The organism is Caulobacter sp. 05T431 (assembly GCF_056665975.1).
Window position 1 is genome coordinate 56572 of record NZ_JBFTKU010000021.1, and the last position, 57671, is coordinate 114242.

Genomic DNA, 57671 nt, shown 5'->3' on the forward strand with positions numbered 1-57671 from the left:
GGCGTGCGCGGCGAGATGATGGACAGGATCATCACGGGCCTGGACCGCTACTACGCCGCCCGACTGACGGCCKAACAGCTGACCGGCGCCCTGTCGTTCTACGAGTCCCCCCTGGGCCAGAAGATGATGCGCACGCCCGAGGCCCTGACCGAGGCCGAAAAGCATGAGGCGGGCATGAACATGATGCGCAATCCGGCGATCCTCGACTCGCTAGGGGCCACCATCGGCAGCGCCGAGCTCAGCCAGTCGCTGAGCGCCCGCGAGGTGTCCGGCATGGCCGATCGGTTCAAGGTCCGGCTGTGCGCCGCGCTCAAGCCCCGGGGGATCACCTCCACGGCCTGTCCCAAGGCCTGAGGCCGCAACGCAGCGAGCCCGCCTGCCGGGGGACAGACGGGCTCGCCTTACGCTTACTGTATTGGGGCCTGACGCTAAGCGGCCCGTCCCGGAAGGGCGTTACGCCCGGTAGACGTAGGCGCTGGAGACGTAGCCGACGCCCACGCCGTCCTGGCCGACCAGGATCCACTTGCCGTCGCCGGTGCGGCCCAGGGCCTGGAAGGTCTCACCGGCCCGGACCGAGCCGACGGCCTGGCCGCGGGTCGAGGCGGCGGCGCGCAGGTTCAGGGTCGAGCGGGCGACGTACTTGCCCTTGATCTTGGTCATCGGGGCGGCGTCGACGCTGTTGGACACGCGGATGCCGTCGCTGACATAGACCCCGCCGGCGTTCTCGGCCGCGCGGTTCTTCTGCATCTGGCAACCGGCGTACGAGCCCGCGCCCGCGCCGACCACGGCGCCGATGGCGGTGCCGGTCTTCTTGTTGTCCTTGGACAGCTTGTTGCCGGCGACCGCGCCCAGCAGGCCGCCGATCACGGCGCCGGCCTCCTGCTTGCCGCCCGAGGCGTTGCAGCCGACGACGCCGCCCAGCTTCTGCGACATGGCGCTGGCGCTGACGGGGGCCGCGACCAGGGTCAGGGCGGTGGCGGTCATGGCCAGGCCGGTGATGGCGGTCTTGAAGGTGATGGTCTTGGTCATGGTCTTAAGTCCTTCGTCCCTTGGAAATGGTCCGGAGCCGTCGGCCCCGTGAGACGCACCATGCCAAGGCGAAGCTGAACCGCGCCGACAGCTTGGCCGACAGAATTCGTTCATGTGCCGATTTTTCGCCGGAAGGCCCTCGGGCCGCCCCGGCGGCGGCGCCCGTCGGGCTCTATTGACGGTCGAGCCTGGCGGTGAATACTACCAATGAGGGCGGCGGCGACGGATGAGCGCAAAAGTCGTCCAGACGGGAGGAACGGCTATGCGCAAGATCGGTCTGATCGCGGCGTCCGGACTGCTGGCCCTGACGGCGGCCTGCAACCAGGCGTCCAACACGGCGGGCGAAGGCGCGACCCCGCCCAAGGCAGCGGGCGCGGTGACACCGGTGCCGCTGCCGGTCGGTCCGAACTTCCCTGTGCCCACCGCCACCATCAACGCCTGGATCGACGCCGGCGACACCGCATCGATCCGGGGCCACGCCTGGAGCCTGTGGCAGGCCATGGCCGCGCCGTCGGGCCAGAAGTTCAACGACCAGGAGCTGCCGATCTGGGAAACCTGGGCCGGGCCCAACGACGTGTTCCCCTCCAATGTGGCCGCCGTCCAGGCGGGCACGAACGGCGTCACCCTGGAGGCCCGCCTGGCCAAGCCCCGGGTGATCCGCAACTTCGCCGCCCCGCTGCAGTTCCATCATACCAAGGGCGTCAAGCTGGGGGCGCTGGGCACGTTCGGCAATTCCGACGTCACCGCCGACAACAAGTTCAACCCGCAGGCCGCCGCCTTCATCGACGCGCCGCAATCGGGACCGGGCGGTCAGACCTACGCCTACAACACCCAGTCGGGCCTGACGAAGCTCAACGCCTCGTGGCCGACAGGGACCACGCCGCAGAACCGGGGGATCAACGAGTTCCCGGTCCAGGCCATCGAGCTGAAGCCGGTGTTCGGCGCCGTCGCCGCCAAGGGCCTGACGGTGCAGCCGCTATGGCAGGGCCCCGGCGGCGCGACCAACCCGACCAATCCGACGATCCGCACCTGGACGACCTGCGTGCTGGTCTCGCCGGACGGGACCGGCCCGGTGCGGCCCGCCACCCCGGCCGAGATCGCGAGCGTCAGCACCGCCGGCACGGCCTGCAAGACGTTCCTGTGGGCCCCGCTCAGCACGATGTACGCGGTGCGGCTGACGGCCTCGGAAGCCAAGAACTTCGCCTCCGCCACCGGCAAGACCGTGGCCGAGGGCGACTACGCCGTGCTGCTGGCCATGCACGTCAACACCAAGGAGATCCCGTTCTGGACCTGGCAGACCTTCTGGTGGCAGCCGGGCGGCGACACGCCCAACGGCTTCCCCGGCAGCAAGCAGGGCCAGCCGACCTCGCTGGGCGGCCCCTGGACCAACTACGCCGCCTGCACGGCCTACAACCAGACCACCACGCCCAGCAGCCAGACCATGCAGGTCTGCTTCAACCCGTATCTGGAGACCGATCCCAGCATCCCCGCCGGGATCACCTCCAACTGCATGAGCTGTCACGGCGTGGCGGTGGTGGGCAACGGCCAGCCCTATCCGGCCAACTACAACAAGCCGATCGCCTTCTTCACCGACCCGACCTACTTCAGCACCACGGTGACCCACACCGACTTCTCGTGGGCCGTGGCGACGTCGCCGTAGGGCCTGAAACCCTCTCCCATGGGGAGAGGGAGGGACCCGCGCCGAAGGCGTGGGAGGGTGAGGGGGTAAGGCGTCCGACGGCGTGCMGGCACGGCGCTGGTGTGAAATCGGTGAGGACGTAACCCCTCACCCTCCCACCTCTGCGCGGCGGGCCCCGCCCTCTCCCCATGGGAGAGGGGTTATTCCCCCAGCTTGTACGGCCCGCTCTTCTCCAGCGCCGTCTTCCACGCCGGCCGCGCGTGCATGCGCCCGATCCAGGCCTCCAGGTTCGGATAGTCGGCCAGCTTGCCGTGGGCCTTGGCGACCTCGGCGACGAAGCTCATCTGGATGTCGGCGCCGGTCAGGCCGTCGCCGACGAAGAAGTCGCGGCCCTCCAGCGCGCCGTCCACATAGGACAGGTGGTTGGCCATCTCGCTCTCGATGCGCGGGTGCAGTGGCGCGCCGGCCGCGCCCAGCCGGCCGACATACATCCGCAGCAGCATCGGCAGCATGGCCGAGCCCTCGGCGTAGTGCAGCCATTGCTGGTAGGCGTCGTAGTCCGCGCCGGCCGGGTCGGGCGCCAGCCGGCCGCCGGCGTGGCGGCGGATGACATAGTCGGTGATCGCCCCGCTCTCGATGATCGTCGCCGCCCCGTCGGTCAGCACCGGCGACTTGCCCAGCGGATGCACGGCCAGCAGGGCCGGCGGCGCCAGGCGGGTCTGGGGATCGCGCTCGTAGAAGCGGATCTCGTAGGGCAGGGCCAGTTCCTCCAGCAGCCACAGGATGCGCTGCGAGCGCGACTCGTTGAGGTGGTGGACGATCAGCATGCTCTTCTCCCCTGGGCCTGGTTGAACGCCTCGGGGAACTTTCGGTCCCGTCAGGTCGATTTATGTTGCAGTGCGGCATTGCTCGCAGCTGCGAAAGGCTCCACAGTGAAAGAAAACAACTGTTTGCCGCACGGGAGCAAGCCATGACGACGTCTGTGGCCCAGGAAACCGATCGATCTCTCATCCTGCCGGGCCTGACCGTGCTTCTGCGTGAAGCCGCCGGCGCGGCCCAGCTGTTCGTGGCCGAGGCCAAGCCCGAGGTGAAGGCCGCCATCGCCGGCGAGAACGGCAAGATCGACCGCGCCCTGGCCGACGAGCACCAGCACCGGGTGCACGGCTACGGCTGGTACGCCGCCTATGCCGAGCTGATGAACCAGGTCGCCGGCTGGGCCGAGCGGCTGGAGGCCGAGGGCCGGTTTGGCGAGATCGAGGCCCTGCTGGCCCAGCTGCTGTTTTCCGAATACGCCGCCCAGCTGATCGGCGGCATCCCGATGAACCAGGGCGAGATCGTCCGCCCCGCCCACCTGGTCAACGACCGCGCGGTGATGAACCGCCTGTTCTCGAACGGCATCATGAAGCTGATGGTCGAGGGCGGCACGCAAGCGGTGAAGACCCGCGTCGCCCRCCGCCTGGCCGAGGCGCGCGGCCGCCCCACGCTCGAGCACACGGGGCTCGACGAGACCTTCGAGATGATCCGCGACCAGTTCCACGCCTTCGCCGAGGAGAAGGTCACCCCCTTCGCCCACGACTGGCACCTGAAGGACCAGCTGATCCCGATCGAGCTGGTCGAGGAGCTGGGGGCGCTGGGCGTGTTCGGCCTGACCATCCCCGAGGAATACGGCGGCAGCGGCATGGGCAAGACCGCCATGTGCGTGGTGTCGGAAGAGCTGTCGCGGGCCTGGATCGGCGTCGGGTCCCTCGCCACCCGCTCGGAGATCGCCGGCGAGCTGATCCTGACCGGCGGCACCGAGGACCAGAAGCAGTACTGGCTGCCGAAGATCGCCGAGGCCTCGATCCTGCCGACGGCCGTCTTCACCGAACCCAACACCGGCTCGGACCTGGGCAGCTTGCGCACCCGCGCCGAGCTGAAGGGCGACCAGTATGTCGTCACCGGCAACAAGACCTGGATCACCCACGCCGCCCGCGCCGACGTCATGACCCTGCTGGTCCGCACCGACCCGGCCACCACCGACTATCGGGGCCTGTCGATGCTGCTGGCCCCCAAGCCGCGCGGCGTCGAGGGGAACGACTTCCCGGCCGACGGCATGAGCGGCGGCGAGATCGGGGTGATCGGCTATCGCGGCATGAAGGAGTTCGAGTTGGGCTTCGACGGCTTCGAAGTGCCGGCCGAGAACCTGCTGGGCGGCGTGCCCGGCCAGGGCTTCAAGCAGCTGATGGCCACCTTCGAGAGCGCCCGCATCCAGACCGCCGCCCGCGCCGTGGGCGTGGCCCAGGCGGCCCTGGAGACCGGCCTCGGCTACGCCCTGGACCGCAAGCAGTTCGGCCAGGCGATCTTCGAGTTCCCCCGCGTCCACAACAAGCTGGCCATGATGGCGGCCGAGATCATGGGCGTGCGTCAGCTGACCTATTTCGCCGCACGCCAGAAGGACGAGGGCAAGCGCTGCGACCTGGAGGCCGGCATGGCCAAGCTGGTCGCCGCCCGCGTCGCCTGGGCCGCCGCCGACAACGCCCTGCAGATCCACGGCGGCAACGGCTTCGCCATGGAATACGCCGCCAGCCGCCTGCTGGCCGACGCCCGCATCCTCAACATCTTCGAGGGCGCCGGCGAGATCCAGGCCCAGGTCATCGCCCGGCGCCTGCTGGAGGAGGGGAACTAGGGGTCTCGCCCAGGCCGGTTGTCCGGAGGTTGCGGCGCCGCGGCGGCCGCGCCCCCCCCAAAAAAAGATACGACCAGACCCAGTAGTTCGCCCGATTGGTCCAAGGCCGCTCCGCGATCAGTTTTCCGCCCGCAGCCATCCAGCGCGGAGCGTGAAAATGCCTAATGGTAAGCCCAACATCCTGGTCATCTGGGGTGACGATATCGGCATGTGGAACGTGGGGGCCTACACCCACGGCATGATGGGGCGAACCCCCAACATCGACAGCATCGCCAAGGACGGCTGCCTGTTCACCGACCACTACGGCCAGCCCAGCTGCACCGCCGGGCGCGCGGCCTTCATCACCGGCCAGATGCCGGTGCGCACGGGCATGACCACCATCGGCATTCCGGGTTCGACCCGAGGGATCCAGAAAGAGGATCCGACCCTGGCCGAGGTGCTCAAGTCGCAGGGCTACGCCACCGCCCAGTTCGGCAAGAACCACCTGGGCGACCGCAACGAGTTCCTGCCGACGGTCCACGGCTTCGACGAGTGGTTCGGCAACCTCTACCACCTCAACGCCGAGGAGGAGCCCGAGGAGCTGGACTATCCGGGCCAGAAGAACCCCGACTACACCAAGAAATTCGGCCCGCGCGGCGTGCTGCACGCCTGGGCCACCGACGTGGACGATCCCACCGACGACGGCATCTTCGGCCTGCGCGGCAAGCAGAAGATCGAAAACACCGGCATGCTGACCCGCAAGCGGATGGAAACGTTCGACGGCGAGGTGCTGGAGCACGCCCTGACCTGGCTGGACAAGGCGGGCAAGGGCGACCAGCCGTTCTTCTGCTGGTTCAACACCACGGCCATCCACATCTTCTCGCACCCCCAGAAGCAATACCTGCAACAGGCGGTCGACGAGGGTCGGGCCGAGGAAGACGTGGTCCGCGCCAAGATGCTCGAGCACGACGAGCACGTCGGCAAGCTGCTGGCCAAGCTCAAGGAGCTGGGCGTCGACGACGACACCATCGTCATCTACTCCACCGACAACGGCAACGAACTGATGCTGTGGCCCGACGGCGGCTACGCGCCGTTCCGCGGCGAAAAGGGCACCACCTGGGAAGGCGGCGTCCGCGTGCCCTGCCTGATCAAGTGGCCGGGCAAGATTCCCGCCGGGACCTCATCCAACGGCCTGCAGAACCACGAGGACCTCTACCTGACGCTGGCCGAGGCCGGCGGCGCGACGGGCGTGAAGGAAAAGCTGCTGGACGGCTATCAAATGAACGGCGTCACCTACAAGTGCCACCTGGACGGCTTCAACCAGATCGACATGTGGACGGGCAAGACCGACCAGTCGGCCCGCAAGGCGCACTACTATTACGACGAGACCGACCTGATGGCGGTGCGCGTCAACAATTGGAAGATGCACATCGGGGTCAAGAAGAACGGCAGCTGGTTCACCGAGAAGAGCTATCCCAGCATCCCCTACATCTTCAATCTGCGCATGGATCCGATGGAGAAGATGGATCCCGAGAGCGAGGAGTGGGGCTATATCGGCCGCAAGTTCTTCGCCTCGAAGCTGTGGGCCCCCAACGCCGGCGCGCCGTTCATCGGCGAGCACCTGGAAAGCCTGAAGAAGTACCCGCCACGGCAGGCCGCCGACACCCTGTCAATGCACAAGGCGCTGGAAACGGCCATGGCCAAGCTGGCCAATCCCAACGCCGGCTAGAGCGCGGCCGGGCGGACCGGGGTCATCCCTGGTCCGCCAGGCCCCAGTTCCGGAGCGTCCGGGCGCTGTTGTCCCAGAAGGGGCGGGCGCAGTCGGCGTGCCACAGCTCGCCCGACAGGCCCAGCTTGCCGTACGGGTCCTGGGCGAAGTGCATCTTGGTGGCCGGCGAGCCTTGCAGGATTGTGCGCTGGCAGCCCGGGCAAAAGGCGTCTTGGGGCTCCCGCCCCGGTTCGGCGTCATAGGCCATGATCGAAACCCCGAAGGCGACTCCCCGACGGAGCCGTCCGTGGACCGACGATGACACGGCTTGACGGCGGGCTGTAGCGCCGGGCGCCCAAGGTGACGTTCTGTCGCGGAGCGTCGATCGATGCCGCGCCGCACAAACGAAAAGGCCCGCGAACCGGAGGGTTCGCGGGCCTTTCAGGTCAGCCGGCGGAACCGGCTGTCGGGGGGGGGCTCAGGCGGCGGCGCGTTGCGCGCGGATGGCCGAGACGGTCAGGACGATCAGGCTGAACATTTTTCTTCTTCCGGAACAGACGGGACATCAAATCGTCCCCATGCGCCCAATATAAATGACAACGTTGTCATTGTCAAGGATTTTTGCTGCGGTGCAGCGTCGCAGTCGGCGGGTTGGACGAGGACTTGGCGTTCGCCGCCGGTTCCCCATCTTGGAGGCATGATGGCCGCMCTCCGCCTTTCCACCTTCGCCCTGATCGCCGCCGTCGCCTGCGCGGGCGTCGCTCAGGCCGAGGCCCCGCCGCCGAAGCTGTCCCTGGCCCCGGCCAAGCCCCTGGACCTCAAGGCGCCCGGCCTGCCGGTGCTGTATTCCCGCGCCCCGACACCGCTGCCGCCGGGCGTGGCGCGGACCTCGGTCGAGGGCAAGGCCGGCGACGCCCTGCTGGGCGCGGGCCTGCTGTGCGGCCTCCAGCCCAACGCCGACGAGAGCGGCGCCGGCCGGGCGCGCGGCTACGACCCCGACGGCAAGTTCGTCGGGGCGAAGCTGGGGTTCAGGTTCTAGGAGCGGAATCCCTCTCTCAWAGAGAGAGGGAGGGGCCCGCCGCGAAGCGGTGGGAGGGTGAGTGGTTACAATCTCTCAGGACCAGACTCCGAAGGAGACGGCGCGCCTTTGCGCCGCGTCGATGCTCGAGATCCGAACCGCCTTTCCAAGAGCGCTCATCGGCCCTGGATTTGCTGGCAAAGGGTGAAACCACTCACCCTCCCACCGCTTCGCGGCGGGCCCCTCCCTCTCTCAAAGAGAGAGGGATTCACGCTACAGCCTCACACCGCCCAGCCAGGTCTGCCACACCACCACGAAGCCGCCGTGCAGGATGACCGCCGGCCATAGCGACCCCGTGCGCCAGCGCATCCACGCGCAGCCCAGGCCCAGGATCGCGGTGCAGGCCAGGAAGTCCAGGCGCAGGAACATGGCCGCCTGGGGCAGGAAGGTCAGGGCCTCCAGCGGGTGCCAGGCGACGTACAGGACGGTTGAGAGCGTGATCGCCATCCAGGGGCGGCCGCCCTCGTCGCGCCCCGGAACCAGCAGGCCGCGGAACGGGATCTCCTCGCCCAGGGCCGGGACGAACAGCACGGCCAGCAGCCGCAGCGGCAGGCCGGGGACGGTCGGGGTCGGGGCGTAGAGCCCGGTCGAGAAACCGATCGCCGCCATCAGCCCGCCGACGATCGCCGCGACCAGGCCGCACAGCGCCCAGCCCCGCGCGTCGGGCAGGGTGGTCAGGGACCGGCGCAGGCGTTGCGGCGAAATCGCGGGCATGCCGCCACCCTAGCCCATGCGCCGCCGTCCCCAAGCTTGAGTTTGGTCGCCGAGGCGCCCTAACCTGGGGGCGAGTGGCTTTCGGGGGCAGGGGATGATCGACAAGCGGGACGCGGCGGCCGGGGACGGCCGGACCGATCGCCGTGACGTGCTGGCGGGGCTGCTGGCCCTTTCCGGCATGGGGACCGCCCTGGCGGGCGTATCGGGCGGCGCCGCGCGCGCCGACACCCCCGAGACGGGGTCCTGGCGACGRGCGGAGACGCCGCGGTTCGTGGTCCACGGCATCGTGGGTGAGGACGTGCTGCGCGACTACGCCGCCAAGCTCGAGGACTTCGACATGGTCCTGCGGTTCATGCACCGTCTGCCGGTCGACGCCGTGCCGCCGCGCAAGCTGGACGTCTATCTGGTGCGCGGCACGCCGGCCCTGCGGCGGGCCATGCCCGGCGCCGACGAGACCCTGCGCGGCTACTACACCGCCGGCGCCGGCGGCATCGCCTGCGTCGCCATCGTGGGCCGGGTCAAGGAGGTCGAGAACGACGACGTGATGCTGCACGAATACGTGCACCACTTCATGAAGCAGTACTTCAACTACGCCTACGCGCCGTGGCTGGTGGAGGGCTACGCCGAATACTTCATGACCACGGCGTTCGACGGCGACAGCATCGTGGTCGGCAAGTTCAACACCAACCGGGCCAGCTGGCTGATGCAGGGCCACTGGATGCCGCTGGACAAGCTGATCACCCAGCGCCCCCGGATCGGCGATCCGCAGTACGCCAACTACTATCCGCAGGCCTGGCTGCTGACCCACTACCTTATGAGCGATCCGGCCCGCTACGCCCAGCTCCAGGCCTATATGAAGGCGGTGGGCGAGGGGACGCCGTCGGTGCAGGCGATGGAGACCGCCACCGGCAAGAGCCTGGCCGACCTGACGAAGGACCTGCGCGACTATACGMGCACCAACCTGCCGGTCCGCGCCTTCACCCGCAAACGCGCCCGTCCGATCGAGGTGACGGTGACGTCGATGCCGGCCTCCGCCGACGACCTGCTGCTGGAGACGGTGCGGATGATCTCGCCGCGCGGCGACCTGGAGACGCGCAAGGCCTTCGCCGAGGACGTCGCCAAGCGCGCCGCCCGCTATCCCGACGACGGCCTGGCCCAGCGGGCCCTGGCGCGGGCCCGGCTGCAGGCCGACGACTTCGCCGCCGCCGACAGCGTGATCGACCGGCGGCTGGCCGCCGCGCCCGAGGACGTCGAGGCGCTTGAGCTGAAGGCCCGGATCCTGATGGAGACCGGCGACGCCGATCCGGCCCGCAAGGAGGCGCTGTACAAGCAGGCCCAGGGCGTGCTGGGCCGGGCGTTCAAGCTGGACGGCGCCCGCTACCAGATCCTGCTGGCCTACGCCCAGAGCCGCTCGCTGTCGCCGGGCTATCCCAGCGACAACGTGATGGAGGGCCTGCTGCTGGCCAACGAACTGGCGCCGCAGGTGTCCGAGGTCACCATCAGCGCGGTCCAGGCCCTGGCGATGCGGGGCGACTACCGGCGCGCGGTGGCGCTGCTCAAGCCCCTGGCCAACGACCCGCACAACGGCAGCGACTCGGCGCGGCAGCTGCTGGCGCGGCTGGAGGCCGAGGCCGCCAGGGCCGGGCCGCAGAAGGCGGCCGGGTAGGGCGCGGTCCCGGCCGGCGGTCAGGCGGACGCCGTCTCGTGGCGCATGGCCTCGGCGGCCAGCGCCACATGCTCCGGGATGCGCCCGCTGGCCTTGCGCCCGCTGGCCTTGCGCTCGCTGTAGCGGTCGACCAGGTAGTCGGCGCGGTCGCGGGTCAGCAGGGTGAACTTCACCAGCTCCTCCATCACGTCCACGACGCGCTCGTAGTAGCTGGAGGGCTTCATCCGGTCGTCCTCGTCGAACTCCTTGTAGGCCATGGCCACCGACGACTGGTTGGGGATGGTGATCATCCGCATCCAGCGGCCCAGCAGGCGCAGGGTGTTGACCGCGTTGAACGACTGCGAGCCGCCGCTGACCTGCATCACCGCCAGGGTCTTGCCCTGGGTCGGGCGGATGCTGCCGATCTCCAGCGGGATCCAGTCGATCTGGGCCTTCATGATCCCGCTGATGGCGCCGTGCCGCTCGGGGCTGCACCAGACCTGGCCCTCCGACCACTGCGACAGCGCCCGAAGCTCCTGGACCTTGGGGTGGTCCGGCGTCGTGGCGTCGGGCAGCGGCAGGTCGCGCGGGTCGAAGACGCGGGTCTCGCAGCCCAGCGCCTGGAGGATGCGGGCGGCCTCCTCGACCAGCAGGCGGCTGAACGACCGCGCCCGCAGCGACCCGTAGAGCAGCAGGATGCGCGGCGGATGGGTGGACGGCGCGGCGGTCTCGAGCCGGTCCTGATCCACCCGGGCCAGGAACTTCGGGTCGAGGGCGGGGAAAGGGCTCACGGGCGTCTCCATATGCGTCCTTGAACTGTCAGATATTTCCAGCATATTGGAAATATGGAATCGAAGCCCGCTGTCAACATGCTGTCCGCCCTCGGCCACGAGGGGCGCCTGGCGATCTTCCGCCTGCTGGTGAAGGCCGGTCCCGACGGGATCGCGGCGGGCGACATCGCCCGGACGCTGGACGTCCTGCCCAACAGCCTGTCGGCCAATCTCAACGTCCTGTCGCACGCGGGCCTGATCATCTCGCGGCGCGAGGGGCGGTCGATCATCTATTCGGCGGACTACGGCGCCATGAGCGGCCTGCTGGGCTTCCTGATGGAGGACTGCTGCAACGGCGCGCCGGAGATCTGCGCGCCGCTGGGCTCGATCCTCGCCCGGGTGAAGGATTGCGGCCCGGCCTGCGCGCCCGGGGCCAGTTGCTAGCCATGCGGTTCAGCGTCTCGCGTCGCCTGGTCGCCGAAGGCCTCGGCTCGGCCCTGCTGCTGGCGGTGGTGATCGGCTCGGGGATCATGGGCCAGCGCCTGGCCGGCGGGAACGTCGCCATCGCCCTGCTGGGCAACACCCTGGCCACCGGCGCGGCGCTGGTGGTGCTGATCTGGGTGTTCGGACCGATCTCCGGCGCCCACTTCAACCCGGCGGTGACCCTGGTGGCGGCCCTGCGGCGGGACCTGCCGTGGCGCCTGGCCCTGGCCTATACGCCGGCCCAGGTCGCCGGCGCGGTGCTGGGCGTCTGGGCGGCCCACGCCATGTTCGGCGAGCCGATCCTGCAGGTCTCGACCAAGCTGCGCGACGGCGGCGCCCAAGCTTTCGCCGAGGTCGTGGCGACCTTCGGCCTCGTCGCCGCCATCCTCGGCACGGCGCGGTTCCGGCCCGAGAGCACGGCCATGGCCGTCGGCCTCTACATCACCGCCGCCTACTGGTTCACCGCCTCGACCTCGTTCGCCAACCCGGCGGTGACCCTGGCCCGAAGCCTGTCGGACACCTTCGCCGGGATCGCGCCGTCCAGCGCCCCCGCCTTCATCCTCGCCCAGTTCGTCGGCGCCCTGCTCGCGGCGGGCGTCTTCGGCTGGCTCCTCAAGCCGGAAACCACCMCATGACCGACGCCGACTTCCCCATCGTCATCTTCCACAACCCGGCCTGCGGGACCTCGCGCAACACCGTCGCCATGGTCCAGGCGGCCGGCTATGCGCCCCAGGTGGTCGAATACCTCCAGGCCGGCTGGACCCACGACCAGCTCCGCGACCTGGCGGACAGGGCCGGCCTGACGGTCCGTCAGCTGATGCGGGAGAAGGGGACGCCGGCGGATGAGCTGGGGCTGCTGGCCGAGGGCGTGACCGAGGCGCGCCTCCTGGACGCCATGGTCGAGCATCCGATCCTGGTGAACCGGCCCATCGTCGTGACGCCGAAGGGGGTGAAGCTGTGCCGGCCGTCGGAGGTCGTGCTGGACCTGCTGGACCGCAGGCCCGAGAGCTTCACCAAGGAGGACGGCGAGGTCGTGAAGCTCTAGGCCGCCGCCTCGGCGTCGCCGTCTTCGTCCTCGTCGCCCAGCAGGGCCGACAGCACCACGGCCAGGCGTTCGGGCTTGATGGGCTTTTCGACCACGTCCTGCATGCCGGCGGCGATGTAGGTGGCCACGTCATTGGGATCGGCGTTGGCGGTCAGGGCGACGATCGGCGCCTGGCCGGCCCGGCCGGGCAGTTCGCGGATGGCGCGGGTGGCGGTGACGCCGTCCATGCGCGGCATCTTGATGTCCATCAGGATCAGGTCGAAGCGGCCCGACTTGGCGGCCTCGACGGCCTCGACGCCGTCGGCCACCTGTTCGGACGTGCAGTCGAACATCTCGCACAGCGCCTCGGCGACCATGCGGTTGGTGGCGTTGTCGTCGACGATCAGGATGTGGGCCGAGCGGGCGTCCAGCACCGGCTCGTCGTCGTGCTGGTCGGCGAGGGTCGCTTCCGGGACGGCCACGGCGAACTGCAGGGTCAGGCCGGCGCCCATGTTGGCCTCGGCCCGCAGCGGGCCGCCCATGGCGCGGGTCAGGCCGTGGGCCAGGGCCATGCCCACGCCCAGGGCCAGCTCGTTGCTGTCCTCGATGCTGCCCGCGCCCAGCGGGGCCAGGACGCGCGCCAGGCGGGTCTCGGCCGCGCCGGGGGCGTTGTCGCGCACGCGGCCTTCCAGCAGCAGGCCGTTCTCGACGGGATGGGCCTTGAGGCTGGCCTCGATGACGCCGCGGCCGCTGGCCAGGGCGCTCTCGATCAGGGCGTCGAACACCTGCAGCACGCGGTCGGCGTCGATCAGGGCTGCGGCGTCGGGCGGGCCGTCATAGGAGAACAGCAGGGTCGAGCCGCCCTCGGCGGCGCGCGGCGCCCAGCGGGCCTCGACGGCGTCGCTGAGGTCGCGCAGCAGGGCGGGGGCGGGCGACAGGGTCAGGCCGCCGGTCGCGGCGCGGCGCAGGTCCATCGCCCGGCCCAGCACCTGGCTCATGTCGCGGCTGGTGTCGCCGATGGCGCGGACATAGGCGGCGGCGTCGGGCGTCAGGCGCGACTGCTCCAGCCGCTCGGTGAAGGCCAGGACGCCGTCCAGGTGATGGCCGATGTCGTGGGCCATGCGCTCGACCAGGGCCATGGCCTCGTCGGCCTCGCGCTGGCGGCGGCGGTGGGAGGTGAGCAGCGAGTCCAGCCCGCCGACGCCGACATAGTCGCCGGCCTCGTCGACGGCGACATAGGCGCTGCGGAAGATCGGGGTGACGCTCTGGGCCAGGCGGTCGACGAAGTCGGCGGCGGTCACGCCGGCGGCGACGGCGCGCGGCTCGCGGTCCATGACCTCTGAAACGGGACGGTCGGCCAGGGCGGGGGCGACGGCCATCTGGCCCAGGAACACGTCGCGATAGACCAGGCCCACGGGCTTGCCGTCCGCCACGACCGGGATGGCGGCGGCGCGTGGATCGGCGTGGAGCATCGCCACGACCTCGACGCACGGGGTCGCGGGGTCGATCGGGGCTCGGCGGTCGATAAGGCGGGCGAGCGTGTCCATGCGGCCGTTTGGCGGAACGTCTTTGGGACCTCACCTTCGCCTGTTGGCGTTGCGGAGTCGTAAATGGTCAGAGTTTTTGGGGATTTGAGGCGGGCGGAAAACCGGGACACGCGTCGATCGCGCTAGGGACTTCACCCCATGGCGAGCGGGGCGCCGCGCTGGCTAGCTCGCCGGCGAGTTCGACAGCGTCCCAGGAGCCCGCCATGGCCGACGACGCCKACCGCTCGCGTCTGCCCCTTCCCGAGCCGCCCTTCCAGGGGGTGATCGGCCAGACCTATCTCGACTCCAAGGAGGACTGGCCCAAGGTGCCCAAGCCGCCCGAGGGCGCGCCCAACGTCATCGTCATCCTGCTGGACGACGTGGGCTTCGGCCAGGTCAGCACCTTCGGCGGGCCGGTGCCGACCCCGGCCCTGGACAAGCTGGCGGCGCGCGGCCTGCGCTACAACCGCTTCCACACCACGGCGATCTGCGGGCCGTCGCGCGCGGCCCTGATCACCGGCCGCAACCACCACAACTGCGGCGTGGGCTTCCTGTCGGAATGGGCGACGGGTTTCCCCAGCTACAACAACATGATCCCCAAGAGCACGGCGACGGTCGCCTCGGTGCTGCGCGGCAACGGCTACGCCACCTCGTGGTTCGGCAAGAACCACAACACGCCCGACTGGGAGAGCAGCGTCGCCGGACCCTTCGACCGCTGGCCCACGGGCCTGGGCTTCGACTATTTCTACGGCTTCATCGGCGGCGAGACGCACCAGTACTATCCGGTGCTGTTCGAGAACACCGTCGCGGTCGAACCCCACAAGTCGCCCGAAGAGGGCTACCACTTCATGGAGGACATGACCGACCGGGCCATCAACTGGATGCGCTACAGCAAGGCCGTGGCCCCGCAGAAGCCGGTCTTCCTCTATTTCGCCCCCGGCGCCGCCCACGCCCCGCACCATGCGCCCAAGGCCTGGCGCGAGAAGTTCGCCGGCCAGTTCGACGCCGGGTGGGACGCGGTGCGCGAGGCCACCTATCGCCGGCAGCTGGAGGCCGGGGTGATCCCGCCCGACACCCAGCTGACCCCGCGTCCCGACTGGGTGAAACCCTGGGACAGCCTCTCGGCCGACGAGCACAAGCTGTACGCCCGGTTCATGGAAAACTTCGCCGGCTATCTGGCCTATGCCGACAGCGAATGCGGCCGGCTGATCGAGGCGGTCGAGGCCCTGCCGGACGCCGACAACACCCTGATCCTCTACATCGTGGGCGACAACGGCGCGAGCTCGGAGGGCGGCTTCACCGGCACGGTCAACGAGATCATGAATCTCAACGGGATACCCTCCAAGCTCGAGGACAACCTGGCCAAGCTGGACGAGATCGGCGGCCCCGAGACCGAGCCGCACTATCCCCTGGGCTGGGCCTGGGCCGGCAACGCGCCGTTCCAGTGGGTCAAGCAGGTGGCCTCGCACCTGGGCGGTTCGCGCAATCCGATGGTCGCGGCCTGGCCGGCCAGGATCACCGACCACGGCGGGGTGCGCGACCAGTTCACCCACCTGATCGACATCATGCCCACCATCCTGGACGTGGCCGGCATCCCCGCGCCGGCCTTCGTCGACGGCGTCGAGCAGAAGCCCCTGGACGGGGTGCCGATCACCTCGACCTTCGCCGATCCCAAGGCCCGGCCGGTGCGCGAGCGCCAATATTTCGAGGTCTTCACCAACCGGGCGATCTACGACAAGGGCTGGATCGCCTGCGCCCAGCACACCCTGCCGTGGCGCCAGGACCTGGCCCCCGGCCACTGGGAGAACGACCGCTGGGAGCTCTACCACCTGGACGAGGACTTCTCGGAAGCCAAGGACCTGGCCGCCGTCCATCCCGACAAGCTGGCCGAGCTGAAGGCGGTGTTCGACGAGGAGGCCCGCAAGAACAACGTCTATCCGTTCGACGATCGCGGCTCGGGGCGACTGGCCACGCCCAAGCCGTCGCCGGGCGGGGCGGACCCGAACCGCACCCACTTCACCTACTACGCCGGGGCCTCGCGCCTGGCCGAGACGGCCTCGCCCAACACCAAGAACCGTTCGCACCGGATCACCGCCGAGATCGAGATGCCGGAAAAGGGCGGGGAGGGGATCATCCTGGCGGCCGGCGGCGCCTCGGCCGGCTACGCCCTTTACGTCCAGGACGGCAAGCTGGTCTATCACTACAACTGGTTCGAGCGGGAGCGCACGGACCTGGTCTCCGCCATTCCCGTCCCGCCCGGCCGCAGCACGGTCTCGATGGAGTTCGCCTATGACGGCGGCGGCCTGGGCAAGGGCGGCGAGGCGGTGATCGGCATCGACGGCAAGGAGGTCGGGCGGGCGCGGATCGAGAACACCGTCGCCGGCCGCTTCGGCATCGACACCTTCGGGGTGGGCTCCGACACCGGCTCGCCGGTGGGCAAGAGCTACAAGACCCCGTTCCGTTTCACCGGCAAGGTGCTGCGCGTCGACGTCGTGCTGGGCCCGCGCGACCTGTCGCCCGAGGACGAGGCCAAGCTGCACCGCATGCACACCGCCTTCGCCGACAGCCACGAATAGTCCCCGGTCTCCCCCGACTTCAGGCGGTCACGCGGCGACGCGGGCCGCCTGTTCTTTCGGCAGGATGGCGGGCGTCGCGCGAAACCCGGCGTGGAGCGCTCGACGAAATTCCCTTCATACGGGTGTCATGGTCTCGACGCCACCATCGGGCGTGGCCGCGTTACGCGGTCGCTTGCCTGAACCCCGGATCGAGGACCAACCGATGCCGCAATCCACCAAGCTGAAGCTGACGGTCTACCAGCCCGAGATCATGGCCGGTCCCGATGAGCAGGTCGGCTTCGAATACGACCTGACCCTGGTCGTGCCCGACGACCTGGCCGCCAAGGCGGCGACGGGGGACCCGGCCCAGGCCTCGACGGCGCGATGCGAGGTGGTGCCGGTGAGCGGCACGCTGGAGTTCCCCAACCCGGCCGCGCCGGTCATCTCGCCGTTCACCGGCGTGCTGTTCATCTATGACAACGCCCCGCTGATCGGCTTCCCGCTGACCGTCATCGCCAGCGGCGTGGGCGACCTGCTGCCGTTCAACATGAACCTCTGCTTCCCGGCCTCGCCGCTCTACAGCTACAGCGGGGCCATCAAGTTCGGCGAGTGGCCGGGCCCGCTCAGCAACGTCACCGCCAGTTTCCTCTGCCCGCAGGACTGATCCAGGCGACAAAAAGGGCGGCGGATCGCCCCGCCGCCCTTCGTAGGGGGCTCCCGGGTCGCCCCGGGAGCGGTGTCTTCGACGTTCGGCCTAGAACCGCTTGGTCAGGGCCACGCCGTAGGTGCGGGGCTCCAGCGTGATCAGGTTGGTGAACAGGCCCGAGCTGTCGTCGGTGGTGTAGGCGTCGGTGATCGGCGTGTCGTTGCCGATGTTCTTGACGTAGGCGTCGATGCGGAAGCCCCACTCCGGCTTCTCGATCTTCAGCGTGACGTTGGCGTTCTCCCACGACTTCAGGCGGTCGTAGGCGGTGTTGTAGACCCGGGCGTACTGTTCGCCCTGGTAGTAGTAGTCGCCACGCAGGGTGGCCGACCAGCCGCCCGAGAAGTCCCAGGTGTACTGGGCGCCGACCGAGGCGGTCCAATGCGGCGAGTTGGGCAGCTCGTTGCCCGACAGGTCCGCGGCCTTGCCCTCGATCGAGTAGCCCGAGCCGTAGTTGAACATCGCGTTGCTGATCGCGTTCGCGAAGACCAGCGGCACGCCGCGGCTCTGCAGGAAGGCGGTGTAGAAGGCCTTGCCGCCGCAGGCGAAGGGCACGGTGGCGCCCAGGGCCGGGTTGACGGTCAGGGCCGTGGCGATGCCCGCGCTGGCCACCACGCAGTTGGAGCCGACGGCCACGCCCGGGATGCTGGGGCCGGCCTTGACCACCTGGTACAGCGGGTTGGTCTGGGTGCGGTCCATGGTGTCGATCGACGACACGCCGTCGGCGATCTTGGTGTGCAGATAGCCGAGGTTGGCGTTGATGCGCAGGTTGTGGACCGGCGACCAGACCGACTCCAGCTCCAGGCCGTAGACCGTGGCGTCGATGTTCTCGTTGACCGAGGTGCGGCTGACGATCTTGGAGATCTGGTAGCCCTGGTAGTCGTAGTAGAAGCCGGTGGCGTTCAGCTGCAGGCTGCCGCCCAGCAGGGTGTTCTTCGACCCCACTTCGAAGGCGTTGACGAATTCCGGCGCGAACGTCGGCTTGACCGCCGAGCCGACCGCCGCCGGCGGGTTCGAGCCGCCGCCCTTGTAGCCCTTCGAGTAGAAGGCATAGAGCAGGTTGTCGTCGCTGAGCTTGTAGTCGAAGCCGAAGCGGCCGGTCAGCTCGTTGAAGACCGACTTCTCCTGCGGGTTGGTGGTGCTCTGCTTGAGGCCGATGCCCGGCGCCAGCAGCACGGTGTCGTAGACGTCCAGGCGCTTGTCGTCGTGCGTGCGGCGCAGGCCCAGGGTGAACTTCAGCTTCTCGTTGGCCTGCCAGTACAGCTCGCCGAAGATGGCGTTCGACTTCAGATGATAGGGCGAGCGGTTGTCATAGTAGTTGTGGCCGCTGCCGTCCGGCGTGGCGTTGGTGTCGATGCCGATGCAGCTGTTGGGCAGGGTGACCGGGCTGCAGTTCGGGTTGCCGGTGTTCTGGAAGTTCAGCGCCAGGGCCGAAATGGTCAGCGAGTTGCCGATCACGTAGTAGTCGGTGGTGGTCTTGTAGTCGAAATAGATGCCGCCGACGTTGAAGTTCAGCGGGCCGTCGAAGTTCGACTGCAGACGGATTTCCTGGCTCCACTGCTTGGCGTTGCCCGAGGACACGTCCAGCGTGGTKAACTTGTTGGTGGTGCCCACCTGCGGGTCGGCGAAGAAGCCGCCCGGCGTGAAGGGCGTGTTGTTGAACGGAACCGTCGAGACGTTCCGATTGTAGTCCAGCTTCGTATAGACGTCGCCCTTGCTGTACGAGGTCAAGGACGTCAGCGTCAGCTGGTCGGTGAGGTCGTATTCCAGGTTGAACTGGAAGGTGTCGGACTTGGACTGGTAGATCGGGTCGAACAGCGTCTCGATCTCGCGCAGGTTCCGGCTGGTGGTGTCGCCGAGGTTGGCGTCGCCGCTGGTGAAGCCGACCAGGTTACCCAGCTCGCCCGTCAGGGTGCCCGAGGTGTTGACCGTGCCGTAGGCGCTGTCGCCGTACAGCGAGGCGGGCAGACAGCCCTGGGTCAGGAACGGACGGGCCGAACCGGTGGCCACGCCGCCGATGGTCGCCGGGCCCAGGTCCTTGGTGCAGAGCTGCTTGCCGACGCGGGCGCGGCTGTCGTCTTCCTTGAAGTGCTCCCACATGAAGTTGGTGCGCAGGGTCTCGATGGGATTGAACATCACCGAGACGCGGGTCGAGTACAGGTCGCGGTCGTCGACCTTGTGGTTGTTGTAGGTGTTGGTGACGTAGCCGTCGCGCTTGAGGTAGTTGCCGGCCACGCGGATGGCCAGCTTGTCGCCGGCGATCGGCATGTTGATCATGCCGCGCAGCTTCTGGGTGCTGTAGTTGCCCACCTCGCCGGTGATCTCGGCCTCGAAGGTGTCGGTCGGCTTGGCGGTGATGACGTTGACCAGGCCGCCGGTGGCGTTGCGGCCGTACAGCGTGCCTTGCGGGCCGCGCAGCACTTCGACGCGCTCCACGTCGAAGAACTCGGCGTCGAACAGGTTGCCCGACTGCATCGGGGCGTTGTTCAGGTGGACGCCGACGCCGGCGTCGGTCGAGACGCCGACGGCCTTGTTGCCGATGCCGCGGATCGCGAAGTTGAAGCTGTTGGTGAAGTTGCCCTTGGCGAAGGTGACGTTCGGGATCGCCTGTTGCAGGTTCGGACCGCCGTCGATCTTCTGGGCCTGCAGGCTGTCCTGGCTGAAGGCCGACACCGCGATCGGCACGTCCTGCAGCGCTTCTTCCTTCTTCTGGGCGGTGACGACCAGTTCCTCGAGCACGTTGCCGCCGCCTTGCTGGGCGGCCGGGGCCGGAGTGGTCTGAGCAAAGGCCGGAGCGGCGACGGCGGCCAGCACGGTCACGGACGCGCCCATGGCCAGCAGGCTCCGCATACGCAGAGATCGCGACATTCTATTCCCTCCCTGGACGTCGCGGCTCCTTATGGCGGGCCTGCGGACGTCTGTTGTTTCCTCGGCGCCGTACTTTTAAGCACTACGCGGGTGTACGGCGGACCCCTCGCAGCATAAGGGGATTGCATACTTGGCGTTTGAGGCTGTCAACCGGCCATAGGCTAAGTAATCATTGATAGGTTACGCGTTTTCACTTTACCCAGGGTCACATTAACCTTCGGGTATCGAAGTTTTCGCGGTTTTTAGAAAAGTCGGTCCGGCGGCTGACGTAACGTCAGTCGTGGCTTCAGGCCAGGAAACCTTGACGCGGCTTACCGACGCGCTTGGCCCATAGTGTCGCATTCGCGCCGAAGGTACAGCCCAAATATCAGCGTTCGAAACAAATGTTTCAGTCTGATGCGGGAGGCCCACACCAGTGGACCCCGTCCTCAGGGCATGCGAGCGGCGCAAACGCCGGAAAGCCGGCAAGGTCTTGCCGTGCCCGTCCGTCCCTTCTCAGGCGTGCCAACCGCCCGCGCCTCGTGTAGAGAGGCGCGATGTCCACCTCCCCCCAATCCCCGGCCGGCGCGTCCCGCGCGGAGGCCGCCCTGGTGCTGTTCTCCGGCGGCCAGGATTCCAGCGTCTGCCTGGCCTGGGCCCTGGAGCGCTACGCCCGGGTCGAGACCGTCGGCTTCGACTACGGCCAGCGCCACGTGATCGAGATGCAGGCCCGCCAGGCCGTGCGCGCCCAGATGGCCCAGCGCTTCCCGCATTGGGCGCAGCGCCTGGGCGAAGACCACGTGCTGGACCTGACCGGCTTCGGCGCCGTGGCCCAGTCGGCCCTGACCGCCGACGTCGCCATCGAGATGACCGAGCGCGGCCTGCCGTCCACCTTCGTGCCTGGGCGCAACCTGGTGTTCCTGATCTACGCCGCCGCCCTGGCCGACCGCCGGGGCCTGGGGGCGCTGGTCGGCGGCATGTGCGAGACCGACTTCTCGGGCTATCCCGACTGCCGCCGCGACACCCTGGACGCCATGCAGCAGGCCCTGAACCTGGGCATGGACCGCGACTTCGTCATCGAGACCCCGCTGATGAAGCTGACCAAGGCCGAGACCTGGGCCCTGGCCAAGACCCTGGGCGGCGAGGACCTGGTCGACCTGATCGTGGTCGAGAGCCACACCTGCTACCAAGGCGACCGCGGCGAGCTGCACGCCTGGGGCCACGGCTGCGGCGAATGCCCGGCCTGCGACCTGCGCCAGAAGGGGTACGAGGACTGGGACGGGGCGGGGCGCGAGGTCCTGTCCGCGTGACCTACTCCGTCAAAGAGATCTTCCTCACCCTGCAGGGCGAGGGCGGCCAGGCGGGCAAGGCGGCGGTGTTCTGCCGGTTCGCCGGCTGCAACCTGTGGACCGGCCGCGAGCAGGACCGCGCCAAGGCCGTCTGCACCTTCTGCGACACCGACTTCGTCGGGACCGACGGCGAGAACGGCGGCAAGTTCGCCACGCCCGACGCCCTGGTCGACGTGATCGAGGCCCAGTGGACCGGCGGGCCGGGCGACCGCCTGGTGGTCTGCACCGGCGGCGAGCCGCTGCTGCAGCTGGACGCGGCCCTGATCGCCGCCCTGCACGCCCGCGGCTTCATGATTGCGGTCGAGACCAACGGCACGGTCGAGGCGCCGGAGGGGATCGACTGGGTCTGCGTCAGCCCCAAGGCCGACGCCCCCGTCGTGCAGACCAAGGGCCAGGAGATCAAGCTGGTCTTCCCGCAGGAGAAGGCGCTTCCGGAACGCTTCGAGGGCCTGGATTTCGAGCGCTTCTACCTGCAGCCGATGGACGGTCCGGACCGCGACAGGAACACGCAATTGGCCGTCGCCTATTGCCTTTCGCACCCACAATGGCGTTTAAGCGTCCAGACGCACAAATATCTCGGCCTGCCCTGACGGATAAGGCGCTCGACTTGGTGACAGAGTCGACGCGCTAGAGCCTCCCAGGCCTGTCAAAAGAAGTACAGATGAAGCCCGTCTTCGAGATCACGAAGGCTGCGTTCTTCGACGCGGCCCATTACATCGAGCAAGGTCCGACGGACCATCGCTACCGCAAGCTGCACGGCCACTCGTTCCGGGTGGAGGCCAGCGTGAAGGGCGAGATTCAGGACGCCGGCTGGGTGGCCGACCTGGAGAGCCTGGACGTCGCCCTGAAGGCCGTCGCCTCGGAGCTGGACCACGGCCTGCTCAACGACCGCCCCGGCCTGGAAAGCCCGACGCTGGAGCGCATCTGCCTCTATTTCGCCGAGCGCCTGAAGCCGCAGTTCCCGGGCCTGTCGCGCGTGGTGCTGTCGCGCCCGACGATCGGCGAAAGCTGCGCGTTGAATCTATAGGGGATTCACCCCCCGCCCTCCCGCGTAAACGGCCGAATTCGCAAACCGTTCGCAACATGGTTTGTTGAAGCCCTCAAAGCTTGAACGGAGCGTTTCGGCATGGACGGGCGGGACGCCGCCGGGGCCTGGGACGGGATCGACGTGCTCAACGCGCACGTCGCCGTGCTGGACGCGACCGGCCGGGTGATCGAGGTCAACAACAGCTGGCGGCGGTTCGGCCGCCAGAACGATGCGACCTCCGACTATGTGGGCTTCAACTACCTGGAGGTCTGCCGCAACGCCGCCGCCCGGGGCGACCGGACGGCCGGGCGCGCCGAGCGGGGGCTGGCCGCCTTGCTGGGCGGGCGCGCCGAGCGGTTCAGCCTGGCCTATCACTGCGCCGCGCGGACCTTCCGGCTGCGGGCCAGGAGGATCAGCCATCCGACGGCCCGGGTCCTGATCGCCCACGAGGACCTGACCGCCCTGCTGGTCGCGCGGCGCGAGCGCAACCGGGCCCGGACCCGGCTGGCGACGGTCCGGCGGGAGCACGCCGAGGTGGTGGCGGGTCTCTACGAGGAGGTGGGGCAGAGCCTGGCGGCGATCACCCTGGCGGCCCAGGTCCTGGACCGGGCGCCCGCCAACAGCTCGGCGGTGACCACCATCCGCATGGCCGTCGACGAGGCCCGGCGCGAGCTGAGGCTGTTGCGCTACAAGGTCGAGCAGACCGTTTCGTATCCGGCCTGACGCTGGAAGCCCGGTCCTCCGCCCGGCCGTCGGAAAACGCCGCTCTTCCAACCCGCGCCCCCGTGCCCTATCTCTGCCTCGCCGATGACGCCGGGGAAGGCCGACGATGCTCTACATGCTGCTCTGCTACAACAACGAGACCGAGGTCCTGGGCTGGACCAAGGAACAGGACGACGCCGTCATGGGCCGCCTCGCCGTCATCCACGACCGGCTGATGGCCGAGGGCAAGATGGGTCCGTCGGGCCGGCTGAACGGCACCACCAGCGCCAAGACCCTGGTCAAGACCGAGCCCGCCTTCGTGGTCGACGGGCCCTATGCCGAGACCAAGGAGCAGTTCCTGGGCTTCTACACGCTGGACGTCGCCGACATGGACGAGGCCCTGGCCGTCGCCCGCGAACTGGGCGTGGCCAATCCCGGCGGCGCCTACGAGGTGCGGCCGATGCGGCTGTACCTGCCGGGCGCGATCGCGGCGGAGTGAGCTTGAATCCCTCTCCCAGAGGGAGAGGGAGGGGCCCGCCGCGAAGCGGTGGGAGGGTGAGGGGTTACGCGCCCTGCCGGCGCGCCGGCGAAGTCCGTAACCCCTCACCCCGACCCTCTCCCTATGGGAGAGGGAGTTAGATCAACCCTCCCGCTGGGCCTTCTTCCATTCCTTGAATTCGCGCTTTTCGCGGTCCTTCTTGCTTTCGCCGGGGATCACCGCCTTGCCGGCGCCGACCGCCACCTTGGCGGTGGTCCCGACCACGGCCCCGGTCGCGCCGACGACCGCGCCTCCGGCGGCGACGGCCAGGCAGCCCTGGCTCGCGACCGCGACGGCCAGCAGGGTCAGGGCGAGGGGCAGGCGACGCGGGAACACGGAACGCGGCATGGGGGGGCAAGCTCACTGGAGACTGGGCGAGCTTTCTAGCCCGGGGCGAGGCCAGGGTCGCCGCGTCCGATGGCCGCTGGAGGAATCCCTCTCTCTTTGAGAGAGGGAGGGGCCCGCCGCGAAGCGGTGGGAGGGTGAGTGGTTACACTCTCTCAGGACCAGACTCCGACGGGGACGCCCTATTGGCTATGTGCGGCGGCGGAGGCTGAACTCCGTCAGGAACTTGAGCGCCTCGGATTTGCCGGCAGGCGGTGAAACCACTCACCCTCCCACCGCCTGCGGCGGCGGGCCCCTCCCTCTCTCAAAGAGAGAGGGTAAAAAAGGGCTGGCCCGCTCAATACGTCACGTCCTCCACCCCCGGATCGCCCTGGCGGCGGTACGGCCCGGTGAAGGCCGGGTCCTGGCGGCGGCGGCGGTCGGGGCCGAAATAGTCGGTGCAGCGGATGAACTGGCGGGGATGCTCGATCAGCAGGTTGATGCGGTGGATCACCCCGCGCGCCGTCACCGGCTTGGCCAGGAACTCGTTGACCCCGGCGTCGCGCGCCTCGGCCACGCGACGCATCGTGGAGTGGCCGGTGATCATGATGACCGGGGTGAACGGACCCGGGCTGTCGGGCGAATTGCGCAGCAGGTTGACGAAGTCGATGCCGTCCAGCGGGCCCATGGTCAGGTCGGTCATGACCAGGTCCATCTCGATGTCGCGCATCAGCTGCAGGGCCTCGGCCCCGTCCAGCGCCTCGAAGATCTGCCGCACGCCCAGCGCTCGCAGGATCTCGGTCAGCAGCATGCGCATGTGCTGATTGTCGTCGACCAGAAGGATCTTCAGCAGATCGAAGCGCACGCGCCCCCCGGCTCGCTCGAAATGACGCGTCCCCCGACGCGTCGTTATGGTGTGGACGTTACGAGCCCGAAATAATCGGTCAATGGGTGATTTACCTGAATGCTCAAGCTTTTCCGGAAAACATCGGTTTCCGAAATGCGTCGGCGATTCAGTTCTTTGTCGATCGCGACGCGGCGTCCGGGCCTGAGTCTTGCGGCTGATATTCAGAATATTGTTAACGCCAGGTCGTGCTTGATTACCCTTTGTCAACGAAAAAAATTTGAACGAGTCGCGGTGCGAAGAGTTCTCAGGGGTGGAGGATATTGTTTCCCATGCCGTCCCGCGACGAACTCATCAAGCGCGAAGCCTTGGAGCTCTGGCGCCAGACGCATGAGGGGCCCCCGCCCGAAGTCGGGGGCGGCGAATTGCTTGAGATCATCTGTCGAGATCTTGACGTGCAAGACTACGACCGGGTCCGATCGCCCTTCCTCCGCCCCACGATGATCCTGCGGCCCGAAGAGTGGCCGGAGGCGCAGAAGGGGTAGGGGCCCGAAGTCCCCACAACGGTCTCCCAACCTCGTCGTCATTCCCGCCCTTGTGGCGGGAATGACGGCCGAAAAGACGGTGATCTGAAAGCCGGTTCCTAACCCCGCCGCCCGTCCACGCCCGGGACGAACGCCCCGCCGCCGGTCTGGCCGCGATGGCGCAGGAAGGCGTCGGCTAGGACGCAGGCGGTCATGGCCTCGACCACCGGCACGCCGCGGATGCCCACGCACGGATCGTGGCGGCCCTTGGTGCGCAGGTCGATCTCGGCGCCGGCCTCGTTGACCGTCTCGCGCGGGATCAGGATCGACGACGTCGGCTTGAAGGCCACGCGCGCCACCACCGGCTGGCCGGTCGACAGGCCGCCCAGCACGCCGCCGGCGTGGTTGCTCAGGAACACCGGGCCGTCATTGCCCATCCGCATCTGGTCGGCGTTCTCCTCGCCGGTCAGGGCGGCGCTGTCGAAGCCTTCGCCGATCTCCACGCCCTTGGCGGCGTTGATCGACATCAGGGCCGCGGCCAGTTCGGCGTCCAGCTTGCCGTACAGCGGCGCGCCCCAGCCGGCCGGCACGCCCACAGCCTCGACCTCGACGACGGCGCCGGTCGACGAGCCGGCCTTGCGGATGGTCTCCAGGTGCTCTTCCCACACGGGGATGATCGCCGCGTCGGGCGACCAGTAGGGGTTCTGTTCGACCTGGTCCCAGTCCCAGTTGTTCCGGTCGATCTTGTGCGGGCCGATCTGCACCAGGGCCGCGCGCACGGTGACGCCCGGAATCACCAGCCGCGCCACCGCGCCCGCCGCCACCCGCGCCGCGGTCTCGCGCGCCGAGCTGCGCCCGCCGCCGCGATAGTCGCGCACGCCGTACTTGGCGAAATAGGGATAGTCGGCGTGGCCCGGGCGGAAGGCTTGGGCGATCTCGCCATAGTCCTTGGACCGCTGGTCGGTGTTCTCGATCATCAGGCTGATCGGCGTGCCGGTGGTGCGCAGGCCGTCGGTGCGCTCGTCCTCGAACACCCCCGACAGGATGCGCACGGCGTCCGGCTCCTGGCGCTGGGTCACGAACTTGCCCTGGCCGGGACGGCGCTTGTCGAGGAAGGCCTGGATGGCCTCGGCGCTGATGGCGATCCCGGGCGGGACGCCGTCGACCACGCAGCCCAGGGCGGGCCCGTGGCTTTCGCCCCAGGTGGTGACGCGGAACAGGTGGCCGAAGGTGTTGTGCGACATGGGGGCGGGTTTAGCGGAAAGGGGCGGGCGCTGCAAAAGCGGCAAGTTTCTCCCGCCCGGAGCCCCGATGCCTGGAAGACTTTGGGGCCGGCCCGCCCCTAGCCCTCCAAGCCGTACCGCTTGGCGCGCTCGGCGACGCGCGGATTGATCGACAGGGCCAGGGCGTGGTCGGCGTCGGCCTTCTGGCCGTTGCCCGCCCGGCGCTCGGCGACGGCGCGCATGTACAGCATCCAGGCGTTGCGCGGTTGGATCGCCAGGGCCGCGTCGTAGTCGGCCAGGGCCTTGTCCAGCTCGCCGCGCCGCAGCCGCACCAGGGCGCGGCTGTCCAGATACTCGGCCGAGCCGGGCCGCAGCCGCAGGGCCGCGTCGCAATCGCTCAGGGCCAGGTTCAGGTCGCGGTTCATCAGGGCCCGCGTCCAGCAGCGGCCGTTGAAGGCCTCGACCCGCTTGGCGTCGTCGGGGTGGGCCTTGATCCAGAGGTCGTAATTGGCCAGGGCGGCGTCGAGGCGGTCGACCTGCTCGTTCAGGTGCGCCAGGCGCAGGCGCGTGTCCGAGGACGGCGCCAGGGCCTTGTCCGCCGCGTCCAGGTCCTCGGCGAGGTTGGGCGAGCGGTTCTGCACGCGCATCTGGGCCCGGGTCATGCGGGCGTCGATATTGGCCGGATCCAGGGTCAGCGCCTTGTCCAGGTCGGCGAGCGCCAGCTGGGGCTGGTACAGGGCCAGGCGCGCCATGGCCCGCTGAACCAGGTAGCGCGCCTCGGTCGGGGCCAGGGCGATGGCCTTGTCGAAGTCGGCGATGGCGGCCGCGGTCTGGCCCCGGGAGGCGGCGACCGCGCCGCGCTGGCTGAAGCCGGCCGCGTCGGTGGGCTCGGCGCTCTTGTCGGTCAGGTCGATCGCCTGGCCGGACCCGTCCACCGCCCCGCCCTTCAGCGCCAGCCCGAAGGCCGGACCGCCCTCGTAGGTCATGTAGAGGCGGTGGTGCTGGTTATCGACCAGCAGGCGATGGCTCAGGAAGAAGTCCATGCCGATGATCATGTCGAACGAGTCCTGCGACTGGTCGAGGATCGACAGGGTGGGGCGCTTGATGATCTCGCCGCCGATGTCGATCGTCTCCAGGCGCGCGCGCCACACCCGGACCTCCTTGCGGCCCACGCCGTGGGCGAAGCCGTCGGCGTCGGCGTCGTCGGGCTTCAGCCCCAGGCGGCGGGCGCCGTACGACAGCAGCGTCGAGCTGGGCGCGCCGGTGTCGAACAGCGCCTTCAGCGTCACGCCGTTGACGGTGATCTGGCCGATGCTGCGCTTGTCGTGGTCGTTGGGCAGCAGCTTGACGACGCTGTACGGGCGCTCGACGGCCCAATAGGCCAGGTCGACGTTCTTGCAGCCCTCGATCTTCATCAGCCGGACGGCGCCGTGCGGCAGGTCGTACTCGACGTCCTCCAGGCCCAGGACGTTCTGGCCGATGATGCCGGCGAAGCCGGTCTCGCCGCCGCCGACGGCGAATTCGACGTTGTGCACGTCCTGGCCGGCGATGGTGAAGACCTTGGCCGTGGTGGCGCTCAGCGAGGTCTCGCCGCCTACGCCGGTCAGGCGCGCATTGGGACCCAGGCTGCGGACGGACAGGCCGAACTGCTGGGCGTTGGCGGCCGAGATGGTGCTGTGGAAGGCCCCGCTGTCGAGCAGGAAGCGGTCGGTGCGGCCGTTGATGCCGGCGGTCATGGTGGGCCGCCGGCCGATCATGGTCACGGGGATGTCGGCGAACTTGCCGGCCTTGCAGTCGGCCGCCGCCAGGACGGGCGCGGGCGCCATGAGGCCGCCCAGCAGCACGAGAAGACACGCCCGTCGAAACATCGAAACGCCCCCGAATACAATCTACGGCGGCATAGGGGACGATCGCGCGCGTCCAGGCAAGGCCTAGCTTCGGCGCTTGGCCGCGTCCGCCAGATAGTCCTCCAGATTGGTCCAGCCGTCGCCGTTCCGATCCAGCGCCCCGTCGGCCTTCTTCGGGTCCAGGCCGTGGGCCTTCTCCCAGGCGTCGGGCATGCCGTCGCCGTCGGTGTCGACCGCCGCCTTGCCCTGCGGCAGCACGGGCCAGCCGCCGACCTGGGCCTGGCTGTCGATCTGCTTGCCGGTCTTGTCGCGCACCCCGGCCACGATCCGCGCGTCGACGCTGTCGCGGAACACGCTGGCCCCGGCGTCCTTCAGCACGCGCTCGTAGGCCGTGGCCGCCGGATCGGCCGCCACCGGCGCCACGTCGATCGGTCCGGACTGGCGCCAGCCGTCGGCCTGCAGCCCGCTGACCAGGCTCCAGGGATCGGCCGGGACCGCGCCGTTCATGCTGTTGCCGGCGAACCAGGCCTTGGCCAGGGTGTTGCTCTCGTTGAAGGCGATGGGCTTTTCGCTGTCGGGGCCCATGACATAGGCGTTGTCGATGAAGCTGTAGGCCGCCAGGGCCGCCTTGTCGGCGTCGTAGCCGGCGTGGCCCTTGCCCCAGTTATAGAAGACGTTGGAGCGGAACTCGAAGAACGCCCCGACCGGGTCCTTGTCGGGCCCGTCGTAGTTGCCGGGGCGCGGCATGCGGGCCAGGTGGTTGGCCCACAGATTGTGGTGGAAGCTGATCCTCGAGCCCTGGCCGCCGCGGATCAGGCTGCCGTAGCCGTGGTCGCCCTTGGCGTGGATCGAGTGGCGCAGGCTCTCGGCGATGATCGACCACTGGACTGTCAGGTCGAAGAATCCCTGGCCTGGATTGTCGTAGCGGGCGCTGGCCGACAGGGTCTCGTCCACCGACCAGCTGGCCGAGACGTGGTCCAGGATGATCCGGCGGCCGGAATTGATCCAGATCGCGTCGCCCTCGGTCTTGCTCTCGTCGCCCAGGCGCGAGCGGATGAAGCGGATGACCACGTCGTCGGCGGCCACCACCAGGGTGTGGTCGCGCAGGGTGATCCCGCCGCCGGGGGCGGTCTGGCCGGCGAGGGTGATGCGCGGCTCGGTGATCTTCAGCTCGCTCTTCAGCGGGATCGTGCCGGCGACGTCGAACACCACGGTGCGCGGGCCCTTGGCCTCGACGGCGGCGCGCAGGCTGCCGGGGCCGGAGTCCTCGAGGTTGGTGACCCTGATCACCGCCCCGCCGCGCCCGCCCGCCGACAGCCGTCCCGCGCCCTCGGCCCCCGGGAAGGCCACGACCTCGCGCGGCGCCGCGTGGGCGGCGACGGTCGCGGTCAGGGCCAGGACGGCGGCCAGAGCGGTTCGGATCATCTGTCGTTTCCCCTCTTGAACCGCTCATCCCGGCGAATGCCGGGACCCAGATGGAATGGCTTTGAAGCTGACGCCATGAGCACCGAGCCCCTCCAATCAGCCACACCGCCATGGGATCTGGGTCCCGGCATTCGCCGGGATGAGCGGATTTTGACGGTGATCATCCCCCGCCCCGGAAATCCTGTCCACCGGTGTCATTTGTTGTGCGGCAACGCTTTGCTGCAACGTCGCTATGACACCGCTGTCGGGCGTTGATGATTAATGAGGCAAAGATTGCCGCGAAACTGAACATTTCCACAGGGCGCATGCCGCTAAACCCGCGAAAATGCGCGACGAATTGTCCGTCCCCCATCCCCGAAAGCTGACACTGGTGTCATTCTCGCTTGTCTGGCGAGCGATTCGGCTGTTCGGAGCGTCGCCGCCCGGTTTCGGGGGAAACCATGTCGACGGAAGACGCCAGCCTCCGCCCGGAGCGCATCCTGGAGCTCAGCGAACGCCTGAGTCACGTCGCCGGCGAGAAGATCGGCGAGATCGCCTACGTCAACCGCTCGGCCAAGATGCTGGCCATCAACGCCCTGATCGTCGCCGCGCGCGCGGGCGAGGCGGGGCGGGGCTTCGCCATCGTGGCCGAAGAGTTCAAGACCATCTCCACCCAGATCGACGTGGTGGCCGCCGCTCTGGAGAGCCAGGTGCGCGCCGACCTCAACGAACTGACCGCCATCGGCGGGGCGATCCTGGGCCACCTGCGCGGCCAGCGCCTGGCCGACCTGGCGCTGAACGCCATCGAGATCATCGACCGCAACCTCTATGAGCGCACCTGCGACGTGCGCTGGTGGGCCACCGACAGCGCCGTGGTCGACTGCGTGGCGGCCCCCTCGCGCGAGGCCTGCGACCACGCCAGCCGGCGGCTGCGGGTGATCCTCGACGCCTACACCGTCTATCTGGACCTCTGGATCGCCGACCCGTCCGGCCGGGTGATCGCCAGCGGCCGCCCCGACAAGTACCCGGCCGCCAAGAGCGCCTCGGTGGCCGAGACCGACTGGTTCAAGAACGCCATGCGCACCAAGTCGGGCGACGACTTCACCGTCTGCGACATCGAACGGGTCCGGGCGCTGAACGACGCCCCGGTCGCCACCTACGCCACGGCCATCCGCGAGGGCGGCCAGGCCGACGGCCGGGTGATCGGCGTGCTGGGCGTCCATTTCGACTGGAAGCCCCAGGCCCAGGCCGTGGTCGACGGCGTGCGCCTGACCGACGAGGAGAAGGCCCGCTCGCGCGTGCTGCTGCTGGACCAGAACCACCGGGTGCTGGCCAGCTCGGACGGCCGGGGCGTGCTGGAGGAGACCTTCAAGCTGGACACCTCGGGCGGCGACATGGGCAGCTACGCCGACGGCGACCGCACCGTCGGCTACGCCCTGACCCCCGGCTACGAGACCTATGAGGGCCTGGGCTGGTACGGCTGCCTGGTCCAGACGGCGGAGGCGGAAAAGCCGGCGGCGACCTTTCGCCCGCCCGTGACGGCGCCGGTGAGCAAGCTGAGCGCGGCCTAGAAGCCGACTAGGCCTCCCAGAACCGGAACGCCCGCAGCCCCGCGCCGATCTCGGGGCGGGACACGCCGAACAGGTCGGTGATCGTCAGCACCACCCGGAACAGGGCGTCGTTGACCGCCGGGATGAAGAAGATCGCCACGAACAGCCCGATGAACACCAGGTTGCCTAGGCGCAGGGCGCCTTGCCGGATCGCGGGCGGCAGGAAGGGGCGGATCACGCCGAAGCCGTCCAGGCCGGGCAGGGGCAGCAGGTTCAGCACCAGGGCGAAGCCCTGCAGCAGGGCCAGGAACGAGGCGGCGCGCGCCAGGGCGCTGTCGTCGACGCCGAACGCCCGGTCGGCGGCCAGGCCGGCCGACAGCGCGACCAGCACCGCCAGGGTGCCCAGCGGCCCGGCCAGCGAGGCCAGGGACCGTCCCACGCGGCTGCGCATCAGGTCCTCGCGCAGATAGACCGCCCCGCCGGGGAAGCCGATGCCGCCCACGGCCAGCACGATCAGCGGCAGCAGGATGCTGGTCGTCAGGTCGGTGTATTTCAGCGGGTCCAGGGTCAGGTAGCCCTTCCCGACGATCGTGTGGTCGCCGGCCCTGTAGGCCACGTAGGCGTGGGCGAACTCGTGGACCACGACGCTGAGGATCCAGCCCACCGCCACGAACGCGAAGGTCAGCACGCCGGGCGGCTCGTCCATCCACGCCAGGGCGAAGGTCAGGGCGGTGAAGACGGCCATCAGGATCAGGGCGTTGCCGCTGATCGGGGCGGGCTTGGCGGGACGGATGTCGGCGACGGTCATGGCCTCTTATACCCCCTCCGGTCGCGAGGGGGAGGGCTCAAGTCAAGCTTGGGAGGCCGACTTTGGGGACACACACTCACGGCAAGGCCGAGCCGGTCTGGTGCAGCGTCCGGGGTGAGTGTGTGTCCCCCGAGCCGGACGCGGCGCGTCAGTCCACCCCCGCCAGCACCCCTCGGATCGTCTCCACCACCTGATCCACCTGCTCGCGCTCGATGATCAGCGGCGGCGACAGGGCGATGATGTCGCCGGTGACGCGGATCAGCAGGCCCTGGTCGAAGGCGGTCTCGAAGGCCTGCAGCGCCCGGGCCGTCGGCGCGCCCGGCCTCGGCTCCAGCTCGATGCCGGCGATCAGGCCGAAGTCGCGGATGTCGATCACGTGGCGGGCGTCGCGCAGTGAATGCACCGCCGCGCGCCAGTAGGGCTCCATCTCCAGCGCCCGCTGGAACAGGCCCTCCTCCTGATAGACCTCCAGCGTCGCCAGGCCCGCCGCGCAAGCCAGGGGGTGGGCCGAATAGGTGTAGCCGTGGAAGAGCTCGATGGCCGCGTCGGCGCTGTCCATCATCGCCTGGTAGATCGTGTCCGAGGCGGCCACGGCGCCGGCCGGGACGGCGGCGTTGGTCAGGCCCTTGGCCATGCAGATCATGTCGGGCGTCACCCCGAACCGCTCGGCCGCGAACGGTGCGCCCACCCGCCCGAAGCCGGTGATCACCTCGTCGAAGATCAGCAGGATGTCGTGCTTGTCGCAGATCGCCCGCAGGCGCTGGAGATAGCCCTCGGGCGGGACCAGCACGCCCGTGGAACCGGCCACCGGCTCGACGATCACGGCGGCGATGTTGCTGGCGTCGTGCAGGGCGACGATGGCCTCCAAGGCGTCGGCCAGCTCGGCGCCGTTCTTCGGCTGGCCCTGGCTGAACAGGTTGCCGGCCACGCCATGGGTGTGGGGCAGGTGGTCGACGCCGGTCAGCAGGGAGCCGAAGTACATCCGGTTCTTAGGGATGCCGCCGACGGAGATGCCGCCGAAGCCCACGCCGTGATAGCCGCGCTCGCGGCCGATCAGCCGGGTCTTGGTCCCCTTGCCGCGGGCGCGGTGGTAGGCCAGGGCGATCTTCAGGGCGGTGTCGACCGACTCCGAGCCCGAGCCGGTGAAGAAGATGCGGTCCAGGCCCTTCGGGGTGATCTGGGCGATGCGGCTGGCGAAGGCGAAGGCCGCCGGATGGCCCATGTTGAAGCTGGGGGCGTAGTCCATCTCACCGGCCTGGCGGCGGATCGCCTCGACGATCTTCGGACGATTGTGCCCGGCGTTGACGCACCACAGGCCCGAGGTGGCGTCCAGCACCGGCCGGCCGTCGGGGGTGCGGTAGTACATGCCCTCGGCGTGGCTCAGCATGCGGGGACTGGCCTTGAACCGCCGGTTGGGCGTGAACGGCATCCAGAAGGCGTCGAGGTCGTTGGGGCTCGTGTCGGGCATGAGCTGTTCCGATCTAGCGTCGGGCGGGGGATCGTGCATTGTGATCGCAATCCAACGTGATCTGGCAACCCTTTACGGCCGCTCATCCCGGCGAATGCCGGGACCCAGATCCCAAAGCGTGGAATCTGATCGGATGAACGCCGAGCTCGAGGAAGTCGCCTCCGAGCTATTCCATCTGGGTCCCGGCATTCGCCGGGATGAGCGGATTTTTGGTGGAGGTGTCGATGGTTGAGCGCAAACCCCTCGCCGACAGCGTGGCCGTCYACGACCAGGTCTATGACGCCATCCGGCTGGCCCTGATCACCGGCCGCATCGCGCCGGGCGTCGGCGTCAGCTTGCGCAGCCTGGCGGCCGAGCTGGGCGTGTCGCCGATGCCGGTGCGCGACGCCGTGCGGCGGCTGGTGGCCGAGCGGGCGCTGTCGATCAACCCGGCCAACAAGCGGCTGTCCGTGCCGTCGCTGACGGCGGCCCGGCTGGAGCAGCTGTGCCAGGCCCGGCTGTGGGTCGAGCCCGAGCTGGCGGCCCGCGCCGCGCCCCATGTCGACGCCGCCCTGGTCAAGCGCCTGCGCGAGCTGGACGCCGTCGTCGACGAGGCCCTGAAGCTGGGCGACGTCGACGCCTACATGACCGCCAACCACGACTTCCATTTCGCCATCTACGAGCGCGCCGGGGCCGAGGTGCTGCTGGCCATGGCCAACGGCCTGTGGCTGCAGATCGGACCCTTCATGCGCGTGGTGTTCGGCCGCGTCGGCGCCGACGGCCTGGCCGCCGACCGCCACGTCGAGGCCACCGAGGCCCTGAAGGCCCACGACGCCGAGGCCGCGAGGCGGGCCATCGCGGCCGACCTGTCGGAGGGCATGGACAAGATGCGGGCGGCGGTGGAGGCGGGGCGGTGAGCGGCGCCCCTTTCAACCGTCATCCCGGGCCTTGTGCCCGGGACCCCTGGTTCAGCCCGCACGTGAAGCGCTTTGGCGCGCTGGCGCGCCACCCCTCCGCACCTGCGGCGGACAGAGGGGTCCCGGGCACAAGGCCCGGGATGACGGTGCATAGGGATTGGGCGGCGGCCCCGCTCCCCATCCTCGCGGTGCTCCCCTACCTTGACAGTCGTCCGCCCGACGCAAACTGTGATCACAGTTTCTGGAGTTCGCCCGCGTGACCGCCCCGTCCATCTTCGACGCCCTGAAGGCCCTGTCCCTGCCCGACCGGGCGGTGATCGACGGCGCCCTGGTCAAGGCGGCGTCGGGCCAGACGTTCGACAACGTCTCGCCGCGCGACGGCACGCTGATCAACAAGGTGGCCGCCTGCCAGGCCGTCGACGTCGACCGCGCCGTGGCCTCGGCCCGCAAGGCGTTCGAGGACGGCCGCTGGCGCGACCAGGGCCCGCGCGCCAAGAAGGCGGTGCTGTTCAAGCTGGCCGAGCTGATGGAGCGCGACGCCGAGGACCTGGCCCTGCTGGAGAGCCTGGACACCGGCAAGCCGATCCGCGACGCCCGCGCCGTCGACGTGCCGCTGTCGATCGGCACGTGCCGCTGGTACGCCGAGGCGCTGGACAAGGTGTATGGCGAGGTCGGCGCTTCGCCGGTCGACCGGCTGAGCTGGGCGGTGCACGAGCCGCTGGGCGTGATCGGGGCCATCGTGCCGTGGAACTTCCCGCTGCACATGGCGATGTGGAAGGTCGCGCCCGCCCTGGCCATGGGCAACAGCGTGGTCCTCAAGCCCGCCGAGCAGTCGCCGCTGACGGCGCTGAAGCTGGGCGAGCTGGCCCTCGAGGCCGGGCTCCCGGCGGGGGTCCTGAACGTGGTCCCCGGCCTGGGCGGCGTCGCCGGCGAGGCCCTGGCCCTGTCGATGGACGTCGACATGATCGCCTTCACCGGCTCGGGCCCGGTGGGCCGGCGGCTGATGGATTATTCGGGGCGTTCGAACCTCAAGCGCGTCTCGTTGGAGCTGGGCGGCAAGTCGCCCCAGATCGTCTTCGCCGACTGCAAGCACCTGGACGCCGCCGCCGAGGCCGCCGCCTGGGGCGTGTTCTATAACCAGGGCGAGGTCTGCACCGCCGCCTCGCGCCTGCTGGTGCAGGACTCGATCAAGGACGCCTTCGTCGAGAAGGTGGTCGCCGTGGCCAGGACCATGGTCCCCGGCGACCCGCTGGACCCCGACACCGTGTTCGGGGCCATGGTCAGCGAGCGGCAGATGAACACCGCCCTCGACTACATCGCCACCGCCGAGAGCCAGGGCGCCCGCCGGCTGCTGGGCGGCCAGCGCGTGCGTCGGGAAACGGGCGGCTTCTATGTCGAGCCCACCATCTTCGACGGCCTCCAGCCCGACCACACCCTGGCGCGGGAGGAGGTCTTCGGCCCGGTGCTGGGCGTGCAGACCTTCAAGGACGCCGACGAGGCGATCGCCCTGGCCAACGACACCGTCTACGGCCTGGCCGCGGGCCTGTGGACGTCGGACATTGACCGTGCCCTCACGTCCGCTCGGCGGTTGAAGGCGGGGCTGGTCTGGGTCAACGGCTGGGACGCCTGCGACATCACCATGCCGTTCGGCGGTTTCAAGCAGTCGGGATTCGGTCGCGATCGGAGCCTACATGCGTTGCACAAGTATGCCGACCTGAAGTCGGTGTCCGTGACGCTGAGGTGATGACATGACCCTGGAACTCGTCGAAACCGCCGCCTTCATCGACGGCCTCTGGATCGAGAGCGAGACCACCTTCCAGGTGCTGAACCCGGCCGACGGCTCGGTGATCGCCGAGGTCGCCGACCTGGGCCCTTCGGAGACCAAGGTGGCCATCGAGGCCGCCCACCGCGCCTTCCCGACCTGGGCGGCCAGGACCGCCAAGGAGCGCGGGGCGATCCTGCGCAAATGGTCCGACCTGATGCTGGCCCATACCGAGGCCCTGGCCCGGCTGATGACCGCCGAGCAGGGCAAGCCGCTGGCGGAGTCGCGGGGCGAGGTGGCCTACGGCGCGGCGTTCATCGACTGGTTCGCCGACGAGGCCAAGCGGGCCTACGGCCACACCATCCCCACGCCGATGCCGGGCAAGCGCCTGGCCTCGATCAAGCAGCCGGTGGGGGTGTGCGCCGCCATCGCGCCATGGAACTTCCCGATCGCCATGATCACCCGCAAGGTCGGTCCGGCCCTGGCCAGCGGCTGCACCGTGGTGGTCAAGCCGGCGGCCGAGACCCCGCTGTGCGCCCTGGCCATCGCCCGGCTGGCGGTGGAGGCGGGCGTGCCGGCCGGGGTGCTGAACGTCGTCACCGGCAAGGACAGCGCCGGCATCGGCAAGGCCCTGTGCGACGACGTCCGGGTGCGCAAGCTGTCGTTCACCGGCTCGACCCCGGTGGGCAAGACCCTCTACGCCCAGTGCGCCGGCACGATGAAGAAGCTCAGCCTGGAGCTGGGCGGCAACGCGCCCTTCATCGTCTTCGACGACGCGGACCTGGAGGCCGCCGTCGATGGGGCGATCGCCAGCAAGTACCGCAACACCGGCCAGACCTGCGTCTGCGCCAACCGGCTGATCGTGCAGGCGGGCATCCATGACGCCTTCGTGGCGCGGCTGACGCAGAAGGTCGCGGCCATGAAGGTCGGGCCCGGGACCGGCGAGGGCGTGACCATCGGCCCGCTGATCAACGACAAGGCCATCGCCAAGGTCGAGAAGCTGGTGCGTGAAGCGGTGGAGCAGGGGGCGAAGGCCACGGTCGGCGGCGGCCGCCACGACCTGGGCGGGCTGTTCTGGCAACCGACGGTGCTGGTCGACGCGACGCCGGAGATGCGCCTGTTCCAGGAGGAGATCTTCGGCCCGGTCGCCCCGATCGTGAAGTTCGAGACCGAGGCCGAGGCCATCGAACTGGCCAACGCCACGCCCTTCGGCCTGGCCTCGTACTTCTACAGCAAGGACGTCGCCCGCTGCTGGCGCGTGGCCGAGGCCATCGAGGCGGGGATGGTCGGCATCAACGAAGGCATCATCTCCACCGAGGTCGCGCCGTTCGGCGGGGTCAAGGACTCCGGCCTGGGCCGCGAGGGGTCTTCCGAGGGCTTGGACGAGTATCTGGAGACGAAGTACCTGTGTTTTGGAGGGGTTACTGGATGACCCCCACCGCCATTTCCCCCTCAACATCGTCATCCCGGGCCTTGTGCCCGGGACCCCTCTCTCCGCCGCAGGTGCAGGGGTGTGGCGCGCCAGCGCGCCAAAGCGCTTCACCGTCGGCTGAACCAGGGATCCCGGGCACAAGGCCCGGGATGACGGTTGAAAAGGGAATGGTTGGGGTGTGGCAAGCATGACCCCCAAACCCGCCAACGCCCCCATCCTCGCCGACCTGATCCAGGACGAGGCCCGGCGCTTCGTCGCCGAGCACCCCCGGTCGTGCGCGATGTCGCGGCAGTCGGCCGACGTCTGGCGCGGCGGGGCGCCGATGCACTGGATGACCGACTGGGCCAGCCCGTGCCCGATCTTCGCGGCCCAGGGCGTGGGCGCCCAGGTCACCGACGTCGACGGCAAGCTGTACGACGACTTCTGCCTGGCCGACACGCCGGCCATGTTCGGCCACGGCCAGGAGGCGGTCGCGCGCGCCATCGCCGACCAGGCCAAGCGCGGGACCGGCTTCATGCTGCCCACGGCCAGCGCGGTGATCGTCGGCCGGCTGCTGGCCGAGCGCTTCGGCCTGCCGCTGTGGCAGATGGCGACCACGGCCAGCGACGCCAACCGCGCCGCGATCCGCTGGGCCCGGGCGGTGACCCAGCGGCCGGTGATCGTGGTGTTCGACGGCTGCTACCACGGCATGGTCGACGACGCCTTCGTGGTGCTGAAGGCCAATTCTTCTGGTGAAAGCAAGCCGGCCATGAAGCCCGGCCTGCTGGGCCAGGTCCACGACCTGACCGCCACCACCCGCGTCGTGCCGTTCAACGATCCCGAGGCCCTGGCCCAGGCCCTGGCGCCGGGCGACGTCGCCGCCGTCCTGGCCGAGCCGGCCATGACCAATTGCGGGATGATCCTGCCGCAGCCGGGCTTCCTGTCGGTGCTGCGCGACCTGACCCGCCAGGCCGGGACCCTGCTGGTCATCGACGAGACCCACACGATCTCGACCGCCCCCGGCGGCTACGCCCGCGCCCATGGGCTGGAGCCCGACATGCTGGTGGTCGGCAAGGCCATCGCCGGCGGCGTGCCGGCCGCGGTCTGGGGCGTGACGGCCGAGCTTTCCGAATGCATGGACCGCGCCGCCGCCCGGATCGGCCCGGGACAGTCGGGCGTCGGCACCACGCTGTCCGGCAACGCCCTGGCGATCGCCGCCATGCGGGCCATGCTGTCCGAGGTGATGACCGACGCCGCCTATGCTCGGATGCTGGCCGGGGCCGGTCGGCTGGTCGAGGGGCTGCGCGGGGTGATCGCCGCCCGGGGCCTGGCCTGGTCGGTGGTCCACGTGGGCGCGCGGGTCGAGCTGGTCTTCGCCGCCAGCCCGCCGAAAAACGCCGCCGCCATGCGCGAGACGCTGGACCCGGACCTGCTGCACGCGCTTCATCTGTGGCTGATCAACCGAGGGGTGCTGATCGCGCCTTTCCACAACATGATGCTGGTGTCGCCGGTCACCGAGGACGCCGCCATCGACCGCCTGGTCGCGGCGGTGGACGGGTTCGCCGGGGCGCTGGAGGGACTGAGTTCATGAGCCTTGTCGCCGACCCGCAGGAATGCCTCGACTTCCTCGCCGCCCATCCGCAGGTGAAGTACGTCGACGTCTTCTTCACCAGCATGACCGGCGTGCCGCGCGGCAAGCGGCTGCGGATCCACGAGCTGCAGGCGATCTACGAGTACGGCCGCTTCCTGCCCGGCTCGATCCTGGTGGTCGACACCCAGGGCGCCGACTGCGAGGACACGGGCCTGGTCTGGGAGGACGGCGACGCCGACCGCCGGGCGCGGCCGGTGCCCGAGACCCTGACCCTGGCCCCCTGGCTGGGTCCGGACATGGCCCAGGTGATGCTGTCGCTGTACGAGCTGGACGGCGCGGCCAACGACCTGGACCCGCGCCACGTGCTGCGGCGGGTGCTGGACCGCTTCGCCGCCGACGGCCTGACCCCGGTCGTGGCCTGCGAGCTGGAGTACTACCTGGTCGAACAGCATCGCGGCCCGGCCGGCGAGCTGTTGCCGGCCCGGTCGCTGCAGACCGGCGAGCGGCCGCAGGGCATCCAGGTCTACGGCCTGCCCGAGCTGGAAGCCTACGCCCCGTTCCTGCGCGAGCTGTGGGACGTGTGCGACGTGCTGGGCGTGCCGCTGGAAGGCGCGATCTCGGAGTTCGCGCCGGGCCAGGTGGAGCTGACCCTCAAGCACAAGCCCGACGCCCTGCAGGCCGCCGACGACGCCCTGCGCTACAAGCGGGCCGCCAAGGGCGTGGCCCTGCGCCACGGCGCCGAGGCCACCTTCATGGCCAAGCCCTGGGCCGACCAGGCCGGCAACGGCTTCCACGTGCATGTCAGCTTCAACGACKCCGAGGGGAACAACCTCTGCGCCGCCGACGACCCGGAAGGCTCGCCCCTGCTCAAGCACGCGATCGGCGGCATGAAGGCGCTGATGGCCGACTGCATGGCGATCCTGGCGCCCAACGCCAACAGCTATCGCCGCTTCAAGGCCAACTCTTACGCGCCGGTGGCCCCGACGTGGGGCGTCAACAACCGCACGGTGTCCTTGCGCGTGCCCGCCGGACCGCCGCCKACCCGGCATGTGGAGCACCGCGTGGCTGGGGCCGACGGCAACCCGTACCTGGTGTTGGCCGCCCTGCTGGCCTGCGCCCACCACGGCATTTCGAACAAGATCGATCCGGGCCCGGCGGTGGTCGGCGACGGCTACGCGGCCGCGGCTAAGGAGAAGGTCCGCCTGCCCACCGACTGGTACGCGGCCGTCAACCTGTTCGAGGCCAGCGAGGTGCTGCGCGACTATCTGGGCGAGCGGTTCGTGGAGATGTTCGTCTCGGTCAAGCGCACCGAACAGGCGCGCTTCGCCGAGGTGGTCGGGCAGCTGGATTATGACTGGTATCTGCGCAACGCGTGACGGCGGGGCGCCGGGAGTACGGCTTGAGTTGAACGCGGGGTCGGGAGGGTTCCTGATCGCGCAAGGGAAACAACCTCTGGGGAGTCTGTAAGGGCATGAGCACCAACCGCATTCTCGGCACCCGCCGCTCGCTGCTGACCGCCATGGGCGCCGCGGCCATCGGCATCAGCTTCACCGCCTGCGGGCAGAAGCCCCAGGGCGAGGCCGCCAAGTCGGCCAACGGCGAAGAGCCCAAGCTGAACTTCTACAACTGGGACACCTACATCGGCGAGACCACGCTGGGCGACTTCAAGAAGGCCACCGGCGTCGACGTGAACATGAGCCTGTTCGCCACCAACGACGAGCTGTTCGCCAAGCTGAAGGCGGGCAACGCCGGCTACGACGTGATCGTGCCGTCCAACGAGTTCGTCACCCGCATGAGCCAGGCGGGCATGCTGGAGACGCTGGACCACGCCAAGATCCCCAACATCAAGAACGTCGACCCGGCCTTCCTGAACCCGGACTACGACCCGGGCCGCAAGTACTCGCTGCCCTATACCTGGCTGGTGCTGGGCATCGGCTATCGCAAGTCGAAGGTGAAGGGCGTTCCGGACAGCTGGAAGTACCTGTTCGACAGCGCCCAGTACAACGGCCGCATCGCCCTGCTGTCGGAAAGCGCCGACCTGGTGCGCCTGTGCGCCAAGTACCTGGGCCACAGCGTCAACAACATCCCGCCCGAGATGGTCACCCAGATCGAGAAGATGCTGATCCGCCAGAAGCCCTATGTGAAGGCGTTCCACGACGACAACGGCCAGGACATGCTGGTGGCCGGCGATGTGGACCTGGTGCTGGAGTACAACGGCGACATCGCCCAGGTGATGAAGGACGATCCTGATATCGACTTCGTGATCCCCAAGGAGGGCAGCCTGCTGAACTCCGACACCCTGTGCATCCCCAAGGGCGCGCCGCGTCCCGACAACGCCCACAAGTTCATCAACTACCTGCTGGACGCCGAGGCCGGGGCCAAGATCTCCAAGACGATCCTCTATCCGACGCCGAACGCCGCCGCCAAGGCGCTGATGCCGCCGGAATACAAGGACAACCCGGTGATCTTCCCGTCCGCCGCGGCCCTGGCCAAGTGCGAGTACGGCGCGTTCGAGGGGCCGGAAAAGGCCAGCCTGTACGAGGAAGTCATCACCCGCGTTCGGGCGGCCTAAGGCGAAAGACCCTCCCCCTGTGGGGGAGGTGTCGCCGCAKGCGRCGGAGGGGGGAGTGGGCTGAGGTGGGTCTACTCCCCCTCCGGCCCATTCGGRCCACCTCCCCCACGGGGGGAGGAACTTTTGAAGAGGGATCGACGTGGAACAATCCTGGAAACAGGCCAAATCCGTCTTCGCCGCGGCGCTCAGCGCGCCGCTGGTGTGGCTGGTGCTGTTCTTCCTGGTCCCGCTGGCCATCGTCTGGGCCTACAGCTTCGGCCACAACGAGGGCCTGACCCAGATCGCCATCACCGGCACGTTCAAGAACTACGCCCGGGCGATCGAGCCGCTGTACCTGAAGATCTTCCTGAAGTCGGGCTGGATGGCGGCCCTGACCACCTTCCTGTGCCTGGTGATCGGCTTCCCCGTCGCCCTGGCCATCACCTTCGCCTCGCAGAAGGCCAAGACCTGGCTGCTGCTGCTGATCATGCTGCCGTTCTGGACGAACCTCCTGATCCGCACCTACGCCCTGATCGCCGTGCTGCGCAACGAGGGCTACATCAACAAGGGGCTGGAGGGGATCTGGACCCTGGCGGCCAAGGTCCTGCCGCTCCAGCCGTTCCAGCCGCTGGAGATGATGCACACCAATTTCGCGGTGATCGTCGGCCTGGTCTATGTCCACCTGCCGTTCATGGTGCTGCCGCTGTATTCGGCCCTGGACCGCCTGGACAAGTCGCTGCTGGAGGCCAGCCTCGACCTGGGGGCGGGCCACATGCGCACCCTGTTCAAGGTGGTGGTGCCCCTGGCCCTGCCAGGCATCGCCTCGGGCGTGCTGATCACCTTCATCCCGGCCCTTGGGGCCTATCTGACCCCCGACCTGCTGGGCGGTCCCGACAGCCAGATGATCGCCAACGTCATCGAGCGCCAGTTCAAGCGCGCCAACGACTGGCCCTTCGGCKCGGCGCTGTCGTTCCTGCTGATGTATCTGACCTTCGTGGCCATCGCCGTCCAGGCGCTGCTGGGGCGGGGCAAGAAGACCGGGGAGACGGTCTGATGGCCAAGCGCAGCGCTCCCGGCCCCCTCGAATATCTCCGCCGCTGGCAGATGCAGGCCTGGCTGGCCGCCGTGGGGGTGTTCCTCTACGCGCCGCTGATCGCCCTGATGGCCTTCAGCTTCAACGACAGCCGGCGCAACATCGTCTGGAAGGGCTTCACGCTCAAATACTACGACAAGGCCTTCAACGACTCCTCGCTGATCGAGGCCTTCGCCAACAGCCTGACCATCGCGGCCCTGTGCACCGTGCTGAGCGTGGCCCTGGGGGCCATGGTCGCCCTGGTCCTCTGGCGGTTCCGCTTCCCGGGCAAGACGGTGCTGGACGGGGCCCTGGCCCTGCCGATCGTGGTGCCCGAGATCTGTATGGGCGTGGCCATGCTGGTGTTCTTCGCCAAGGTCCTGCCCTGGCCCGTGGGCCTGCCCTGGCCGCTGAACCTGGGGGCCATCACCATCGCCCACGTCTCGTTCTCGTTCCCGTTCGTGGCGGTGGTGGTCCGCGCCCGCATGGCCAGCTTCAACCGCGAGATGGAGGAGGCGGCCCGCGACCTGGGGGCCGGCGAGTGGCGCACGATCAAGGACGTGATCCTGCCGCACATGGCCCCCTCGCTGGTGGCCGGCGCCCTGCTGGCCTTCACGCTCAGCCTGGACGACTTCGTCATCACCTTCTTCACGGCCGGCCCGGACACCGTGACCTTCCCGGTGAAGGTCTATTCGATGGTCCGCTTCTCGGTGACGCCCGAGGTCAACGCCGCCTCGACCATCCTGATCGTGCTGACCGTGATCCTGACGGCCGTGGCGCTGAAGCTGCAGGGCGACCCGGCGGCGACGGCGGGACATGGGGAGAAGGCGTGATGCGCGGATTTTGTGTGTCGGGGGACATCCGGTGACCAGCCAACCCATCATCACCTTCGAGAACGTCACCAAGCGCTTCGGCAAGATGGCGGCCGTCGACGACGTCAGCCTGACGATCCACGAGGGCGAGTTCTTCTCGCTGCTGGGGCCGTCGGGCTGCGGCAAGACCACCCTGCTGCGGATGCTGGCCGGGTTCGAGACGCCGACCGAGGGCCGCATCCTGATCGACGGCCAGGACGTCTCGACCGTGCCGCCCAACAAGCGGCCCGTGAACATGGTGTTCCAGTCCTACGCCGTGTTCCCGCACATGAGCGTGGCCGACAACGTCGCCTACGGCCTGAAGGTCGACCGCGTCGGCAAGGCCGAGCGCGACCGGCGGGTGGAGGAGGCGCTGGACCTGGTCCAGCTGCACGGCCTGGCCGGCCGCAAGCCCGACCAACTGTCGGGCGGCCAGCGCCAGCGCGTGGCCCTGGCCCGCGCCCTGGTGAAACGGCCCCGCGTGCTGCTGCTGGACGAGCCGCTGTCGGCCCTGGACGCCAAGCTGCGCGAGCAGATGCGCACCGAACTGTGCACCCTGCAGGAGAAGGTCGGCATCACCTTCATCATGGTCACCCACGACCAGGACGAGGCCCTGGCCCTGGCGTCGCGCTGCGCGGTGATGAACCGCGGCGTGCTGCAGCAGGTGGCCGGTCCCAGCGACCTCTACGAGTTCCCCAACAGCCGGTTCGTGGCCGACTTCATCGGCAGCGTGAACCTGTTCGAGGGCGTGCTGGCCGTCGACGAGCCCAGCCACGCTGTGGTCAAGTCGCCCGACCTGGACTGCGACATCTTCCTGGACCATGGCGTCACCGGCGCGCGCGGCGGCACGGTCTGGGCGGCCTTGCGGCCCGAGAAGATCGAGCTGCACAAGCGCCCCGAAGGCGGCCCCCCGCCGAACATGGGCGACTGCCCAGTCGGCCAGAACGCGGTGGCCGGGGTGATCAAGCACGAGGCCTATCTGGGCGGCCAGAGCGTCTACGAGGTGGAGATCAAGAGCGGCCGCCGGGTGAAGGTGGCCCGCCCGAACCTGACCCGCTGGGACCAGGAGGACTTCAAGCTGGGCGAGGCCGTGTGGCTGGGCTGGCACGCGTGCTCGCCGGCGGTGTTGTTGTCGTGAGAACCATCCGCCACCTCTCCAACGGTTGTCATCCCGGAAGCCCCGCAGGGGCTGTCCGGGACCCAGGGGACTGGGCTTGCGCGTTGCGGCTCACCTGGGTCCCGGACAAGCGCTCCGCGCTTTCCGGGATGACAACGCATTGTGAGGGCGAGGGGAAATGACCCGCCCCGTCGCCGGCGTCATCTGCTGCACCCGCATCGTCGGGATCGAGCCGGCCCAGGCGGTGATGAACCGCTATGTCGCCGGGGCGATGAAGTACGCCGACGCCGCGGCCCTGCTGGTGCCCTCGATGCCCGAGCTGATGAAGGCCTCCGAGGTCGCCGCGCGGCTGGACGGCCTGATGCTGACCGGCAGCCCGTCGAACATGGACCCGGCCCTCTACGGCCAGGACATCCCCGACGCGCCGGGGCCGTTTGACGCCGGCCGCGACAGCATGACCGCCGACCTGATCAAGGCCATGCTCGACCTGGGCCGGCCCGTCTTCGGCGTGTGCCGGGGCTTCCAGGAGATCAATGTCGCGTTCGGCGGCACGCTGCGGCGGGACATGTCGGCCGACGGCGCGCTCCTGGCCCACCACGCTCCGGACGAGGCCGGCTTCGACGCCATGTTCGACCACGAGCACCGCGTCGACCTGACCCCGCGCGGCGTGCTGGCCACCGCCTTCGGCGCCGAGACCGCCGTCGTCAATTCCGTCCACTACCAGGGCGTGGACCAGCTGGGCGAGGGCCTGCTGGTCGAGGCCCGCGCGCCCGACGGCGTGGTCGAGGCCGTGTCGGCCAAGGTCAACGGCGCGCCGGTGCTGGCCGTGCAGTGGCACCCCGAATGGAACCCCGAGCGGAACCCGCAGAGCCAGGCGTTCTTCGAAGTGTTCGGCCGCGCGCTGCGGGGCGAGGGCCTGCGGCCTCCCGCCTAGTCCGCCTCGAAGGCAAGACGACGAGCACCGCTCGGATCCCGGCGTCCACCGGGATGAGCGGATCTAGAGAACAAGAAAATAGTCCAGGAGAGCCCCCGATGACCGTCCCCATCCGCAACCACGACATCGCCGAGCTCAAGCGCCTGGACCTGGCCCACCACCTGCCGGCCCAGGCCGACCACAAGGTCATCGCCCAGCTGGGCGGCAGCCGGATCATCACCCGGGCCGACGGCGTCTACATCCATGACGGGGAGGGCCACCAGATCCTGGACGGCATGGCCGGCCTGTGGTGCGTCAATGTCGGCTACGGCCGCGACGAGCTGGCCAAGGCGGCCTACGACCAGATGCTGGAGCTGCCCTACTACAACACCTTCTTCAAGACCGCGACGCCGCCGCCGGTGAAGCTGGCCGCCAAGATCGCCGAGAAAATGGGCGGCCATCTGACCCACGTCTTCTACAATTCGTCGGGGTCGGAGGCCAACGACACGGTCTTCCGTCTGGCCCGCCATTACTGGAAACTCAAGGGCCAGCCGGACCGCAAGGTCTTCATCAGCCGCTGGAACGCCTATCACGGCTCCACCGTCGCGGGCGTCTCGCTGGGCGGCATGAAGCACATGCATGTGCAGGGCGACCTGCCGATCGCCGGCGTCGAGCACGTGATGCAGCCCTATCACTTCGGCGAAGGCTTCGGCGAGGACCCGGCGGCCTTCCGCGACCGCGCCGTGCAGGCGATCGAGGACAAGATCCTGGAGGTCGGCCCCGAGAATGTCGCCGCCTTCATCGGCGAACCGGTGCAAGGGGCGGGCGGGGTGATCATCCCGCCGGACGGCTACTGGCCGGCGGTCGAGGCCCTGTGCCGCAAGTACGGGATCCTCTTGGTCTGCGACGAGGTGATCTGCGGCTTCGGGCGGCTGGGCCAGTGGTTCGGCCACCAGCACTACGGCGTGAAGCCCGACATGATCGCCATGGCCAAGGGCCTGTCGTCCGGCTACCTGCCGATCAGCGCCGTGGGCGTGGCCGACCACATCGTCGCTGAGCTGCGCGAGAAGGGCGGCGACTTCATCCACGGCTTCACCTATTCGGGCCACCCGACGGCGGCGGCCGTGGCCCTGAAGAACATCGAGATCATGGAGCGCGAGGGCCTGGTCGAGCGCACCCGCGACGACACGGGTCCCTACCTGGCCAAGGCCCTGGCCACACTGAACGACCATCCGCTGGTGGGCGAGACCCGCTCGCTGGGCCTGATCGGCGCCGTCGAAATCGTGCGCGAGAAGGGGACCAACCACCGCTTCCTCGACAAGGAGGGCGAGGCCGGGCCGATCGTGCGCGACCTGTGCATCGCCAACGGCCTGATGGTCCGCGCCATCCGCGACAGCATCGTCTGCTGCCCGCCCCTGATCATCACCCACGCCCAGATCGACGACCTGGTGGGCATCATCAGGAAGTCCCTGGACGAGGCCGAGCCGGTGCTGCGGGCGCTGAAGCCGGAGGCGGCGGGGTGAGCGATGGCTTATCCACCTGGGCGTCGCGCGCCGTGGCGGACTTCCAGGATCAGAACCCGATCGTCCTTGAGCCTGTAGCGGATCAGATACGGCGCGATCACCGCCAGTTCGCGACGGCCACGGCTTATCGAACGGCCTCGGTCAGGCGAGTCTTCCAACGCGTCGCCCGCCGCCAGCAGTCTTTGACCAAGGCGCTGGGCGGCCAACGGGCTGTGTTGGTCGACGATATAGGTGACGATGGCCTCGATATTGGCCAGCGCGCGGTCGCTCCAGACTACTTCCGCCACGAGTATGGGGTGGGCTGCTGTTCGGGCGTGCCGAGCGTCTTGAGCCATTCGCGAACCCGCGCGTGGGGAACGACGCGGCCAGCTTCGACGTCGGCGTCGGCGGCGGCTTCGGCGAGGCGGTCGGCCTCGTCGTCGATGGCGTCGAAGATCGTGGGTTCGGGCTCGACCATGTCCCACCATAACAGGAACACATCCTGAACGCGACCCCCGGGCCAAGCCCGGGCGAGACGCGAACTTGTMGCCATCCTTAACGAGACTAGACTTCCACAAGCGCGAGGAGCGCCCCCGTGAAGTACAAAGAAAAGAAATCCAAGCCCGCCCCCAAGACCACGCGCGGGGTCGCCACCCTCGACGATGCGCGCGACTGGTTCTCGCGCCAGAACATCGAGGAGATCGAGTGCGTCGTGCCCGACCTGGCCGGGGTGGCGCGGGGCAAGATCATGCCGGTGCGCAAGTTCCTGGGCGCGCCGTCGATGAACCTGCCGCTGGCGGTGTTCTACCAGACCATCACCGGCGACTTCCCCGAGTTCGAGGGGGCGGTGAACGCGGTGCAGTCCGACACCGACATCTTCCTCACCCCGGACCTCGCCACCCTGGCCGTGGTGCCCTGGGCCCAGGACCCGACCGCCCAGGTGATCCATGACGCCTTCCACCCCGACGGCCGGCCGGTGGAGGAGAGCCCGCGCCAGGTGCTGCGCCGGGTGGTGGCCCTGTTCCGCGAGAAGGGCTGGGAGCCGATCGTGGCCCCCGAGATCGAGTTCTACCTGGTCGACAAGAACACCGACCCCGACTACCCGCTGAAGCCGCCGATCGGGCGTTCCGGAAGGCCGGAAACCGGCCGCCAGGGCTATTCGATCGCCGCGGTCAACGAGTTCGACGCCCTGTTCGAGGACATGTACGAATACTCCGAGCGCCAGGGCTTGGAGATCGACACCCTGATCCACGAGAGCGGTGTGGCCCAGATGGAGATCAACCTCCGCCACGGCAATCCGCTGGAGCTGGCCGACCAGGTGTTCATGTTCAAGCGCACCATTCGCGAGGTGGCGCTGGAGCACGAGATCTACGCCACCTTCATGGCCAAGCCGATGGCCGCCGAGCCCGGCAGCGCCATGCACATCCACCAGTCGATCCTGGACACCGACGGCCAGAACCTGTTCTCGGACCCCAAGAGCGGCGACGCCACGCCGCTGTTMTACGCTTTCATCGCGGGCCAGCAGCGCTACCTGCCGGCGATCATGGCGATCCTGGCGCCGTACGTGAACAGCTACCGGCGGATCGCCCGGGACAGCGGGGCGCCGGTCAACACCCAGTGGGGCTACGACAACCGCACCTGCGGCCTGCGGGTGCCGCCGTCCGATCCGGCCAACCGGCGGCTGGAGAACCGCATCCCCTCGTCGGACGCCAATCCCTATCTGGCGATCGCGGCGACCCTGGCGGCCGGCTATCTGGGCATGACCCAGAACCTGTCGCCGACGGCGCCGGTCGACACCGACGCCAGCGTGCGCGGCATCGAGCTGCCCCGGTCGTTGCTGGAGTCGGTGATGCTGTTCGAGGAGGCCAAGCCCCTGGTCGAGATCCTGGGGGCCACCTTCTGCAACGCCTACGCCACGGTGAAACAGGCCGAGTACGAGACCTTCATGCGCACGATCAGCCCGTGGGAACGGGAGTTCCTGTTGCTGAATGTCTGAGGTCGAGGCGGTGACCCCTTGCCCCCTACGGACCGCTTCGCGGTCGTCTTCCCCCGGAGGGGGAAGATGGGCCGTGCGCGCATCCGCCCCCTATGGGGGCGGACAGGCGGCGAAGCCGCCAGGTGGGGGCAAGTAGGTGTTCGCCAACACCGGCCATCCGAACACTTCCTGGTACGCGGCCACCGCCACGTCCTTCCCAAGCCTGCCGGCGCTCGACACCGAAACCCGCGCCGACGTCTGCATCGTCGGCGCCGGCTATACCGGCCTGGGCGCGGCGCTGGAGCTGGCGAAGCGTGGCGTGTCGGTCGTCGTCCTCGAGGCCGCCCAGGTCGGCAGCGGCGGGTCGGGGCGCAACGGCGGCCAGGTCCATACGGGCCAGCGCAACGACCAGGCCTGGCTGGAGAAGACGGTCGGCCGCGACGACGCCCTGGCCCTGTGGCGCATGGCCCAGGACGCCCGCGCCCACCTGCTGGCCCTGATCGGCGAACACCGGATCGCCTGCGACTTCCGCCCCGGCATGATCCACGCCCGCCACAAGCGCGGCGGCGAGGCCGGGGACGCGGCGCACATCGAGCACATGGCCCGCGTCTACGGCTACGATCAGCTGGCCCTGATCGATGAGGGTGCCCTGGCCCACGAGCTGGGGACCGATGTCTATCACGGCGGCCTGGTCGACCGGGGCGGCGGCCACCTGCATCCGCTGAACCTGGCCCTGGGGATGGCCCAGGCGGCGATGGCGGCGGGCGCGGTGATCTTTGAACAGACCCGTGCCGTGGCCTGGCGGCGCGAGGGCACGACGATCCGCGTCGAGACCCCCGTTGGGACCGTCACCTGCGACCAGCTGATCCTGACCGGCGACGGCTATCTGGACGGGATCGCGGGGGGAACGGCGCGGGCCCGGGTGATGCCGATCAACAACTTCATCCTGGCCACCGAGCCTTTGGGCGAACGGGCCGACGCGATCATTCGCAGCAACGCCGCCGTGGCCGACAGCCGGTTCGTGATCAACTATTTCCGCAAGAGCCCCGACGGTCGGCTGATCTTCGGGGGCGGCGAGAACTACCGGCCGGGCTTCCCGCCGGACCTGAAGGGGTTCGTGCGGCGGCACATGCTGAAGGTCTATCCTGACCTGGCCGATGTGGCCGTGACCCACGCCTGGGGCGGGACCCTGGGCATCACCGTCCATCGCTCGCCGTTCGTGCGGGAGCTGGCGCCCGGCGTGCGGATCGCGGCGGGCTATTCGGGGCAGGGGGTGATGCTGGCGCCGTGGTTCGGCAAGCTGCTGGCCGACGCGGCCCTGGGCGAGGGGGAGGGGGTGGCGCTGCTGTCGAAACTGCCAACGCCCCCGTTTCCGGGCGGGCGGTTGCTACGGTGGCCGCTGACGGTGGCGGGGCTCAGCTGGTACGCGCTTAGGGATCGGTTGTGAGTCAGAGGCTCACCCACTTGCCCCCACCTGGCGACTTCGTCGCCTGTCCGCCCCCATAGGGGGCGGAGGACGCCGCGTCGCGCAGCGCTCCTCTTCCCCCCGCGGGGGAAGACGGTCGCGAAGCGACCCGTAGGGGGCAAGTGTTCACCGACGAGGCGCCGCCGATTGACAACCCTCCGCACCCATCCTCCCATCCTCCCATGTCATCGACCACCACCGCCCCCGCCGGAACCGTCGCCACCGCCCTGGCCCACGCCCGGCGGCTGCTGGGCGTCGACCCGCGCCTGGCCGCCGAGCAGGCCGGGGCGATCCTGGAGGCCGTGCCGCGCCACGCCGAGGCGACGCTGATCCTGGCGACTGCCTTGCGGTTGTCGGGTGACTTCCAGCAGGCCCTGGCGACCATCGACCCCCTGTCCCGCGCCTTCCCCCAGTCGCCGGCCGTCCAGCTGGAGCACGGCTGGAGCCTGGCCGCCGCCGGCCAGACCCAGGGCGCCGTCGCCGCGTTCCGCCGCGCGGTCGCCGCCGAGCCCGACCTGGCGGAGGCCTGKCGCGGCCTGGCCGAGGCCCTGGAGCTGGTCGGCGACGAGGCCGGCGCCCAGGTCGCCCGGGCCCGGCAGACGGTCCTGCAGATTAGGGGCGGAGTCCGCGACCCGGCCCTGATGGCGGCCGCCGTCGCCCTGGTCGACGGCAAGCCCGGCGAGGCCGAGAAGGCGCTGCGCGCCCTGCTGGACACCCGCCCCGACGACCCGGCGGCGCTGCGCATGCTGGCCGAGGCGATAGCCAGGCTGGGCCGCCAGGAGGAGGCCGAAGCCCTGCTGGTCCGCTGCCTTGAGATCGCCCCCGGCTTCACCGCCGCCCGCCAGAACCTGGCCACGGTGCTGTACCGGCTGGGCCGGTCGGAGGACGCCCTGGTCCAGCTGGAGCGCCTGCTGGCCGACGAGCCGCGCAACCCGGCCCACCTGAACCTCAAGGCCGCCGCCCTGGCCCGGATCGGCGAATACGCCCAGGCCATCGCCATCTACGAGGACGTGCTGGCCCGTCATCCGCAGCAGCCCAAGGGCTGGATGAGCTACGGCCACGCCCTGAAGACCGTCGGTCGCGCCGCCGACTGCGCCGCCGCCTACCGCAAGGCCGTCGACCAGGCCCCCTCGCTGGGCGAGGCCTGGTGGAGCCTGGCCAACATGAAGACCTACCGCTTCGACGAGGCCGACCTGGCGGCGATGGCCGGGCAGCTGGCGCGACCCGACCTGTCCGACGACGACCGCCTGCACCTGGACTACGCCCTGGGCAAGGCCCACGAGGACGCCGGCCGCTGGGCCGAGTCGTTCGAGCACTATGCGCGCGGCGCGGCCCTGCGCCGGGCCCAGTTGGCCTACGATCCCGAGCGCAACCGCCGGCACGTGGCGCGGTCCAAGGCGGTGCTGACCGCCGACCTGTTCGTCGCGCGGGCGGGCCAGGGCTGCCCGGCGCCGGACCCGATCTTCGTCCTGGGCCTGCCGCGCTCGGGCTCGACCCTGGTGGAGCAGATCCTGGCCAGCCACTCGGCCGTCGAGGGCACCATGGAGCTGCCCGACATCGGCGCGATCGCCAAGCGGCTGGGCGGGGCCAGGACGTCACGCGAGGAGTCCGCCTATCCCGAGGTGCTGACCGCCCTGGACCCGGACCAGCTGGCGGCCCTGGGCCAGGAGTTCCTCGACCGCACCCGGGTGCAGCGCAAGACCGACCGGCCGCTGTTCATCGACAAGATGCCCAACAACTGGGCGCACGTCGGGCTGATCGCCCTGACCCTGCCGAACGCCAAGATCATCGACGCCCGCCGCCACCCGCTGGGCTGCTGCTTCTCGGGCTTCAAGCAGCATTTCGCCCGCGGACAGGCCTTCAGCTACGGCCTGGACGACATCGGCCGCTACTACGCCGACTATGTGGAGCTGATGGCCCATGTCGACGCCGTCCTGCCGGGCCGGGTGCACCGGGTGATCTACGAGGACATGGTCGCCGACCCCGAGACCCAGATCCGCGCCCTGCTGGACTATTGCGGCCTGCCGTTCGAGGAATCCTGCCTGAACTTCCACGAAAACGAYCGCGCGGTGCGCACAGCAAGCTCAGAACAGGTTCGCCGCCCCATCTTCAAGGACGCGGTCGAGCATTGGCAGAACTACGAATCGTGGCTGGACCCCCTGAAGTCCGCTCTGGGACCGGTCCTGACCTGTTACCCCGCCACGCCTGAATTTTGATCAGTCGCTCCGGACCCTGCCATTTCTGCAACAGTCGGCGGAATTGACGTCGGTTTGAATTTTGATCCTTGCGGGCCCGTAACCACGGGATGACCATCGTTCATCTAACGTGTTCCGGGGGAGCGATAATGCCGGTGACCAAGCGTAAAGCGCACGGATCGTCCAAGACGGCGATTTGGACCACGGCCCTTTTGGCCTCATCCATGCTGACGGCGATCACCGCCCAGGCGCAGACCGCCCAAGGGAGCGCTCAGGGGGGCGCGGTGGCGCTGGAAGAGGTGGTCGTCACGGCCCAGAAGCGCTCGGAAAACCTGCAGGACGTGCCGGTCAGCATCCAGGCCCTGGGCGAGGCCAAGCTGGAGCAGTTGCAGGTCCAGAACTTCACCGACTACGTGAAATACCTGCCCAGCGTGTCGTTCCAGACCACCTCGCCGGGCTTCTCCAACGTCTATATGCGCGGCGTGGCCAGCGGCGGCGACGGCAACCACTCGGGCCCGCTGCCCAGCGTCGGCATCTATCTGGACGAACAGCCGATCACCACGATCCAGGGCGCGCTGGACATCCACATCTACGACATCGCCCGGGTCGAGGCCCTGGCCGGCCCGCAGGGCACGCTGTACGGCGCCAGCTCGCAGGCCGGCACCCTGCGGATCATCACCAACAAGCCCACGACGGCCGGCTTCAGCGCCGGCTACGACATCGAGGGCAACGTCATCGACCACGGCGATCCGGGCTATGTGCTGGAGGGCTTCGTCAACCAGCCGCTCAGCGACAAGGTCGCCGTGCGCCTGGTCGGCTGGGCCGAGCACCAGGGCGGCTTCATCGACAACGTCGCCGGCCAGCGCACCTACCCGACCTCGGGCGTGACGGTCAGCAACGGCTACCGGATCAAGGACAACTACAACGACGTCGACGTCTACGGCGGCCGCGCGGCTCTGCGGGTCGAGGCCGGCGACAACTGGGTGATCACCCCCTCGATCATGGCCCAGCAGGAGAAGGTCGGCGGCCTGTTCTCGTACGACCCGTCGGTCGGCGACCTGAAGGTGGCGCACTACTATCCTGAGAGCTCGAACGACAAGTGGTGGCAGGCGGCCATGACGGTCGAGGGCCAGATCAGCAACCTCGACGTGGTCTATGCCGGCTCGTACCTGGACCGCGACGTCGACACCCACCAGGACTACACCGACTACTCGTATTTCTACGACACCCTGGCCGGCTACGGCGCCTACTGGACCGACAACGCGGGCAACCCGGTCGATCCGTCGCAGTACATCACGGGCCACGACGCCTACAGCAAGGTCAGCCACGAACTGCGCATCTCGACCCCGACCGACAAGCGCTTCCGCGTGGTGGGCGGCCTGTTCTACCAGCGCCAGACCCACGGCATCTATCAGAACTACCAGATCGACCAGCTGGGCACCGACCTGTCGGTGCCGGGCTATCCGCACACCATCTGGCTGACCCAGCAGAAGCGGGTCGACCGCGACAGCGCCGCGTTCGGCGAGGCGGCGTTCGACATCACCGACAAGCTGACCCTGACGGCCGGCATCCGCTTCTTCAAGGCCGACAACAGCCTGAAGGGCTTCTACGGCTACGGCCTGGGCTACAGCTCGGGCACGGGCGAGGGCGCCTGCTTCAAGCCCTCCGAGATCAAGGGCTCGCCCTGCACCAACCTCGACAAGCGGACCAAGGAGAACGGCAACACGCCGAAGGTGAACCTCACCTACAAGGTCGACGAGGACAAGCTGGTCTACGTCACCTATTCCGAGGGCTTCCGGCCGGGCGGCATCAACCGGCGCGGCACCCTGCCGCCTTACAGCTCCGACTACCTGAAGAACTACGAGTTCGGCTGGAAGACCACCTGGGCCGACAACCGCTTCCGCTGGAACGGCGCGATCTTCCTGGAGAAGTGGAACGGCTTCCAGTTCGCCCTCCTGGGCGCCAACGGCCTGACCGAGATCAAGAACGCCGGCGCCGCCGAGATCAAGGGCGTGGAGACCGACTTCACCCTGGCGGTGAGCCACGGCTTCACGATCAACGGCTCGGCCGCCTATACCGACGCGGCCCTGACCAAGAACTACTGCGGCTTCGTCGACGCCTCGGGCAATCCGGAGACCAACTGCCCCGATCCCGAGGCTCCGGACGGCACGGCCCTGCCGGTGACGCCGAAGTTCAAGGCCAACATCACCGCCCGCTACGAGTTCGACCTGAACGGCTACGACGCCTTCGTCCAGGGCTCGGCGGCCGGTCAGACCAGCAACTGGACCGATCTGCGGATCCTGGAGCGCGGCATCATCGGCAAGCAGTCGGGCTACGCCACCGCCGACTTCTCGGCCGGGGTCGGGCGCGACAACTGGACCTTCCAGGCCTTCCTCGAAAACGCCTTCGACAAGCGCGCCAGCCTGAACCGCTACGCCGAATGCGCCGAGACCGTCTGCGGAACCCAGGTCTACATCGTGCCCAACCAGCCGCGGACCTTCGGGGTGAAGTTCGGGCAGAAGTTCTAGGGACGGCGCCTCGGTTGGGGACAGGCGCATGCGCCTGTCCCCATTCCAATCATCCGCTCATCCCGGCGAATGCCGGGACCCAGATCCCGGGGCTGAGAGGCTGATTGGAAGAGCTCAGTGCTCTTGGCATCGGCAACACCGCCATTCCATCTGGGTCCCGGCATTCGCCGGGATGAGCGGTGTTGGAGACCATGGACGAACCTCTGTTCCCGTGAAAGCGTAACCGCATGACAGAGACCCACCAGAAGGTCCCCATCCCCCAGGTCACGGGGCCCCGCGCGCCCTCTTCGCGCGAGCTGGGCTTCTGGATGTGCACGGCGCTGGTCGTGGGCAACATGATCGGCTCGGGCGTGTTCATGCTGCCGGCCTCGCTGGCCCCCTACGGCTGGAACGCGGTGTTCGGCTGGCTGGTGACCATCGCCGGGGGCCTGGCCCTGGCCTTCGTGTTCGCCGGGCTGTCGCGCGCGTTCCCCAAGGCCGGCGGACCCTACGCCTACACCCAGGAGGCCTTCGGGCCGCTGGTCGGGTTCATGGTGGCGTGGAGCTACTGGATCTCGCTGTGGGTCGGCAACGCCGCCATCGCCACCGGGGCGGTCAGCTACCTGTCTGTGATCTTCCCGGCCATCGCCAAGGTCCCGGGCATGCACCTGCTGGTCACCCTGGGCGCGGTCTGGCTGATGGTCGGCATCAACATCGCCGGCGCCCGCCTGGCCGGCGGGGTGCAGGTGGTGACCACCGTGCTCAAGCTCTTGCCGCTGGTCGCGGTGGCGGGCCTGGCCTTCTGGATCATCGGCCGCGACCACGGGGCCAGCCTGACCCCGTTCCGCGCGTCCGACATCCATCCCGGCGGCGTCACCGCCGCCGCCACCCTGACCCTGTGGGCGCTGCTGGGCCTGGAGTCGGCCACCGTGCCAGCCGGCAAGGTGGTCGACCCCACCCGCACCATCCCGCGCGCCACCCTGGCCGGGACGGTGTTCACCGGCCTGATCTACCTGCTGGTCTGTTCGGCGGTGGTGCTGCTGACCCCGGTCGACGCGCTGAAGACCTCCAACGCCCCGCTGTCGGACTTCGTGGGCCGCTGGTGGGGCCCGACGGCCGGCCAGCTGCTGGCCCTGTTCGCGGCGATCAGCGCCTTCGGGGCGCTGAACGGCTGGGTGCTGCTGCAGGGCGAGATGCCCTACGCCATGGCCAAGGGCGGGGTGTTCCCGGCCTTCCTGGCCAAGGAGTCGCGGCGCGGCACGCCGGCGCGGGCCCACCTGATGTCGGCTGGCTTCCTGACCGTGCTGGTGGCGATGAACTACGCCAAGTCGATGGCCGAGGTCTTCACCTTCATCGCCCTGCTGGCCACCACGGCCTCGCTGTTCACCTACCTGGCCTGCGCCCTGGCGGCCCTGAAGCTGCAGGCGGCCCGGCGCATCACCCCGACCCTGGCCCTGACGGTGATCGCTGTCCTGGCAGGGGCCTATGCGGTCTTCACCCTGGTGGGGGCGGGCAAGGAGGCTGTGCTGTGGGGCGTCGCCCTGCTGGCCGTGGGGGCGCCGTTCTACTGGCTGACCCGGGGCAGGGGCTCCGGGGCGAAGGAGGGGACACACACTCACCCCGCCGCCTAGCCGATTTCACACAGGTCGTGGGGTGAGTGTGTGTCCCCCTCTCAACCCCCGGCCCCGCAGGACGAACACCATGATCCGCACCGCCGTACTGGCCGCCGCCCTTGTGCTCGCGCCGCTCGCCGCGCACGCCGCCCCCGTCTACGTCCACGCCGGCAAGCTGGTCGACACCCTGCAGGGCAAGGTGCTGACCGACCAGATGATCACCATCGACGGCGAGCGGATCGTGGCGGTCGGGCCGTGGAAGGCCCCGCCCGCCGGC

General features: G+C 69.1%; 51 protein-coding genes and 1 pseudogene (2 of these 52 only partly in view). 35 read left to right on the forward strand and 17 right to left on the reverse strand.

Features of this window, described 5'->3' with window-relative positions:
- Positions 1–354 carry the 3' portion of a DUF2059 domain-containing protein gene (locus AC1U89_RS18420; protein WP_479901104.1) on the forward strand. It extends 396 nt beyond the left edge of the window, so only the last 354 of its 750 coding nucleotides appear in the window; its start codon lies beyond the left edge, outside the window; the stop codon is at positions 352–354.
- A 99-nt stretch (positions 355–453) separates the two neighbouring features.
- Here the strand turns inward: AC1U89_RS18420 and AC1U89_RS18425 are convergent, their stop codons facing one another.
- Positions 454–1029, reverse strand: coding sequence for an SH3 domain-containing protein (locus AC1U89_RS18425; protein WP_479901105.1), 576 nt, complete (start codon positions 1027–1029; stop codon positions 454–456).
- A 262-nt stretch (positions 1030–1291) separates the two neighbouring features.
- On the opposite strand from AC1U89_RS18425, the gene AC1U89_RS18430 reads away from it, so the two are divergent.
- Positions 1292–2689, forward strand: a complete 1398-nt coding sequence (locus AC1U89_RS18430; protein ID WP_479901106.1) for a hypothetical protein — start codon at positions 1292–1294, stop codon at positions 2687–2689.
- A 179-nt stretch (positions 2690–2868) separates the two neighbouring features.
- On the opposite strand, the gene AC1U89_RS18435 is transcribed toward AC1U89_RS18430, so the two are convergent.
- Entirely contained in the window at positions 2869–3495 is a 627-nt protein-coding gene (locus tag AC1U89_RS18435; protein WP_479901107.1) for a glutathione S-transferase family protein, read from the reverse strand.
- Positions 3496–3638: 143 nt separating this feature from the next.
- Here AC1U89_RS18435 and AC1U89_RS18440 point away from each other — a divergent pair, with 143 nt between their 5' ends.
- Entirely contained in the window at positions 3639–5333 is a 1695-nt protein-coding gene (locus tag AC1U89_RS18440; protein ID WP_479901108.1) for an acyl-CoA dehydrogenase family protein, read from the forward strand.
- 157 nt (positions 5334–5490) lie between these two features.
- Entirely contained in the window at positions 5491–7041 is a 1551-nt protein-coding gene (locus tag AC1U89_RS18445) for an arylsulfatase (protein WP_479901109.1), read from the forward strand.
- Positions 7042–7063: 22 nt separating this feature from the next.
- Here AC1U89_RS18445 and AC1U89_RS18450 read toward each other — a convergent pair whose 3' ends face one another.
- Positions 7064–7288: a hypothetical protein gene (locus AC1U89_RS18450; RefSeq protein ID WP_479901110.1), complete on the reverse strand. Its 225-nt coding sequence runs from the start codon at positions 7286–7288 to the stop codon at positions 7064–7066.
- A 429-nt stretch (positions 7289–7717) separates the two neighbouring features.
- Here AC1U89_RS18450 and AC1U89_RS18455 point away from each other — a divergent pair, with 429 nt between their 5' ends.
- Positions 7718–8059, forward strand: coding sequence for a hypothetical protein (locus AC1U89_RS18455; protein WP_479901111.1), 342 nt, complete (start codon positions 7718–7720; stop codon positions 8057–8059).
- 252 nt (positions 8060–8311) lie between these two features.
- Here the strand turns inward: AC1U89_RS18455 and AC1U89_RS18460 are convergent, their stop codons facing one another.
- Entirely contained in the window at positions 8312–8812 is a 501-nt protein-coding gene (locus AC1U89_RS18460) for a CPBP family glutamic-type intramembrane protease (protein WP_479901112.1), read from the reverse strand.
- A 94-nt stretch (positions 8813–8906) separates the two neighbouring features.
- Here AC1U89_RS18460 and AC1U89_RS18465 point away from each other — a divergent pair, with 94 nt between their 5' ends.
- Complete coding sequence (locus AC1U89_RS18465; RefSeq protein WP_479901113.1) at positions 8907–10478, forward strand: tetratricopeptide repeat protein; 1572 nt, start codon at positions 8907–8909, stop codon at positions 10476–10478.
- Positions 10479–10498: 20 nt separating this feature from the next.
- Here AC1U89_RS18465 and arsH read toward each other — a convergent pair whose 3' ends face one another.
- A complete protein-coding gene (arsH, locus tag AC1U89_RS18470) occupies positions 10499–11248 on the reverse strand; it encodes an arsenical resistance protein ArsH (protein ID WP_479901114.1) in 750 nt (249 codons plus the stop codon).
- A 54-nt stretch (positions 11249–11302) separates the two neighbouring features.
- Here arsH and AC1U89_RS18475 point away from each other — a divergent pair, with 54 nt between their 5' ends.
- Genes AC1U89_RS18475 through arsC form a run of 3 tightly spaced genes read left to right on the forward strand, consistent with a single transcriptional unit; the run spans position 11303 to position 12755 of the window.
- The gene (locus tag AC1U89_RS18475; RefSeq protein ID WP_479901115.1) at positions 11303–11671 is read left to right on the forward strand and encodes an ArsR/SmtB family transcription factor; all 369 of its coding nucleotides are present in this window, start codon (positions 11303–11305) and stop codon (positions 11669–11671) included.
- A gap of 2 nt (positions 11672–11673) precedes the next feature.
- Entirely contained in the window at positions 11674–12345 is a 672-nt protein-coding gene (locus AC1U89_RS18480; protein WP_479901116.1) for an MIP/aquaporin family protein, read from the forward strand.
- Positions 12342–12755 carry an arsenate reductase (glutaredoxin) gene (arsC, locus tag AC1U89_RS18485; RefSeq protein WP_479901117.1) on the forward strand — a complete coding sequence of 138 codons (414 nt, stop codon included), beginning with the start codon at positions 12342–12344 and terminating at the stop codon, positions 12753–12755. Before AC1U89_RS18480 ends, arsC begins: the two co-directional genes overlap by 4 nt.
- On the opposite strand, the gene AC1U89_RS18490 is transcribed toward arsC, so the two are convergent.
- Positions 12752–14281: a response regulator gene (locus AC1U89_RS18490; RefSeq protein WP_479901118.1), complete on the reverse strand. Its 1530-nt coding sequence runs from the start codon at positions 14279–14281 to the stop codon at positions 12752–12754. The two genes, arsC and AC1U89_RS18490, sit on opposite strands and share 4 nt — an antisense overlap.
- A gap of 203 nt (positions 14282–14484) precedes the next feature.
- Between AC1U89_RS18490 and AC1U89_RS18495 the strand changes: the two genes are divergently transcribed.
- Both AC1U89_RS18495 and AC1U89_RS18500 read left to right on the forward strand, forming a co-directional pair.
- Entirely contained in the window at positions 14485–16836 is a 2352-nt protein-coding gene (locus AC1U89_RS18495) for an arylsulfatase (protein WP_479901119.1), read from the forward strand.
- 202 nt (positions 16837–17038) lie between these two features.
- Positions 17039–17479: a hypothetical protein gene (locus tag AC1U89_RS18500; protein WP_479901120.1), complete on the forward strand. Its 441-nt coding sequence runs from the start codon at positions 17039–17041 to the stop codon at positions 17477–17479.
- Positions 17480–17569: 90 nt separating this feature from the next.
- On the opposite strand, the gene AC1U89_RS18505 is transcribed toward AC1U89_RS18500, so the two are convergent.
- On the reverse strand, positions 17570–20386 hold the full coding sequence (locus tag AC1U89_RS18505) for a TonB-dependent receptor (RefSeq protein ID WP_479901121.1): 2817 nt from the start codon (positions 20384–20386) through the stop codon (positions 17570–17572).
- A gap of 536 nt (positions 20387–20922) precedes the next feature.
- Between AC1U89_RS18505 and queC the strand changes: the two genes are divergently transcribed.
- The 5 genes from queC to AC1U89_RS18530 all read left to right on the forward strand — a co-directional run bounded on the left by queC (position 20923) and on the right by AC1U89_RS18530 (position 23942).
- Positions 20923–21675: a 7-cyano-7-deazaguanine synthase QueC gene (gene queC, locus AC1U89_RS18510; RefSeq protein WP_479901122.1), complete on the forward strand. Its 753-nt coding sequence runs from the start codon at positions 20923–20925 to the stop codon at positions 21673–21675.
- Positions 21672–22304: a 7-carboxy-7-deazaguanine synthase gene (gene queE, locus AC1U89_RS18515; RefSeq protein WP_479901123.1), complete on the forward strand. Its 633-nt coding sequence runs from the start codon at positions 21672–21674 to the stop codon at positions 22302–22304. The genes queC and queE overlap by 4 nt, the downstream gene beginning before the upstream one ends.
- Before the next feature lie 71 nt (positions 22305–22375).
- A complete protein-coding gene (locus AC1U89_RS18520; protein WP_479901124.1) occupies positions 22376–22741 on the forward strand; it encodes a 6-pyruvoyl trahydropterin synthase family protein in 366 nt (121 codons plus the stop codon).
- A gap of 99 nt (positions 22742–22840) precedes the next feature.
- Entirely contained in the window at positions 22841–23464 is a 624-nt protein-coding gene (locus tag AC1U89_RS18525; protein ID WP_479901125.1) for a hypothetical protein, read from the forward strand.
- 106 nt (positions 23465–23570) lie between these two features.
- The gene (locus AC1U89_RS18530) at positions 23571–23942 is read left to right on the forward strand and encodes a YciI family protein (protein WP_479901126.1); all 372 of its coding nucleotides are present in this window, start codon (positions 23571–23573) and stop codon (positions 23940–23942) included.
- A gap of 5 nt (positions 23943–23947) precedes the next feature.
- Here the strand turns inward: AC1U89_RS18530 and AC1U89_RS18535 are convergent.
- The 3 genes and pseudogenes from AC1U89_RS18535 to AC1U89_RS18545 form a co-directional block, all read right to left on the reverse strand.
- Positions 23948–24050: pseudogene (locus AC1U89_RS18535) on the reverse strand (hypothetical protein); the annotation flags it as partial.
- A 33-nt stretch (positions 24051–24083) separates the two neighbouring features.
- Positions 24084–24329 (reverse strand): hypothetical protein, encoded by a 246-nt coding sequence (locus tag AC1U89_RS18540; protein WP_479901127.1) that lies wholly within the window; start codon positions 24327–24329, stop codon positions 24084–24086.
- A 334-nt stretch (positions 24330–24663) separates the two neighbouring features.
- Positions 24664–25170, reverse strand: a complete 507-nt coding sequence (locus tag AC1U89_RS18545) for a response regulator (RefSeq protein ID WP_479901128.1) — start codon at positions 25168–25170, stop codon at positions 24664–24666.
- Between the two features lie 311 nt (positions 25171–25481).
- On the opposite strand from AC1U89_RS18545, the gene AC1U89_RS18550 reads away from it, so the two are divergent.
- Complete coding sequence (locus AC1U89_RS18550; RefSeq protein WP_479901129.1) at positions 25482–25694, forward strand: hypothetical protein; 213 nt, start codon at positions 25482–25484, stop codon at positions 25692–25694.
- Positions 25695–25792: 98 nt separating this feature from the next.
- On the opposite strand, the gene aroC is transcribed toward AC1U89_RS18550, so the two are convergent.
- From aroC to AC1U89_RS18565, 3 genes are all read right to left on the reverse strand, one after another.
- Positions 25793–26917, reverse strand: a complete 1125-nt coding sequence (aroC, locus tag AC1U89_RS18555; RefSeq protein WP_479901130.1) for a chorismate synthase — start codon at positions 26915–26917, stop codon at positions 25793–25795.
- Positions 26918–27015: 98 nt separating this feature from the next.
- Positions 27016–28764, reverse strand: a complete 1749-nt coding sequence (locus tag AC1U89_RS18560; protein WP_479901131.1) for an aspartyl protease family protein — start codon at positions 28762–28764, stop codon at positions 27016–27018.
- Positions 28765–28827: 63 nt separating this feature from the next.
- Complete coding sequence (locus tag AC1U89_RS18565; RefSeq protein WP_479901132.1) at positions 28828–30168, reverse strand: pectate lyase; 1341 nt, start codon at positions 30166–30168, stop codon at positions 28828–28830.
- Between the two features lie 440 nt (positions 30169–30608).
- Between AC1U89_RS18565 and AC1U89_RS18570 the strand changes: the two genes are divergently transcribed.
- Positions 30609–31718, forward strand: coding sequence for a cache domain-containing protein (locus AC1U89_RS18570; protein ID WP_479901133.1), 1110 nt, complete (start codon positions 30609–30611; stop codon positions 31716–31718).
- 7 nt (positions 31719–31725) lie between these two features.
- Here AC1U89_RS18570 and AC1U89_RS18575 read toward each other — a convergent pair whose 3' ends face one another.
- Positions 31726–32505 carry a site-2 protease family protein gene (locus AC1U89_RS18575; protein ID WP_479901134.1) on the reverse strand — a complete coding sequence of 260 codons (780 nt, stop codon included), beginning with the start codon at positions 32503–32505 and terminating at the stop codon, positions 31726–31728.
- A 148-nt stretch (positions 32506–32653) separates the two neighbouring features.
- Positions 32654–33973 (reverse strand): omega-aminotransferase AptA, encoded by a 1320-nt coding sequence (gene aptA / locus AC1U89_RS18580; RefSeq protein ID WP_479901135.1) that lies wholly within the window; start codon positions 33971–33973, stop codon positions 32654–32656.
- Between the two features lie 224 nt (positions 33974–34197).
- Here aptA and AC1U89_RS18585 point away from each other — a divergent pair, with 224 nt between their 5' ends.
- The 11 genes from AC1U89_RS18585 to AC1U89_RS18635 all read left to right on the forward strand — a co-directional run bounded on the left by AC1U89_RS18585 (position 34198) and on the right by AC1U89_RS18635 (position 47660).
- Positions 34198–34869 (forward strand): GntR family transcriptional regulator, encoded by a 672-nt coding sequence (locus AC1U89_RS18585; protein ID WP_479901136.1) that lies wholly within the window; start codon positions 34198–34200, stop codon positions 34867–34869.
- Between the two features lie 241 nt (positions 34870–35110).
- The gene (locus AC1U89_RS18590; RefSeq protein WP_479901186.1) at positions 35111–36613 is read left to right on the forward strand and encodes an aldehyde dehydrogenase; all 1503 of its coding nucleotides are present in this window, start codon (positions 35111–35113) and stop codon (positions 36611–36613) included.
- Positions 36614–36617: 4 nt separating this feature from the next.
- Positions 36618–38063 (forward strand): NAD-dependent succinate-semialdehyde dehydrogenase, encoded by a 1446-nt coding sequence (locus tag AC1U89_RS18595; RefSeq protein ID WP_479901137.1) that lies wholly within the window; start codon positions 36618–36620, stop codon positions 38061–38063.
- Between the two features lie 187 nt (positions 38064–38250).
- Complete coding sequence (locus AC1U89_RS18600; RefSeq protein WP_479901138.1) at positions 38251–39633, forward strand: aspartate aminotransferase family protein; 1383 nt, start codon at positions 38251–38253, stop codon at positions 39631–39633.
- Positions 39630–41009: a glutamine synthetase family protein gene (locus AC1U89_RS18605; protein WP_479901139.1), complete on the forward strand. Its 1380-nt coding sequence runs from the start codon at positions 39630–39632 to the stop codon at positions 41007–41009. Before AC1U89_RS18600 ends, AC1U89_RS18605 begins: the two co-directional genes overlap by 4 nt.
- 95 nt (positions 41010–41104) lie before the next feature.
- Positions 41105–42205, forward strand: coding sequence for an ABC transporter substrate-binding protein (locus AC1U89_RS18610; RefSeq protein ID WP_479901140.1), 1101 nt, complete (start codon positions 41105–41107; stop codon positions 42203–42205).
- Between the two features lie 139 nt (positions 42206–42344).
- Positions 42345–43238 carry an ABC transporter permease gene (locus AC1U89_RS18615; protein ID WP_479901141.1) on the forward strand — a complete coding sequence of 298 codons (894 nt, stop codon included), beginning with the start codon at positions 42345–42347 and terminating at the stop codon, positions 43236–43238.
- Entirely contained in the window at positions 43238–44089 is an 852-nt protein-coding gene (locus tag AC1U89_RS18620) for an ABC transporter permease (RefSeq protein WP_479901142.1), read from the forward strand. Before AC1U89_RS18615 ends, AC1U89_RS18620 begins: the two co-directional genes overlap by 1 nt.
- Positions 44073–45245 carry an ABC transporter ATP-binding protein gene (locus tag AC1U89_RS18625; protein WP_479901143.1) on the forward strand — a complete coding sequence of 391 codons (1173 nt, stop codon included), beginning with the start codon at positions 44073–44075 and terminating at the stop codon, positions 45243–45245. The genes AC1U89_RS18620 and AC1U89_RS18625 overlap by 17 nt, the downstream gene beginning before the upstream one ends.
- Positions 45246–45402: 157 nt before the next feature.
- A complete protein-coding gene (locus AC1U89_RS18630) occupies positions 45403–46158 on the forward strand; it encodes a gamma-glutamyl-gamma-aminobutyrate hydrolase family protein (protein WP_479901144.1) in 756 nt (251 codons plus the stop codon).
- Positions 46159–46256: 98 nt separating this feature from the next.
- Entirely contained in the window at positions 46257–47660 is a 1404-nt protein-coding gene (locus AC1U89_RS18635) for an aspartate aminotransferase family protein (protein WP_479901145.1), read from the forward strand.
- Positions 47661–47668: 8 nt separating this feature from the next.
- Here AC1U89_RS18635 and AC1U89_RS18640 read toward each other — a convergent pair whose 3' ends face one another.
- Both AC1U89_RS18640 and AC1U89_RS18645 read right to left on the reverse strand, forming a co-directional pair.
- Positions 47669–47947, reverse strand: a complete 279-nt coding sequence (locus AC1U89_RS18640; RefSeq protein WP_479901146.1) for a type II toxin-antitoxin system RelE/ParE family toxin — start codon at positions 47945–47947, stop codon at positions 47669–47671.
- Complete coding sequence (locus AC1U89_RS18645) at positions 47935–48117, reverse strand: antitoxin (RefSeq protein WP_479901147.1); 183 nt, start codon at positions 48115–48117, stop codon at positions 47935–47937. The genes AC1U89_RS18640 and AC1U89_RS18645 overlap by 13 nt, the downstream gene beginning before the upstream one ends.
- A gap of 117 nt (positions 48118–48234) precedes the next feature.
- Between AC1U89_RS18645 and AC1U89_RS18650 the strand changes: the two genes are divergently transcribed.
- The 6 genes from AC1U89_RS18650 to AC1U89_RS18675 form a co-directional block, all read left to right on the forward strand.
- Positions 48235–49635 (forward strand): glutamine synthetase family protein, encoded by a 1401-nt coding sequence (locus tag AC1U89_RS18650; RefSeq protein WP_479901148.1) that lies wholly within the window; start codon positions 48235–48237, stop codon positions 49633–49635.
- Positions 49636–49771: 136 nt separating this feature from the next.
- Positions 49772–51061 (forward strand): NAD(P)/FAD-dependent oxidoreductase, encoded by a 1290-nt coding sequence (locus AC1U89_RS18655; RefSeq protein ID WP_479901149.1) that lies wholly within the window; start codon positions 49772–49774, stop codon positions 51059–51061.
- 200 nt (positions 51062–51261) lie between these two features.
- On the forward strand, positions 51262–53295 hold the full coding sequence (locus AC1U89_RS18660; protein WP_479901150.1) for a tetratricopeptide repeat-containing sulfotransferase family protein: 2034 nt from the start codon (positions 51262–51264) through the stop codon (positions 53293–53295).
- Positions 53296–53498: 203 nt separating this feature from the next.
- Positions 53499–55802 (forward strand): TonB-dependent receptor, encoded by a 2304-nt coding sequence (locus tag AC1U89_RS18665; protein WP_479901151.1) that lies wholly within the window; start codon positions 53499–53501, stop codon positions 55800–55802.
- Between the two features lie 227 nt (positions 55803–56029).
- Positions 56030–57412 carry an amino acid permease gene (locus AC1U89_RS18670; RefSeq protein WP_479901152.1) on the forward strand — a complete coding sequence of 461 codons (1383 nt, stop codon included), beginning with the start codon at positions 56030–56032 and terminating at the stop codon, positions 57410–57412.
- Positions 57413–57482: 70 nt separating this feature from the next.
- Positions 57483–57671 carry the 5' end (the start) of a Xaa-Pro dipeptidase gene (locus AC1U89_RS18675; protein ID WP_479901153.1) on the forward strand. Its footprint extends 1086 nt past the window's final position, so the window shows 189 of its 1275 coding nt (coding positions 1–189); it begins with the start codon at positions 57483–57485; the stop codon falls past the right edge of the window.

Coding starts and splice junctions, on each gene's coding strand:
- AC1U89_RS18425 (WP_479901105.1), bottom strand. CDS start 1,029: ATGACCAAGACCATCACCTTCAAGACCGCCATCACCGGCCTGGCCATG.
- AC1U89_RS18430 (WP_479901106.1), top strand. CDS start 1,292: ATGCGCAAGATCGGTCTGATCGCGGCGTCCGGACTGCTGGCCCTGACG.
- AC1U89_RS18435 (WP_479901107.1), bottom strand. CDS start 3,495: ATGCTGATCGTCCACCACCTCAACGAGTCGCGCTCGCAGCGCATCCTG.
- AC1U89_RS18445 (WP_479901109.1), top strand. CDS start 5,491: ATGCCTAATGGTAAGCCCAACATCCTGGTCATCTGGGGTGACGATATC.
- AC1U89_RS18450 (WP_479901110.1), bottom strand. CDS start 7,288: ATGGCCTATGACGCCGAACCGGGGCGGGAGCCCCAAGACGCCTTTTGC.
- AC1U89_RS18460 (WP_479901112.1), bottom strand. CDS start 8,812: ATGCCCGCGATTTCGCCGCAACGCCTGCGCCGGTCCCTGACCACCCTG.
- AC1U89_RS18475 (WP_479901115.1), top strand. CDS start 11,303: ATGGAATCGAAGCCCGCTGTCAACATGCTGTCCGCCCTCGGCCACGAG.
- arsC (WP_479901117.1), top strand. CDS start 12,342: ATGACCGACGCCGACTTCCCCATCGTCATCTTCCACAACCCGGCCTGC.
- AC1U89_RS18490 (WP_479901118.1), bottom strand. CDS start 14,281: ATGGACACGCTCGCCCGCCTTATCGACCGCCGAGCCCCGATCGACCCC.
- AC1U89_RS18500 (WP_479901120.1), top strand. CDS start 17,039: ATGCCGCAATCCACCAAGCTGAAGCTGACGGTCTACCAGCCCGAGATC.
- queC (WP_479901122.1), top strand. CDS start 20,923: ATGTCCACCTCCCCCCAATCCCCGGCCGGCGCGTCCCGCGCGGAGGCC.
- AC1U89_RS18520 (WP_479901124.1), top strand. CDS start 22,376: ATGAAGCCCGTCTTCGAGATCACGAAGGCTGCGTTCTTCGACGCGGCC.
- AC1U89_RS18525 (WP_479901125.1), top strand. CDS start 22,841: ATGGACGGGCGGGACGCCGCCGGGGCCTGGGACGGGATCGACGTGCTC.
- AC1U89_RS18530 (WP_479901126.1), top strand. CDS start 23,571: ATGCTCTACATGCTGCTCTGCTACAACAACGAGACCGAGGTCCTGGGC.
- AC1U89_RS18540 (WP_479901127.1), bottom strand. CDS start 24,329: ATGCCGCGTTCCGTGTTCCCGCGTCGCCTGCCCCTCGCCCTGACCCTG.
- AC1U89_RS18550 (WP_479901129.1), top strand. CDS start 25,482: ATGCCGTCCCGCGACGAACTCATCAAGCGCGAAGCCTTGGAGCTCTGG.
- aroC (WP_479901130.1), bottom strand. CDS start 26,917: ATGTCGCACAACACCTTCGGCCACCTGTTCCGCGTCACCACCTGGGGC.
- AC1U89_RS18560 (WP_479901131.1), bottom strand. CDS start 28,764: ATGTTTCGACGGGCGTGTCTTCTCGTGCTGCTGGGCGGCCTCATGGCG.
- AC1U89_RS18565 (WP_479901132.1), bottom strand. CDS start 30,168: ATGATCCGAACCGCTCTGGCCGCCGTCCTGGCCCTGACCGCGACCGTC.
- AC1U89_RS18570 (WP_479901133.1), top strand. CDS start 30,609: ATGTCGACGGAAGACGCCAGCCTCCGCCCGGAGCGCATCCTGGAGCTC.
- AC1U89_RS18575 (WP_479901134.1), bottom strand. CDS start 32,505: ATGACCGTCGCCGACATCCGTCCCGCCAAGCCCGCCCCGATCAGCGGC.
- aptA (WP_479901135.1), bottom strand. CDS start 33,973: ATGCCCGACACGAGCCCCAACGACCTCGACGCCTTCTGGATGCCGTTC.
- AC1U89_RS18595 (WP_479901137.1), top strand. CDS start 36,618: ATGACCCTGGAACTCGTCGAAACCGCCGCCTTCATCGACGGCCTCTGG.
- AC1U89_RS18600 (WP_479901138.1), top strand. CDS start 38,251: ATGACCCCCAAACCCGCCAACGCCCCCATCCTCGCCGACCTGATCCAG.
- AC1U89_RS18610 (WP_479901140.1), top strand. CDS start 41,105: ATGAGCACCAACCGCATTCTCGGCACCCGCCGCTCGCTGCTGACCGCC.
- AC1U89_RS18620 (WP_479901142.1), top strand. CDS start 43,238: ATGGCCAAGCGCAGCGCTCCCGGCCCCCTCGAATATCTCCGCCGCTGG.
- AC1U89_RS18625 (WP_479901143.1), top strand. CDS start 44,073: ATGGGGAGAAGGCGTGATGCGCGGATTTTGTGTGTCGGGGGACATCCG.
- AC1U89_RS18630 (WP_479901144.1), top strand. CDS start 45,403: ATGACCCGCCCCGTCGCCGGCGTCATCTGCTGCACCCGCATCGTCGGG.
- AC1U89_RS18635 (WP_479901145.1), top strand. CDS start 46,257: ATGACCGTCCCCATCCGCAACCACGACATCGCCGAGCTCAAGCGCCTG.
- AC1U89_RS18645 (WP_479901147.1), bottom strand. CDS start 48,117: ATGGTCGAGCCCGAACCCACGATCTTCGACGCCATCGACGACGAGGCC.
- AC1U89_RS18665 (WP_479901151.1), top strand. CDS start 53,499: ATGCTGACGGCGATCACCGCCCAGGCGCAGACCGCCCAAGGGAGCGCT.
- AC1U89_RS18670 (WP_479901152.1), top strand. CDS start 56,030: ATGACAGAGACCCACCAGAAGGTCCCCATCCCCCAGGTCACGGGGCCC.